A 56,353-nucleotide genomic window follows, 5' to 3' on the forward strand; every position below is an offset into this window, starting at 1 on the left:
GAGAGCAACTATGCTCGAAGAGTATGTTGGATTTGGTAATCTATTACCAAATATCAAGCCGACATAGGAAGAAAAATGATAAAAGCCCTCGAGAGTGAACTTCTCGAGGGCTTTTGTCTACAGTCTGTAGCTATCCAATGTATTGGATAGCTTTTTTGGTATTTACAAGTAAAAATAGGCTGTTTATGGAACCAATTGCGGAAAATAACGTATAGAAAGAAGAAGGACTTGCAGGAGGAAGGAGGATATAGATGTCCGAACAACATAGCAAATACAATGATTCAAGGCTTGTTACCATAGATGAGCAAATATGTGCACTTTTGCAGCAACGAAAAGAGCAAGCTGCTCATAATCCAGGCTTGCCTTCGGATGATACCATTTCGAAATGGGCACAGAAATATGGTTTCGATGATACTTTTTTAGCGTTGTTCTTCCAGTTGATTAAATCAGAAAAATACTATACTTCAAAGGTAGAACCATCAGGCTTCCGTCACTATATCCCTGTATTGAAAACGGTAGCAAAGGGAGAACGTTTGTATACGGTTTCTTATGTTCGTCAATATGACAATGCAAGTGTGGTGCAATTATTAATCGATTGGGATGAGCAGCAAGAACCTCAGCTAACGATTCAGCAAAAATTACAACGAAAACATTTTGGTCTATACATTGATGCGTCCTATGAATGCCGAAGTAAAGGTACAGGTGGCTCAAATGGACATGAAAGCAGTACGTATGTGGTGACACCACCCTTGCCAGATGATTTAAGGGGGCTTCATTTTGTTTTTACAGAATACGAGGATGCCTTTGAAGAAAAGCCGACAGGGTGGGCTATCACCATACAAGGTTAGGGGGATATTTAATGAAAAAATGGATGTTTCCACTTGCCCTCATCATCCTATTGACAGCTTGTCAAAGCCCCAAGCAGGAGATACATTATATCGCCAAAAGTGAGCATTGGAAAGCCATCTATCATAGTAATGGTGAGGTGGGCTTACGCTTATTTTATCTGGGAGATGATGATGATTTGGGGCCATTAGAAATTACGATTGAGGGGACAAAAGAATTCCAAAATTTAAGTGATGTTCAGTTAAATAAAGATGGCTATTATTCCTTCACCAAAAAAGAAAGTGAGAAAATCTTTAAACGAGAAACAAAGCCAATAATCCATGTAGAATGGCAATCTGAAGATGAGACCTTAGAAGTGAAAAATCATTAGGAGGTAATAATAAAATGCGAATTGAACAGCGCGAAGATATAGTGATTATTGATGGGCTAGAAATCAGCGGTACGATTCAAAAAAATCAACAATGCCCGAGTTGTCAAAATTCCATCATCTATGATGACACGTTTGATAGTTATTTTTGTGCGATGTGTAATGAGTGGCAAGAGGAGGCATGTGATGACCCGCATTGTCACTATTGTGTACAACGTCCAGAACGCCCATTGCAAGTCCGTCGCTAAATTTTTTTCTTTTTTAGGGTTTGACAAAGAATTTACTATTCGTTATAGTAATTAACAATTTCATACAAAATGAAATGGGCAATGATAAGGACAAGAGATGCGATTAACCATTTTTAGAGAGGGAGGCCTTGGCTGCAAGCTTCCTAATGTCGTACTCCCATCTTACTACCTTGGAGCCGTGCTTGGAAACTTGCACCGTTTTTTGCGGCGTTACTGCAAAATCAATGAGCCACTAGCTTATAAACTAGTGGGAATTTGGGTGGAACCACGGGTAAAAAACACATACTCGTCCCTTAGTAGGGACGGATATGTGTTTTTTTTATCTACACAATTATGCCAAGGTGTAATTGATTTTATTACTAAAAGGAGTAGAGAAACATGTCAAATCAACGTATTCACATTCAATTTCCAGATGGTCAACAACAAGCATTTACAAAAGGTGTGACACTAACCGATATTGCACAAGCGATTCGTCCAGAGCTTCGCAAAAAGGCAGTCGCCGGGAGTGTTAACGGAACCATCATTGATTTGACGCGCCCGATTATGGAAGATGCACAAATTACATTGTACGATGCAAGCTCAAAGGAAGGGATCGAGGTCATTCGCCATTCTACGGCCCATTTATTCGCTCAGGCAATTAAACGACTTTACCCACATGCACAATTTGGGGTAGGACCAGTCATTGAAAATGGCTTTTATTATGATATAGATATTGCCGATACACTGACACCGAGTGATTTGCAGCAAATTGAAAAGAAAATGAAACAAATTGTTCAGGAAAATATACCTGTTCATAGACGCGAGGTGTCACGTGAAGAAGCGAAGCAATTATTCGCCCATGATGTGTTAAAGCTCGAACTGTTGGAGGCAATTCCTGCAGATGAGCTAGTTACGATTTATGAGCAGGGAGAGTTTTATGATTTATGTCGTGGTCCACATGTCCCGTCTACAGGCAAATTACAGCATTTTAAATTAATGCATGTGTCGGGCGCTTACTGGCGAGGCGATAGCAAGAATCAAATGCTTCAGCGTATTTATGGCGTTGCCTTTGCGACAAAGGAAGAACTTCACGATCATTTTGTCTTTTTGGAGGAAGCAGAAAAGCGGAATCATCGTAAGCTAGGAAAAGAGCTATCGTTATTTATGTTTTCAGAGCAAGCACCTGGCATGCCCTTCTATTTAGCCAATGGTCAAATTTTACGCAATGAACTAGAATCGTATTTGCGACATTTACAAGCAAAATATGATTATAGGGAAGTACGAACACCGCTGATGATGAACCAACGCTTATGGGAGCAGTCAGGTCACTGGGATCATTATAAGGACAATATGTATTTTACGCAGGTGGATGACCAAAGCTTTGCCTTAAAGCCGATGAACTGTCCTGGGCATATGCTGATTTTCAAAAATGCCTTACATTCCTATCGGGATTTACCTATACGTATGGCAGAATTTGGGCAAGTGCACCGACATGAGTTTAGTGGCGCCTTGAATGGTCTGTTACGTGTACGAACTTTTTGTCAGGATGATGCCCATATTTTTGCCACACCACAGCAAATTGAGGATGAAATTGCACTGGCCTTAAAGATTATAGATGAAGTGTACAACGTCTTTGGATTTGCGTATACGATTGAATTATCGACACGTCCAGATGATTATATGGGTGATTTGGCACTGTGGGATCAAGCAGAAGCAGCACTTGAAAATGTCCTAAACAATTTAGGCATTGCCTATACAATTAATGCAGGGGACGGGGCTTTCTATGGACCGAAAATTGACATCCATATTAAAGATGCAATTCAACGCAGTCATCAATGTGCAACGGTTCAGCTTGATTTCCAGCTACCAGAGAAATTTGATTTAACATATATTAATGAACACAACGAAAGGGTGAGACCTGTTGTTATCCATCGTGCAGTGTTTGGCTCAATTGATCGCTTCTTAGGTATTTTAATCGAGCATTTTGGCGGAGCATTCCCAACTTGGCTGGCACCACAGCAAGTGCAAGTTATTGGGGTGGCAGAGGCACATCAAGGCTATGCCAAGCAAGTTGTTGAAGCTTTACAACAGGCAGAAATCCGTGTGCAATTAGATGATCGCCAAGAAAAGCTCGGCAAAAAGATACGAGAAGCCCAATTGCAAAAAATACCATATATTGTGGTTATCGGCGATCGTGAGGTTGCTAACCAAACTGTAGCTGTTCGCAGACATGGTCAGCAAAATGCCAATGATAAGTCACTACAGCAATTAATAGAAGAAGTCACAGCAGCCATTCAACAAAAAAGTTTAGCTTAATTCAAGTTAAGAAAGCTTGCGATGCATGTTCGTCACTCATCGCAAGCTTTTCAATTGTTAAGAAATTTTTACTTCTATTTTTTTGAAATGACTACTAGAATCTACATGGTGTGCATACAATGAATTAAAGGTGCTTGGAACTTTCTTGAAAATGCGAATGTCCCAGTATTACTTCTTGTGTTTCAGCGTCGATGACAAGAAATTTGCGATAGGATTCATCGGTATTGTGCTGAAAGGATGCTAAAAAATAAACTTGTCGATTGGGATGAATAAAAGTATGTTGAGAGAGGTCTATTGTTTCCTGTTTACCATCTGTTTGTAAATAAAAACGTTTTGTCGCATTTGCTACATCTTTAAAAGCCATCTTTTGACGAATATTCAATGAAGCATTGGTATATTCCTCATAAATCGCACGATTAAGCTGCTGATAAAATTTGTCCTCATCACGAAACGATTGAAATTGGTTGTTTGGGTATTGATATAGTGTATTTATTTCAGTTGGTGTGCAAAGTGTGGGTGATGTATTGTCTACTGAATGTTGAGGTGGCAATAATATTTTGGAAACAACCATAAAAGTTAAGATGAATACGTGCATCATTCAACCTCCAAATGTTTTCTTATCAAAAACATCGCCTACTTTTTCATTCTCTATACATTCTGAGAAATGGCTAGGTGAATGCATGTATCATCCCCGATAAAACCAGCCAATAAAACATGGCCTGGCTTTATCATATCTATACTTTCTTCTATTATATGCCTCGTTATGATTAGGAAGCTTGTGCTTGTTTTAAATATCTATTAAGTAAGACATCCAATTCTTGACTGTAATCTACTACAATAGGGTGGGTGAAACCAAGATCCTTTGCTTTTTTATACATAATTCTTCGTTTAATCTCAATTTCCGCCTTCAAGAATTGTTTAAGTAATAAGTTAACCAAGATATTTTCCTCCTAATTTTTTATCCATATTCTTGAAATAAATTTCTATGACCTCGATTCAACTTTTTCATTGTATATCACTTATATTAAAAAAAATGTCACATTGTGTATCGTTTCTCAAATTCGTAATTTAGTCATAGATAAGGTACATCATCCTATTTAGATTGATTGAAAATTTTTATATATTATAGATAAAAATTACTGTAAAATCCCCCTTTTATAGAATTTAATACATGACTTAAAACCCTATTCATGCGCTGGATAGGGTTATTCACGTTCTTTGTTTTAGAAAATATTAAGCGGGAAACAGAGCAGTCTTAAGTCTTTTATACTAAGAAAAAAGTTGTGATTAGAGATTGAATTTTCCGATAATTAAGCGCAGAATTCATATCTTGTCACATTTTAGCAAATTCCCTTTTTTGTTGTTTAGAAATGGGGACATTTCATTGTCTATGGTGAAATGTTGAGAATTTTTGAAATTAATGGAATAATAGATGGAAGATGAGGTGATGAAGCACATGATGAAAAAACTGGTTTCAATCATTGCTTTTTTAAGTTTACTAACGGCATGTGAAAGGGGGAGCCCTTACAGGAACCGACCATTGTGTATGACATGGATACGACATCGACATCCACTGAATTTAGCTATGTAGCGGATTTATCTTTGGAAAAAAGAGAGGCCTATCAAGCATTTTTAAACGATGGAGAAATTCGTCATTTGCAGACCTTTTCGCCAGAGGAAATGCTGCTAATTATGTTTGATTTAGTGGAGGAACCTCGTATGGATGCATTGTATGCGATTACTTACAGCAATGATGCATTCCCCACAAAAGAATTGTTTGAGCAATACTATACGGATTCACTTGCAGGTGATTTGCTTGTTACCTAATTCATGTATAGATTTTATGATCGAATAGCGGTTAATGAATCGAGCACCCCTGATTTACAGGTCGTTCAACTGGAAATTTCCGTTGGGAGTCAGCGCTGCATCAAAACATATACCCTGCAACAGCAAGAGGGGCTTTGGAAAGATGAAAGAGGAGAAACAGATGACTGAAATTTATTTTGTTAGACACGCACATGCTCATTATTCAGAGGATGAATATCATCGTCCACTATCTGCTCAGGGACAAAGGGATGCAGAGCGTGTCACAAATCTTTTGAAGCATTATCGAATCAATGCCGTTTATGCTAGTCCCTATCGAAGAGCCATTCAAACAGTGGAGGGGATTGCACATGCTCGTCACTTACCCGTCCAAACGATAGATGCTTTAAAAGAAAGACAGCTTTCTACTGGGAAGCTGGAGGATTTTCATGCAGCAGTGCAACGGGTGTGGGAGGAGCCAAGCTTTGCATGGGCAGGTGGAGAGTCCAATCAACAGGCGATGGCTCGTGCCATTCCAAGTTTGCAGCGCATCCTTCTTACTCATCAAGAGGAGTCTGTCGTTATCGGTACACATGGTAATATCATGGCATTGATGATGCAATATTTTGATGCCCAGTACGATTATGCATTTTGGCAAGCGTTAAGTATGCCAGATATCTATCGATTAGCCTTTCAAGGTCTATCCTTACAGGAAGTAACACGCGTGTGGCAAGAGGACTGAACAAAAAGAGATACTACAGCGATCATAGTATCTCTGTTGTGCTATTTAGTTAATTCCTCTCCCATTCGGAGCGTAAGAGGCCAAATAAAACTACGTCATGGAATGTACCGAAGCGGAAGATTTCTTGGCGTAAAATGCCTTCTTTTGTGAAGCCACATTTTTCATAGGAGCGAATCGCTGCTGGGTTAAAGCTAAAAACCTGAAGCTTGATTTTCTGAACAGCTATATATTGGAAGATAAAATCAATGAGCGTGTTCATTGCATCCGTGCCATAGCCCTTGCCGTGCCACTCTTTTCCGATTGAAATGCCCACAGAGCAAGTACTATTTTGCCAATTCACTGCATAAGCGCCACAGGAGCCGATCAGCTGATGGGACGCTTTTTCATAGATGCCGAAAAAGTATTCCTCCTTCTTCCCACTGATACTGTTAAAGAAAGCGGTGTGATCCTCTACAGTTTGTGGAAAGGGAATCTCATCATTAGCAAGTAGCAAAGAGGTGATTTCGCTTTCAATTGCTATAAAAGCCTCTAGGTCAGCAGCAGTCATTTGCTGTAAAGTGATCGATTGCCCTGTTAAAAATGTTGTCAAATAGTTTTCCATTATTATATTCTCCCTTGTATAAGGGCTGCAAGTAGCGTTACAACCCTACGATTGTTCGAAATACTTTCACGTCTACTGCATCTTTCACACTCATAAACCCACCCCTTTTTTGTGAATACTTACATAGTAGCATGAGGGACTAAGAGAATGGAAGAAATTATGCTAAAATATGTCCTAGTTAAAGAGAGAGAGGGATTAAGATGCGCACAACATATTTTACGAATTTATTACAATACTTACCACAAGAAGAGCAGCAACAATTACAACAGGCTTTTGGTGCTTCAGATGCACAAATTCAGGCCCTGTTAGAAGTATTTCCGAACTGCCCGCAAGCTTTGATGGAGCTATTACGGGATGTCAATGGTACATATTATTGTCAGCATGGGCAAGAAACTATTTGTGTTCTAGTGCTTGGCTCTGATTTAGGGGATTATCCGTATTATTTAAAATCGGTAGAGCAAATCGTGAAAGATTATCATGACAAGCGTGAAACAATTTATGAGCGCTACCAGGAATTTTTAGCGTATGTGGAAGTAGATGAAAAGATTAATATGCATGTCCCGTTAAATGAACGGCTCTGCTTTGCTGATTGTATGAATAATGGGGGCACATCAAGCCTATATATTGATTTTACGCCAAATGAAGCGGGACAAGTTGGCCAGGTGGTTCGTTATGTCCATGATCCTGATAGCTTTGAGGTGATTGCAGCTTCCTTTGAGGAGTATTTACAGCAACTTATAGAGGGAGACTATGAATTCACCGCTATTTATGAGGAGGAATTCGAGTGACTATGCAGCTCATGTTCTATGATGACAAAGTACAAAATTTAGTAGAACAATACACGCTAACTGAAGAGCAGCTACGCTATACAAAGTCTCCAAAAGAAAGTATTGCACTTGCTAAGCAGGATACTAGTCGACATGCTGTATTAGCAATGGATGGTAACAAGCTAGTTACGTTCTTTGTCTTACATGAAAAAGAGGGGGTGACGTCTTACTCCTCCAATGAACAGGCGCTATTAATCCGATCCTTTTCCACTGATTTTTATGAGCAGGGCAAAGGCTATGCCAAGACAGCACTTCAATTATTGCCTGACTTTGTTCGCAAGCATTTCCCACACATCAATGAGCTGGTGCTTGGGGTCAATGTGCCAAATAGAGCTGCTCAAGAACTTTATAAGCGATGTGGCTTTGTCGATGAAGGCAGACAGGCAATGGGAATTCGAGATGAGCTAAAGGTGATGAGCTATTATATGAAGGAGGCTGAAAATTGAGCCACAATATAATTGAAGCAAGAATGGAGCATTTACAGGCACTTTGTACAATCGATCAAGAAGTAATTGGAGATTCATCCAGAGCGGAAGAAATTCAGCAAGCCATCAAAGAGAAACGCTGTTTGCTATACCAATCCGCCGATACCATTGGAGGGTTTTTGCTATTTAGCAATGAATTTTTTGGCTATAGCTTTATTTCCTTAGTTATTGTCAAGCCGTCCGAGCGCAGACAGGGGATCGCATCTGCCTTAATGACCGCTTATATCCAAATGGCTAAAACAGCAAAGGTTTTCTCCTCTACAAATCAGTCCAATAGGCGTATGCACCAGCTTTTTCATAACCTAGGCTTTGTCAAAAGCGGTTTTATCGACAACTTGGATGAGGGAGACCCGGAAATTATTTATATGAAACAAGCCTCACCACAAACATAGGGTGAGGCTTTCGTTTATTTTTTTGCTTTGATGAATAAAAAGGATGGCCTGCGTAGTTCCTTTTCAATAGAAGGAAGCTGTTGAATGGCTGCTGTGTTTGGAATTGGTTCTACGATTTTATCAATGGTTAACCCATGGATAATCAATGTATTAACCAGCGTCGCTATGGTGCGATGATATTTGACAACACCATCCACCAACCATGTTTGCTCACGCATGCCTTCTTCCTGGTAATGATCCACAGCATAGTGTGAACGTTGATGATTGTCATCATATACCCAATTATCATCTGTTGTATGACGAGCTGTAGCAATAGGATGCTCCACCGAGAAGATAAATACACCGTTAGGACGTAGCATGTGAGCAATTTGACCAATGACCGCATTGAAATCTTTGACATAATGAAGAGATAGGGAGCTGGTTATACAATCAAAGCTAGCCGAAGGAGCTTCATAATCCTCTATTGCCTGTAGCTGATAGTCAATTTGTGGGTGGGCATGCTCCTGTTTAGCGACGGACAGCATATTGCTCGAAACATCTAATGCGGTTACGTGCTTGGCTTGATGGTCGATACAATACTTGGCGAAATCCCCCATACCACAGCCAATATCGAGTACCTGTAAATTTGTCAAAGGTGGAAGTAAAGCCTTCATCGTGGGCTGCTCCAAAAGACGGTTATAATTAGATGCTTTTTGTCTCAATGTCTTGTAGTGATGAAAAAATATCGGATTATCATAAATATTTTGTTTCATTAAAAGCCTCCAGTTTATGAAACATAACGTTATGTTATTTGTGCGCATCCTTATTGTCCCATGTAGATAGAAAAAGAAATAGACTTTTATTACAATTTTTTGTGAGATGTAGATAGAGGCATACCATTTTTTGATACAGTTATCTTCCATTTAATGGGGTATTTTATCGTTCCCTCTACATAATGATTGATCCTACCAAGCACATCCCCATTTCCATGTCATAAAAATGTAACAATTTGAAAAAATAAAAATATTTAAAGGGAAAACATGGCACTTCTTACACGCTATAACGTTCTTACTATTTGGAAGCATATTCCGAAAAAGAGACGTTGGAGGGATTCTATTGAATCAAGAAAGTTTATTATCCATTAGTAGCAATGCCTTATTTATTGCCTTTATTCTACTACTCATTGCTATTGTGCCATTAGGGCTAGCAGTCAAATCAAAGAGAAAAACATTCGGTAAGCTAGGCCTATTGCTCACTTATATAGCCTTTGCCCTACAGCTCGTGTACTTTGTTGTCAGATGGGTGGCGGTTGACCATGCACCTGTCAGTAATATGTATGAATTTATGACGTTCTTTGGCATCATGCTTACAGGAAGTTACTTAATTATCCATTTCTTATATAAGCAAATCGTGGTAGGCTTATTCACGATTCCTGTATCCTTAATCATCCTTGGTTATGGAAGCGTTTTCGCAAAGGAAGTATCGCCGCTTGTTCCATCATTACAAAGTCACTGGTTAACGATTCATGTCATGACTGTGGCCTTTTCTAGTGCCATCTTATCTGTATCCTTTGCTACAGGTTTAATTTACTTATTAAGAACGCTAGATGTTTCCAAAAAATCTATCAGTACATACGGTCTTGAGTTTGTGCTGTATTGTTTGGTGGTTGTCATTGGCTTTATTGGCGTATCGACGTTTTTCAGCCTTGCCTCAGAAGAGGTGCAGGTACAATTTGAAAATGCACAGGGACAGCAAGAAAAAGCCACTTACTCCATGATGCCCCTGATTGTAAGTAAAGGAGCCGTCACCGAAAAGGGCGAAGCAATCGGTGGTGTCGAAATCACAAATAAAATAGATGCCAAGAAATTAAACTCGATTGTCTGGGCATTTATCGTAGGGACTATTTTATATGGTGTCATTCGATTCATCACAAGAAAATCAGTGAGTGCCTTGCTAAAGCCATGGACAAGCCGCGTACAGCCACAATTAATGGATGAAATTTCCTATCGGGCTGTTGTTATCGGCTTCCCATTATTTGCATTAGGTGGCCTGCTATTCGCCATGATTTGGGCGCAAATTGCCTGGAGTCGCTATTGGGGCTGGGACCCGAAAGAGGTATGGGCATTAATTACCTTTTTATTCTACGCAGCCTTCCTCCATTTCCGCCTATCCAAAGGCTGGGAAGGAGAAAAAACAGCCTGGTTGGCCATTATCGGCTTCGGCATTATTGTGTTCAACCAAGTATTTGTCAATCTAGTCATTGCCGGCTTACATTCCTATGCCTAGCTGGAGGTAGGGGGCTTGACCCAAAGTGAGAGGAAAGCGCTCAATCCATCAAGGAAAGTGCTCCTAAATAAGTAAAAAGCGCTCAAACGGAAGAGTGAACCTCTTAGCTTTGGCCATCCTTTTCTTCTTATTAAAATATTCAACCGAAAAAAGCATTACGAAATGCATTGAGCACTTCGTAATGCTTTTTATTAATTATTTTTTGCGAAGTAGTCTAGCGTTGCTTGACCTAAAACGTTGGCGGCAATTCGTAATGAGCGCTCGTCGATATCGAATTTCGGATGATGGTGTGGATAGACTTCCTCCCAATCAGGGTTTTTCGCCCCTGTGAAGAAAAACGCACCAGGGATTTCCTCTAAGAAATAGGCAAAGTCCTCACCACCCATATTCGGATCAACTATTTCAACCGTCTCTACATCTGCAATTTTCTCTGCGGAGGCCATTATATGCTCAGTCTCTGCTTCATGGTTCACAACAGGTGGATAGCCTCGCACATACTCATACTCGTAATCGGCTTTTGTTAAATAACAAGTTGCCTTTAGTAGCTCTTCGATTTCATGCTCTAACAAACTACGCTCCTCCTCGTGAAAAGTGCGCACCGTACCCTTCATGTACACTTGATCGGCAATGACGTTGAATGGATTTAATGCCTCAATATGCCCAATTGATACTACTGCTGGACGTAATGGGTTGATGCGACGTGCCACAAGCTGCTGTAAATTTGTAATAAACTGAGCTGCAAGGACAATGGAATCCTTGGTGTCACTTGGGTTTGAACCATGGCCGCCCTTGCCTTTTATCGTTATATAAATACCATCTGCTGCAGCCATTAATGGTCCTTTAGCTGTTTGCACTTTGCCAAGATCAGTTGGTGCCCATAAATGTGTCCCAAAAATAACATCTACACCTTCTAAGCAGCCATCTCTAATCATCGAAATAGCTCCACCTGGCGCAAGCTCCTCAGCATGTTGATGAATAAAGACGATTGTGCCTTCTAAATCATTCTTCATTTGGTTAAACGCCTTCGCTAAGATTAAAAGGGAAGCTGTGTGTCCATCATGGCCACAAGCATGCATACGCCCTTTAATTTTTGATTGGAAAGGTAAGCCGGTTTCTTCCGTAATGGCTAAAGCATCAAAGTCTGCACGCAACGCAACTGTTTTCCCTGGTTTCCCACCAATTAGCTTTGCCACAACTCCATTGCCACCTACACCTTCACGAACCTCATGACCTAACGCGCGATGAAAGGCAGCAATGGTTTTCGGTGTTTCTACTTCCTCAAAGGAAAGCTCAGGATTTTCATGAAAATGACGACGAAGCTGTATTGTCTCTTCTTCATAATGTTTTAATAAATCTGCTAACTGTTGTTGTAAAGTTGTCATTCACTAACACTCCTTATTTTAAGTAAATATAATCTCCAGGACCAAGCGGTAAACCGAATAGGAACCAAATGGCGAAGAGGATAATCCAACCGATTGCGAAAAACACCGAGAACGGCAATAAAGAAGAGATAAGCGTACCAATTCCGATATTTTTATCATAGCGCTTTGCAAATGATAGTAAAATCGCGAAATACGGTAACATAGGGGTAATTGGATTTGTAATCGAATCACCTACACGATAGGCCATTTGTGTAACCGCTGGAGAATAGCCTAAGTATAAGAACATTGGTACGAAAATTGGTGCAAGTAAAGCCCATTTTGCAGAAGCACTGGCGATTAATAAGTTGACAAAGGCACAAATTAAAACAAAACCTATCATCATTGGTAAACCTGTAAAATTCAATGCCTGTAAAAGCTCTGCACCTTTAATGGCTAAAATAGAACCAATATTGCTCCAATTGAAAAAGGCAATCATTTGTGAAGCGGCAAATGCCAATACTATAAATGGCGCCATATCTGCAATGGATTTAAAGATTTTCTCTGCAACTTCCTTATCGTTTTTAACCTCCTTCGCTGCAATCCCATAGGCAAGGCCAGGTAATAGGAAGAAGAATAACATGATAGGGACAATGCCTGCCATGAAAGGTGAGTTTAAAAAGCCACCTGTTGCAGGATCACGTAAAAGTCCATTCGATGGGATGACTGTAAAAGCAATGACTAAAATATAAACTAGCGTGACGATTCCAGCCCATTTCAAACCTCTCTTTTCTAAAGCTGTCAATGGCTCTAGCTTTTCAATATCACCATGGAACGAACCAAAGCGAGGCTCTGTAAACTTCTTTGCAACCCACGTACCAATAATGACTAATAAAAACGTCGAAGCAATTAAGAAATAGTAGTTCATCGTTGCGCGACCAGTGTACGCGGGGTCTGCTATTTGTGCTGCTGATTCTGATATCCCTAATAATAATACATCTAGAGAGCTAATTAATATGTTCGCACTAAATCCTCCAGCTACAGCCGCATATGTAATAATTAAGCCTGCTAATGGATTTCGACCAATACTCATAAAAATCATGGCAGCAATTGGTGGTAAAATGATAAATGCCGCGTCAGCCGCTAAATTACCAACTAAACCTGTAAAAATGATAAAAGGTACTATTAATTTTGTAGGTGCTGACATCACAATTTTCTTCATGACAGCTGAAATCAAGCCTGTTTGCTCAGCTAAACCAATACCAATCATTGTCACGATTACTAGCCCTAATGGAGCGAAGCCTGTAAATGTTGAAACCATCTGCGTTAAAATTAAGATAAGCCCTTCTTGACTTAGCAGATTTTTTACTTGAATGACATCTTCGGTCCCAGGTTGAATTGCTGAAATACCGAGCATGGATAAAACCCATGATAAAACTAGTACTACACCTGCTAGAATAATAAATAATGTGATCGGGTCTGGTAGCTTATTACCTGCACGCTCGATTTTATCTAACATATTGTCAATCCAAGATTTTTTCTTAATTGTTTGTGAATTCCCTTGCATAAATTTCATCTCCTTTTATACTTTATTAGACTTAACCTTTAAGAATCCAATGTCTCTATTTTAAGACATTGAAAATCTATGTCCTTTATACAAAGAAACCATATTTTCTGACTATTTTCAATATTTATTTTTTATTAAGGAGCTATATGTATGTATAAAATTAATGTTTTTACCGCAAAACGCTCACTTTCATGGGTTCAACAGCTTGAAAAAATTAAACCCTCTTTTTGTGAATTTCATTACTATGCTTATACTGATTTTGAACATTTGAATGAGCTTTTAGAAAAGTATTTGGAAGGGGGAGATGGAGCGCTTTTTAGCGGACAAATTCCATATTTTTATGCTCAAACGCATTTTCAAGAAGCAACGGTACCCATGCATTATTTTGATATTTCAGAGCGTGATTTTTACCGTACCGTTACGGAGCTTTTTTATGAGAAAAAGATTGCTATGAATCGCATTGCCATCGACTTTTGCTATGAGGAAAACGGCTATTTGGGCATTCATGAATGGTCGATAGGAAAAAAACCTTATCTTTTTAGCCAAACGATGAGCGAGTACGCAAGTAGCGATATTGTCGATAAAGCTGCTGAATGGCATCTACAATTGCATAAGGAAAACAAGGTTGATTTGAGCTTTACCCGCATTGCAGAAATACGTGAGCGCTTAGCTGATCAAAATATACCATTTATCGCTTTTTACCCGTCTCAATATGCAATGCAATTAACATTAGATCATTTTCTCAATCAACTGCGAATTCGACAGCTTAACCAAAATAAAGTAGTGGTAGTGCATATTTTAATTCCGATTGATAAATCGAATATAGAAGACCTAGAATATCGGCAAATTGCCCTATATAAAACGATATTAGATTTCAAACAACTGTATGCTAGCTCATTTATCGTCCATCGTGAGGCATCCTTTATTGCAATTATCACGACGTATAAGCAATTTCTAAGTACAACGAATCGTTATTCACATTGTCATCTAGTTGATTTTTTAAATGAGAAGCTATCGTTTCCTGTTAGAATCGGGTGGGGTATTGGTGACTCTCTAATTGAAAGTCAGGAGTTTGCTAAAAAAGCCGCAACCCTATGCTCCTCAAAGGAAACGCAGGGATACATTATTGAAAATACACGAGAAATCGGGCCTTTACTATATGGAACGATGCTACAGTTTGACGATGAAAAACAACAGCATCTAAAAAATTTAAGTACGACATATGATATTCCCTTATTACAATTACAAAAAATAGAAGCGATGCTGGAAAAACTAACGACAACGATCGTCAGTGGGGAACTCCTCAGCACTCATCTCGGCATTACGGTACGCTCTGCCAACCGCATTTTAAAGCAGCTCCATGAAAAAAAATTAGCACACGAATTACCAAGCAACATATCCACCACGCGTGGACGACCAAAAAAGTATTATCAAATTCATTTATATTAGTCAGGATGGAATGGCTACCTTCGCAAGTTGATAAGATGATCGTAAAGGTATAGCGGGGGAGTAACTCGGATTTATAAATCCTGAAAGGGAAAAAGAGACATCCATTTACGAATGTCTCTTTTTATATGCACGTCTATGTTAAGTGAAGATTATAGTTTCACTACATTCGTTGCTTGAGGTCCGCGGCTGCCTTCTTCTACGCCGAATTCAACTTTTTGGCCCTCTTCTAAAGTTTTGAAGCCATCAGATTGGATAGCTGAGAAATGTACGAATACATCGTTGCCACCTTCAACTGCGATGAAGCCAAAACCTTTTTCTGCGTTAAACCATTTTACTGTACCTTGTGTCATGTAAACACCCTCCCAAAAAAATTCAACAATCAATTGCTTCTATCACATATAAAAAACCTATTCAAAAGCTCATATTACTTTTGAATACGTGTTTTTAATCATCGCAATGAAGTAATGTAATTATTACCCTTATTATAGTACAGAATTGTTTGTATATCCAGTAAATTCCGTTTTTAGTAAGGGAAAATTTACATTTGTAATCTTATAGTAAAGAAACGCTATTTCCTCATTATTTAATCCATGCTTTTTCCTTCGCAACGATGACAGCCTCTGCCCGCGACTCTACATTCAGCTTGACGAATAGCTTGGATAAATAGTTCTCCACTGTACGCTGGGTGACACCTATTGCAGAGGCGATGGCTTTATTTGTACAGCCCTGGGCCACGAGCTGAAGTATTTCCTGTTCTTTGTCGCTCAGTAGAACCTCCTGCTGCAAATTCGGCAGGTTGGTGCGTTGTTGAACAAAGTCTAAGAAATCGGCTGCAAGTAAAATCTCACCTCTTATGGCTGCTTGAATAGTTTGAATCACTTGCTCCTTTGTCGCCAGCTTTGATAATAGACCATCAATTTTTTTCTCAATCAATAGCTCATAATAATCGGAAAGTTCGTAGCCTGTGTAAAGTATAATCAAAGCATCAGCTTGTTTTTTCTTAATCATCTCTGATAATTGAATACCGTTGATTGGCTTCATATTGATATCAATGAGAAACAACTGAAAGGTATCTGTATCCATTCTTGATAAAACGGCTGCGCAATCCTGTTCTGTTTCGATTTGAACATTGGCTAAATCCTGCAACAATGTTTTCGTACCATCTAAAACGACAGGATGGTCATCTATAATAAGTATGTTCATCATATGAATCCCCTTCCTCTTGTATTTGTATATAAATATGCATGCCCTCGTTAAGGCTCGATTGAATCGTAATGTCACCATTAAAAGCACGGACACGTTCACGAATGCCATTAATGCCCATTGATGCAGAGGACTGTATTAAATCGTCAATGTCGCAGCCTATACCATTATCATCGTATCGAAGGATAAAGCCTTGAGGAATAGCTTGTAATTGAAGCGAAACCTCTGTTGCTTCGGCATGCTTGATTGCATTATTTAACAGCTCCTGCACGAGACGATAGACTACGAGATGCAGGGTGACATCCTGAAATTCTACACGATCAATCTGTGCGCTTAATAAAAAATCAGCCCTTATTTTTACCTTTTGAATGAGTTTTTTTAATGCCATTTGTAAACCAAAGGTATCCAATAGTGGAGGACTCAAGTTCTCGCAATATTCTCGTAAGTCCTTCGTTGCATTTAATAGCTGCTCGCGTATAGCTAGCACGGTCTCCTTTTGAATAGTAGGGGAGCCAGCTAGGACATCAAGCTCTCTGGCTAAATGAAGCTGCTCCTGCAAAATGGTGTCATGTAATTCCTGTGCTAAAATACTCTTTTCCTTCTCAATAATATTCCATAGCAATTTATCGAGCCAAGGAAGCGGTGTATCACTGGTATTTTTTATATGCTGAATTTCACGCACTAAATCCTCAATTTGCTGTAAGTTATTGATAAACATCGACACATACAGTGCAAGCAATTCTAACCAAAGCAGCTCTTCCTTTTGCAGAGCATGGCGTATTTCTAACATAATCTTTTCCTCACCAGCATCATGTAACAGTAATTGCGGATAGTAGCTTACATGCTGTGGAGAATCGTCTGTTATGGTACAGATATGAAACGCTGTTGTTCCAAGCTTCTCGGTGATTTCATATTTAAAACGATCCAATAATTCTTGTTGATTTTTTGCTTTGCCCATGCGCTGAACGGCTGCATATAAATTATGTACATAATTTCCAGTAGAAGAGAAGATAATTTTCCGATACTTAAAATCAATGCGTTCTTTTATATAAAAGCTCGCAATGATCACCATAAAGACAAGTAAAAAAATACTTGTGACATGCACGATGGATAGCTCCCCCATAAATAACAGGGCAATCCCTGCTGTCAACAGAAGCGCGCTGAAAAAGGCTAGCGTTGAATAATAGCGTAATCGTGATAATTGGTATTCAATATCGAATAATCGTTCGTTCACCTGAATGAACAGAAAAGAGAACGGAATAAATAATAAAAACAATGCGGCAATTTCAGCGTGTAATATCGGCTTATGTCCTAATATTTCAGGTGTAACGAAGAATAATAAAAAGGGTAAAAACGGCACGATAAAGGCAAGCGCAATTAAACGAATTTTGGCCAATTTTGTACGTAAGTAACTCGTTACTAAAATAAAAATTGCATAGAGCACTAGGACAGCAAATAAGCTCAAGTTCAAGATAGGTGTGATCGCACGTAATGTTGGCACCACTTCCTCCAGTAAAATGATAAGTATTAAAACGTACAGCCATTTGCTGTGAGGATAGGTCCACTTGATTTGCAGGTATTTGAAAAAGTGTTGTAAAAAGTGAATAAAGAGAACCATGCATAAAATAATACAGCTACTAATGACAAACATCCCAATCATATTTCCTCTAGCTGATGCGCCAGTACTGATATAGGCGGTCGAACAAGTTAATAAAAATAGGATCAATAAAAACGTAGAAAGATTATTTTGATTGCGTCGCCAAACATAAAGAGCGACTCCAAAAGCTAGGAAAAAATAAAAGATGGGGAACAAAATTTGTAAATATAATTCTTCTGGTATGTCTCGATGTTTGACAGCAATGGTTTGAATACTCTTATCAGCCTTTTGGATCGTTAATGCATTGGCGCTTCTAACGATCATTTGCTGTTGAACGTAGCGATTCTCCATGGCTGGCTGCCCATCGATAGCCACAATAATATCCCCTTTTTCAATATTTTTTTGCGCTGCCCATAGAGGGTAATAGCTATCCACAAAAACAGGCTGACCGTTTGTCGTATCGAGAGTGAGACTTACAAAGGGTGTTTTGATGGTAATACCTAACACATAAATACCGAGTATTAAGTATGTAAGAAAAATACAATAAGTACATTTTTTCATTGTTAAACCTCTAATTTGCTTATGATCATAATCTCCTATATATTATCGCTAATTATTGATAAATTTGGAATACCGAAATAACGAGTTTCGGAAAACCACTATTGTTTTTTCGGAATAACGAAATAGTGTTTTCGGACATGGCTATGATAGGGTAAATTTAATCATTAGTGACGAATAGGGGGACTTCTGCGTGAAAAAAGGCATTTTAACACTTTTACTTTTTTTTCTCATCGCTATGATCACCATTCCATTGACCACGAAGGCCAAAACGGTGAATCAGGATAAAGTCGAGGTAGAAATTGGTCTCATAGGTAGTGATCATCATTTTGTCTATAAGATTCCGAAGCATTTACATAAGGATATGCCCTATGCAGAAATGAAAAATGGCATTCAAGCTTCCTTAGCTAATCATTGGAAAATTGGAGAGACTCGTTATGAGGCCAACAAATCCGATGTTGCCTATACCTTTTATATTCAGGATTTATTTCAAGAAAAGCAGGATGGTCAGCTAAAAGTAGCCATACCCTATCGTCATCTAGTAGGGATGTTTGGCGAGCAAGATCCTATTCAATTGCGTATTTTAGCAAGTAAATTATCCAAGTGGACTGTCAATACAAAGGATTGGACAGCGCTTGGCTTTATGGAGCCCTTTACTTTTTTGAGTGAACGTGAATATGTCTATGAGGGAGCAGTCCAAGAGTTATTAAACCAAAGAGTAGGCCATTTTGATGGCACCATTCAAAAAAGTCAGTTGCTTGTATACAGTGTCATTTATTTTTGCTTTATGGCCATCCAACTGCTTGCTTGTCTTATTTTATCCAGACGGTTAAAAAGGAAAATCATTGAAAATCCAGACAATATGCATCAGTTCCGTAAACTCAATTACCTGTATCAATTGGTGCCGATCTTGATTATTGTCGCACAAATCGTGTTCCTTGTATTATCGGGTCTGATTACAGCATTTGGATTATACTTTAGTCCTGGCATTGATTTATTAGTGATTGTTGGACCTGTTTTATTAAATATCATCCTGCTGCCCACTTTTTTCGTCACAACAGAGAGTGAAATTTCAAGGGAGCTCAACAATAATTCGTTGTGAAATGGTATAATGATCAACAGCAAACTTGAAGGAGCTGTTGAAGAAAAATGACGCATCCAGAATTCGCGTACTTAAATTTACTACAACATATATTAGAAAATGGCACAAAGAAAGAGGATCGAACGGGGACAGGTACATATAGTGTCTTTGGGTATCAAATGCGTTTTGATTTAAGCAAAGGTTTTCCTCTTCTAACGACAAAGCGTGTGCCCTTTAAGCTTGTAGCAAGTGAATTATTATGGTTCATTAAAGGGGATACCAATATCCGTTACCTATTGCAGCATAACAACCACATCTGGGATGAATGGGCATTTAAAAAATGGGTGGAATCTGATGAGTATACAGGCCCTGATATGACAGATTTTGGTCGACGCTGTTTAGTAGACGAGTCATTTAACGCATTGTATCAAAAGGAGCTTGCCTCATTTTGTGAACGTGTCTTAACAGATGATGACTTTGCACAGCAATATGGAGATCTCGGAAATGTCTATGGCAAACAATGGCGCCATTGGACAACCTCTGATGGCGAAAGCCTTGATCAGCTACAGGATGTTATTCATCAGATTAAGCATCAACCTGATTCACGCCGTATCATTGTCAATGCATGGAATCCTGAGGATGTCATTAATGCGGGCGCAAAGGGCAGTAAAGCTGCATTACCACCGTGCCATGTGATGTTCCAATTTTATGTAGCAAATGGTAAATTAAGCTGTCAGTTAATGCAAAGAAGCCTTGATACATTATTAGGCTGTCCATTCAATATTGCGTCTTACGCCTTATTAACACATTTGATCGCACATGAGTGTGGCCTAGAGGTTGGCGAATTTATTCATAGCATTGGAGATGCGCATATTTATGCGAATCATGTGGAGCAAGTGAAAGAACAGCTATCACGTGAGCCAAGAAACCTACCAACATTGCACATCAATCCAAAAAAAGCATCCATCTTTGATATAGAGCTTGAGGATTTATCGATTGAAGGATATGATCCACATCCTGCGATTAAAGCACCGATTGCCGTATAATGCTAACAGCAGCCATTTTGGTTGCTGTTTTTTCAAACGAATAGCTAGGTCAAACTATTTGTTTTACGAAATAGGCAAGTAGTTGGATGACTGGATGAAAAGAAATTGATTATAGTTATTATGGTATAATTAGCATTATTTGGTATGATGGGAATAGTCCATTATATTGTAGGGGTGATAGTTGTGAAAAATACAATGGTACTTCTAGTAGATGAATATGATCGACAGCAAAGTGAGCCAGAACAAAGCATGGATTTTGTGCAACATGCTTATTCTTGTAACAAGATCGAATTGTCACAGCAGCAAATTCAAGAAATGATGCAAATCATTGAAGAGATTCGCTTGAAAGGCTATAAAGATACACTATAAATGTAAGCGCCTCCTAAGCTATAATGACTATGGAGGTGTTTTTTATGAACGTTATTTTTATCGATTCTTTATCTGGGGAAGAGCTGCTACATATGGTGTCACAAGATGTAGCAGGCATTTTGGCAGCAGCACAAGGAGAAAGTGTGACATTTCCTGTAGGTCATTTTAAATATGAATTTCATAATTTAGATTTTTATGAGGAAAACGGTCAAATACGACAGGAATTAGTCATTTACGTAAAAAAAATATAAGCGATACATTAGCAACAGCATATCGGGGAACAATATATACAGGTGACAGTACTTGACTTTTTTCTGCACCTGTAACTATAATAGTTACAACAGGTGGTGATACATATGGTGAACAGTCGATTTTCGGTGGCGATCCATATTCTTTCGCTCATTGCTACAACATCTGATAAAAGTCTCCTTACGTCCGATTTTATAGCTGGAAGTGTGAATACCAATCCAGTAGTCGTAAGAAGAATGATTGGTGTACTAAAAAAAGCAGGCTTACTTTCTTCTCATTCTGGCATGGCTGGCTATGAGTTATTAGTAGAGCCTAAGGATTTAACACTCTTAGCTATTTATCAGGCAATTGATGGGCCAGAGCAGCTATTTGCCATTCATGATGAGCCAAATCCAGCGTGTGCAGTAGGTCAAAAAATCCAGCATACATTGGAGGGGGTTTATACATCTGTTTGGCTGGCAATGAAAGAGCAATTACAAGCACAGACGCTACAGGATGTGCTAGATCAGCTTCGTACTTAGACGGAGATGGTCTTCTTGTATCTAACCTGTAACTAAAATAGTTACAACTAAATCTTAGGAGGAATAAGTCATGAAAATTGCCGTAATTGGTGCAACAGGGAAAGCAGGACAAAAAATAGTAGAGGAAGCTGTACAACGTGGTCATGAGGTCACAGCCATCGTTCGTTCAGCAGCAAAAGTGACAGCTGCTATTCCAGTAATTGAAAAAGATGTGTTTGATGTGACGCAAGGTGATGTAAAAGGCTTCGATGTCGTTGTCAATGCATTCGGTGCTCCAGCTGGACAAGAAGATTTACATGTCAAAGCGGGTCGTCATTTGATCTCTATTTTCCAAGGTATTCCTACAAAATTAGTGGTTGTAGGGGGAGCGGGCAGTCTATTTGTGGACACAGAGAAAAAAGTGCGTGTGATGGATACACCGGATTTCCCAGCTATGTATTTAGCAACAGCGCAAAATCAAGGACAAAACCTACAGGATTTACAACAATCATCCATTACTTGGACATTTATTAGTCCATCTGCATTTTTTGATCCAGAAGGACCACGTACAGGTCACTATACAGCAGGAGTCGACCACTTATTAGTAAATGACGCGGGGGAAAGCTATGTCAGCTATGCCGATTACGCAGTGGCTGTCGTCGATGAATTAGAAAACCCACAGCACGTTAATAGCCGTTTCACAGTAACGTCAAATAAATAATAAATGCAACCGAGCGTAGGAAATGCGCTCGGTTTTTTGTGATTTTTTTGCTTTTTTGAAGGATTTTTTTCGTTTACAGAAAAATGACTGTTTACAATACGACTTTTATTAGCTACTATCAAGTGTGAGTATTACATAAAAGGAGACGACAATAATGTCAACACAACGAATAGAAAAAGATTTTTTAGGTGAGCGCGTATTACCAGCAGAGGCGTATTACGGAATTCAAACACTACGTGCTACGGAAAACTTCCCGATTACAGGCTACACAATTCACTCTTCACTTATTAAAGCAATGGGGATTGTGAAGAAGGCAGCTGCATTAAGTAATATGGAAGTACACCTATTATCAAAAGAAATTGGTGAGGCAATTGTCGAAGCAGCACAAGAAGTGATTGATGGCAAATGGGATGCTGAATTTATCGTAGACCCAATTCAAGGTGGAGCAGGTACTTCCATTAATATGAATGCCAATGAAGTCATCGCTAACCGTGCCCTAGAAATTTTAGGGAAAGAAAAAGGTGACTATCACACAGTAAGCCCAAACAGTCATGTCAATATGTCACAATCAACAAATGATGCTTTCCCAACAGCTATTCATATCGCTGTGTTAAATTTAATAGATGAATTATTAGTTACGATGGATTATATGCAATCCGTTTTCCATCAAAAAGCAGAGCAATTTGCTCATGTCATTAAAATGGGTCGTACGCATTTACAGGATGCCGTGCCAATCCGCTTAGGACAAGAGTTTGAAGCTTATTGCCGCGTGATCAATCGTGACATCGTACGCATTCGTCAAACACGTCCAAATTTATATGATGTGAACATGGGTGCAACGGCTGTCGGAACAGGCTTAAATGCCTTCCCAGACTACATTAAATCTGTTGATGAGCATCTTGCTGAAATTTCTGGTTTACCATTAAAAGGTGCAACGCATTTAGTGGATGCCACACAAAATACAGATGCCTATACAGAAGTATCAGGCGCTTTAAAAATCTGTATGATTAATATGTCTAAAATTGCTAATGACTTGCGTTTAATGGCTTCTGGTCCTCGCGCAGGCTTAGGAGAAATCCTGTTACCAGCTCGTCAACCAGGTTCTTCAATTATGCCAGGTAAGGTCAACCCAGTTATGCCTGAGGTGCTGAACCAAGTAGCCTTCCAAGTAATTGGGAATGACCATACGATTTCTCTTGCATCGGAAGCTGGCCAATTAGAATTAAACGTAATGGAGCCTGTATTAGTATTCAACCTAATCCAATCGATTAGCATTATGAATAATGTTTTCCGTGCGTTTACAGAAAACTGCTTAAAAGATATTGAAGCAAATGAAGAGCGCATGAAAGAATATGTAGAAAAAAGCGTAGGGGTGCTAACAGCAGTAAACCCTCACATCGGTTATGAAGTAGCTGCTCGTCTAGCACGTGAAGCTATTCTAACAGGTCGTTCAATTCGTGAGCTTTGCATTGAAGAAGGCGTCCTAACAAAAGAACAATTAGACTTAATTTTAGATCCATATGAAATGACACACCCAGGTATTGCGGGTTCAAGTATCATGAAATTAAAATAAAACGAGCAATGATGGACTGTAGACATGCCCTAAAAAGCTGTCTATAGTCTTTTTTTATAGACCTTTCCTCATATAAAAATAGAGCGTATCCTTATGCGTTTTAGGATTATTCAACTATAATAATGGTATGGAATACATATTTTAGTTGGAGGAATTTGGAATGAGTTTACGAAAAAAGAGTTTACTTGGCTTTTCCGCTTTAAATGTTTTAATGATTGTTATTTTATTTATCGATTTAGCCAATGTAACGACATTAGATTGGTTTTCTACCGTGTTAACAATTGTCGGAATCGCTATTACACTATCTTACACCGTGTATGTCCACTACAAAGTGATACTGCCTATCAAACAAATTACAGAGGCTGCACAAGGAATTACGGCAGGCCAATTAGATACAGTGGTCATTGAAGTTCGTGACAATAGTGAAATTTCTCAACTAGCAAAATCTTTTTTAGAGATGCAGGAACAATTACGAACAATGACACAAAAAATTGCGCACAGCTCTACAGATTTATCAGCAAGCATCGAGGAATTATCTGCGAGTACGAATGAAATTACGCTTGCTGTGGAAGAAGTAGATCAACAAATGGAGAAGACGTCAGAGGGCTTGAAGCAAGCAGCACAATCGGCTAATGATAGTGCTGAATCTATGCAAGAAACCGTTGATGGCATTGAGCGAATTACAGTAGCCACACAAGATGTGTTTGTGCATGCGAAAGATGCTAGCGAGATAGCAGGAAATGGTGCAAATATTTTACATGTGGCAAAAGAACAAATGCAATTTATTTCCTCTTCAACAGAAAAAACAAGTGGATTGATGCAGCAATTATCCCTTAAAATGTCAGATATTAAATCAATGACAGATATGATTACGACCATTACAGATCAAACAAATCTACTAGCATTAAATGCGGCCATAGAAGCAGCGCGCGCTGGAGAGCATGGTAAAGGCTTCGCCGTTGTAGCTGAGGAAGTGCGTCAATTAGCAGAACAATCCAAGCATTCTGCTACGCAAATTGTGGATTTAGTTGTAGGAATAGAAAGTGATACAAAACAAGTAGCCTCATCAGTAGAAGATGATTTGAAAAATGTTCAACAAGGAGTGTATGTCATCGACGAAGCGACAAAATCATTTGGCACGATTTCACAGCATGTTAGTCAGATGACAAGTCAACTGGAGGATATTTCGACGACAGCTGAGCAGCTTTCAAGTAGCGCCAATGAAGTGGCATCCACTGTGACAACCATCGCAGCTGGCATGGGCAAGCTATCGAATTATACAGAAGCTGTTTTACATTCAATGGATGAGCAAACAGCCTCAATGCAAGCAGTTAATCATGTCACACAGGATTTAAGTGTCCAAGCGGATAACTTACAAAAGTTAACTAACCAGTTTCAGGTTTAGGCAATGAAAAGGTATTTTTCTGGGTTTTTAAGCCCTAAATAAGCATCTTCATCAATACTACGAAAAGCCAAAAAGTAGAAATGATGGACCATAAAAACACTTTCCTAGAATACATGGAAAGTGTTTTTATGGTCGAACCAGCGCAATTAGTTTCCCAGTGATCTCCTCAGATAGTGTGTAGATCGTATGCGTATCCTCGACATGCATCAAACTACTGTTTTGCCCTTTATCACCTAACCAAAGATGATAGCCATATTTGTTTCCTGCCTTGTCCACTATTTGTACATCATATTCTGGCGAAGCCATATTGACAACACCCTCGTTTTTGACAGCAGTTGCAATGGCTTGTTGGAATAGTGTAAGTGATTCTTCATCCTCATATTTTTTAATAAAATCACGGTTTATCTTGCCAAATTCAGCACCGTTAGAAATGCTGACCTTAGCTAATTCATCATCTGGCTTTTCATTACATCCTAGTAAAACAACGGCTAGTAGAGACACTAAGGCAACTATCATTATTCGCAACCACTCACCCCCTCTATAGGCTAAATAATACCACCATTTCCTGTCGTAGCTCTCACTTCTTTGTAATACATTAAATAAACGAGAGCGAAAGGGGACAGATAGTGGGCTTATTTGATGGATTGATCGGCAATGCAAGCGAGGTGAATTTAGAAAAACTACAGGAGGAGGTCCATAATTTATTAATTCCAAACGAGACAGTCAAGAACGCCTATAAAATTATTAGAGACACGTTTATTTTTACCAATAAACGATTGATCCTCATTGATAAGCAAGGAGTGACTGGCAAGAAAACAGAGTATCATTCCATTCCCTATAAAAATATCGTTCATTTTTCAGTAGAAACAGCTGGAACATTTGATTTAGATGCAGAGCTCAAAATATGGGTGTCTGGCAGTTCATTACCGATTCAAAAAAACTTTAATAAGGCGACAAATATTTATAAGGTGCAAAGCGTCTTAGCACAGTATGTGTTAGGGACGTAATGAAGGTGCTAATAGTCCATGTGCACAACCAAAAGCCCGCAATAATGCGAGGCTTTTTTGTCGTGCCAGAAGCGGACGGTGTAAAGGATTTTAAGTCGGCTTCATGATTACGGTAGGCTCGAAAATACTGATAAGCGTAAATAAGAGCGCCTTGCCGAATTCTTATTCAAAGACAATCATTTCTCCGACTTCTTTAAACCCGAAGCGTTTATATATATTCTTTCCATCCTCTGATGCCTGTAAGACTACGGGCTTTTGCTTATCAATTGTTTGACTGAGTAGGAATTGAAACATCTCACTGCCATATCCCTTGCCCCTATACGCATCTTTTGTCATCACATCATAAATCCCATAGCTATGTTTACTGTCTATTAATAATCCCGTAGCGATAGGTAGTTCCTTTATACAGCCAATAAACATTCGAGCATTGGATGCTAGCTTTTCCTGTGAGAATTTATGAAAATAAGTTTCTAATGCATCTCTTTCTGCTGTTTCTCCAAATAAACTTAGAAAAACTTCCTTATATTGTAGAAGCTCTTCCTTGTTGCTTACTTCTGTGATGGTAAGATGATTGGAAATTCGTGGACCTGTGTGAAGTGTATGGTCAAGCTTCATCATCTTATTTCGTTCAGCTTCCTGTAAATTGCAGTCTTTTATCAGATGTAGCCAATCATCACTTAGATAGTTGGCATCCACCCACGTGCTGAAAGGAAGTTTATTAACAATGAAATGATTGATCCTTTGTTTAAGATGATTTCCTTATGAATCATAGGCGATTTCACCACTAGCAAATTAAATGTATCAGTTGGAATGTTCGTGTTGGCTATGACAAAATGAGCTTCCTCTATAATTTGTCCAGAAACAGCTTGAGTAAATAGTTTCATTTTTTCCTCTAAATTACTCGTCACTAATTGTTGACTTGCTTTCATATCTTTCATCCTTTCACTATTAGTAGTGTAGTGCGCACTATCTTTTATTATAGAGTCATTGAAAGATTAAAAATACGGAGTTCACCGTTTTTATATCCTCCCACAATTTTCAGAAAACAATCAGGCACGAAAAGCAAGGATGATTAGTACTTTGGAAAATATTATGATATTTGACTTTAGAAAAATACTACTTTACAATTGATTTTAGTAATCTAATAGGAATGTGGCGTACACTAAATTCCTATGACAACTGAATAGCGTGTAGTAATAGGTGTAAATTGCGTGCAATTTGCTTAAAAGGGAAGTCGGTGTGAATCCGACACTGTCCCGCAACTGTAAATGTGAGCGACTTTTCAGTATCCACTGTCTTTGGACGGGAAGGAGAAAAGAAGCGATGATCATGAGTCAGGATACCTGCCTGTTACGAGTACACACCATAAACCTACGAGGAATAGGAGGTGGCATGTTGACAAAACAGAATGCTCTGTTCGTCACAGTACGTCAAACGCCCATAGTAAATGAAAGGGTTCACAATCGAACTCATTCACATATACTTAGGGTTTGTTTGCCATTGTGTGATGAAAGAAGATAAAATGAAGGATTTCCTCAAAAGTAGGGAGTCCTTTTTGTTTTGAAAATATGTACGCAAAGGGGAAGCACGTATGACAAATATTCATGTAACGACAATGTTGGAAACGCCTTATGAAGATCTGAACATTTGTAAGCAACCACGCACAGAAGTTGCCAAGAAAGCGAAAACAAGAATGGTGGTCGAGTCTCTGATCGATCAATTATTAGCAACGAAGCTGATTCGCAATGATCGCTTCTTTGAGCAAATTTTATATAATAAAGAAATTATTTGGATACAAAATGGGGATGTGGACGGTCATCTTTTAGCGAAAGCAGCCATAGCAGATGAACTGAAAACAAAGACGAATAGTTTTATGATGTACATGCCGACCAATCCGATTGTCTATGAGGTCAATGGAGAAGCGTATCACTTAATTACGCGCATTGATTCTACACGCGCAAAGCCCAACCTTGACCGTCTCTCATTGGAGCCAAAGCCTGTTTTAAGTGCCGCTCGTGTCAATGACTTATTATGCTCGATTGTTATGCGCTTTTACGAAACGTATTTACACGATTTAGCGCCTCACCATGACAAACTCATCGCATTTGTACAGCAGGAATATGCCCAGTTTATTGAAGCAGTGCAAGCGTTAAATGATTATCATTTCAACTGGCATCCACGTGGCAACGGTCACGAGCTTTTACTGCAATTAATTAATCATCTACAACTTTTAAAAAGTCAGCCAGGTAAGGTACTAATTGATTTTACAAACAAGCATGACTACGTGATAGTTGAACCCGCTTATTTGATGGACAAACCAACAAAGAAGGCTGTAGGTGCACTATAAAAACAAGCCCTCCATTATTCGGAGGGCTTGTTTTGATCTTGCGCTATGAATATCCGCGAAAGCAGGAAAAATACCCGCGCTAGTGCGACGAATACCTGCGGAAGCAAGTGAAATACCCGCGCTAGTGCGACGAATACCCGCGAAAGCAAGTAATGCCTTCACGCGAACAAAATCACCCCATCCTACAGGCAATGCATGGCTGCCTGTGCTTCTTGCCATGGAACCGTATACCCTTTGCCCTTTGCACAAAAGATACTAGAGGAGCTATACTCAGGGTCTGCATTTTTATCGTAGCCAATCTGTGCAATCACATCCTCTGTATTATGGCACACATCATAGCCATCAAATTGGAGTGTGAGTGCACCTTTCCCATTTGTATAGGCGGCAAAGGTTGTACTGTAGCTCATTAAAGTGGCAACAGGCGCACGACCTGTTAGGATAACATCCGTTTCGGATAAAATCGGGTCATCGAATATGCCTGCTGCTTGCTGAATATCAGTCATCATACGACCGATAAAGTCGTTTGAAGCCTTCATTTTAAAGCGATAATAGGGTTCAAGTAGAACATTTTGTGCCTGCTCCAGCCCCTGACGTAGGGCACGGAAACTGGCTTCACGGAAATCTCCCCCCGATGTATGCTCATTATGCCCGCGACCTGTTAGAAGTGTAAAATGAATATCTGTTACAGGGAAGCCTGTCAGTAGCCCATGATGATCACGCTCAAACAGGTGCTTTTCAACAAGGCGCTGATTGCCTACAGATAAATGATCGGCATGACAGGCATTGCTGAAGGTATTACCTGTTCCACGTGGATTTGGCTCCATTAATAAATGAACTTCGGCATAATGCTTGAGGGGCTCGAAATGACCATAGCCTGTTACGGGGGTCGCAATGGTTTCCATATATAAAATTTGCGGCTCACCAAAGGAGACAGCTATTGAAAAACGCGTCATGAATACCTCTGTCAGGACCTCCAATTGAATGACACCCATAATATGCACATGGATTTCCTGAAATTTTTCCTGCCAGACCACACGCAAGGACGGCTCTTCAGCTTCGAGTAAACGGAAAAACTGGAGCACTTCCTTGATATGCTGATCGCCCTCATATTGAACCTTTGCCTGTAAGGTTGGGACAAGCTCATAGGGCTGGGATAGCATCGTTGTACCGATTTGATCCCCAATGTTTGCCTGGCTCAGTCCTTTGACAGCGAAAATTTCTCCTGCCTCTATCTGTTGAACAGTCTCATAGCGACTGCCGTTATAAAGGCGAATTTCGGTTACTTTTTCTGTTACTTCGCCAAATAAAAATTCATCCCGCACATGCAATGAACCCTTGACCGCCTTCATAAAGGTTAAACGTTGGTGACCATCATGACGAATTTTAAAAACCTCTCCCTCAAACGGGGCATCCTTGTCAAAATCGGTACACGTTAACAGTGGGAGCTGGTCAAGAAATTCCTGAATGCCCTCATCCTTTAAGGCAGAGCCAGCAAAGCAAGGGAAGGCACATTCATTTTTAATCATTCCCTGTAATTGAGCAAGACACTGTTCATGCTCCAATGACTCATTCAGAAAGGCATCAAGCAATTCTTCGTCGCGCTCCGCTAGCCATTCCATGATGCTATTTGATACATAGTCTGCTCGCAATGGCTCATCGATGAACAATATATGCTGTGAGCAATCTTTGCGAAGCTGGCTGATGACAGCCTCCACATTGGCACCCTCACGATCTATTTTGTTGATAAAGAAGAAGGTAGGGACATGGTATTGACGTAAAAGTTGCCATACTGTTTCTGTATGGCCTTGTATCCCTTCAACAGCGCTAATGATCATAATGGCATAATCCATCACACGAATGGCACGCTCCATCTCAGGGGAGAAATCGACATGCCCTGGTGTATCAATCAATGTGTATGTATCATTGCCAATGCTCATACGCCCCTGCTCGGCAAATATCGTAATGCCTCGTCTGCGCTCCAGCTCGTGATTATCAAGAAAGGTATCCTGATGATCAACTCGACCACGGGCTTGGATACTATTTGTATGAAAAAGTACTTGCTCAGAAAAGGTCGTTTTCCCTGCATCCACGTGCGCAAGTACACCAATTGTTTTGTACATAAGAAATCCTCGTTTCTATAGAATGCTATCTTTTTATTGTAACAGAATACTAGCTTCTATATTTCTTGTAAAATAGTTCGTCTTTATGTCGAAATAGTGCTAATATAGTGATGATTATACTTTTAGTGTCATACTACTGATTGCGCGATAAATTTTCTTCTGCTAGTCTATCAATAGTATTGACCATTATAGAACGTATTGGTGCAAATGGCATTTGTCATTTGCTTAAAAGGGAAATCGGTGCAATTCCGATGCTGTCCCGCAACTGTAAAGGGGGAGTCTATACAGCATGCCACTGTAGGGAAACTATGGGAAGGCGTATAGATGATGAACCTAAGCCAGGATACCTGCCAGTATGTATTTTTTGACTAAGAACCACGAGGATGGGGATAGTGATACAGGTAATATACCGTTATTTCACTATGCTACTCTCTTGGCGACAAGAGGGTTTTTTTTATGCCCTTCCAACCACCTAGGTAGTAAAGAAATCCCTGATTTCTTTCTATATTTTAACAACAAAGGAGAAAAGGACATGAAGAAATGGAAAAGTATATGGCTAATGATGATCATTGCCTTGATCGCTGTTTTAGGGGCTTGTAATGCAAAAGACAAAACGGAATCAGCAGTACAAGGTGAAAAGGTTGAGCCATCTGAGGCGGCAGCCGAAGTAACCATTGAAAACAATGACACAAGTCAAACATATACGGAAGCACCAACAAAAGCGATTAGCTTAAATCAGCATGTGACAGAAATCATGCTAGCACTTGGCTTAGAGGATTCTATGGTAGGGACAGCTTACTTAGATGATAAAATCTATGAGCCATTGCAAGAGGCATACGATAAAGTCCCTGTGCTTTCTGATCAATACCCAACGAAGGAGCAAGTCATTGATGCCGAGGCAGATTTCCTATATGCAGGCTGGAAAAGTGGCTTTGGCGAAAAGGGGGTAGGCACACCAGAAGAACTTGAAGAATTAGGCATCCATACGTATTTACATACGGCTTCCAACATGACAAAGCCAACATTAGAGGATATTTTCACTGATATTCGCCATATCGCAAAGATTTTCCGTATTGAGGATCGTGGCGAAGCTTTAATTGATCAAATGACGAAAGATGTAGAGGCAGTACAAGCTAAATTACCAAAAGATAGCGAAAAATTACGTGTTCTTGTGTTTGATAGCGGTGAAAAGGATGTATTTACAGCTGGTCAAAACTTTATGAATGAGCTTGTGACAATCGCAGGTGGTCAAAATATCTTTGGTGATGTGGAATCAGGTTGGACAACTGTATCGAAGGAAGATGCAGTAGACCGCAACCCAGAGGTAGTTGTCGTGATTGATTACGGTGAAACAACGGCAGACCAAAAGATCCAATTCTTAAAAAATGATCCAGCATTGAAGGAGATGGAAGCGGTCAAAAATGAGCGCTTTGTCATCCTGCCACTTTCAGCAGCGTCTGAAGGGGTTCGTGCGGCAGAGGCCATTGAAATTTTAGCCACGGGCTTCTATCCTGAAAACTTTTAATCCATTCGAGCTAGCGTTTTGCTAGCTCCTTTTTTATAAGGAGCGATAAAAATGAACGCATTTCAAAAAAATGTACCAGATCAAACATTTGAAACACTGAACCGTCATGGTGAGTTTACCCGTCTAGCCGTTAGCCCTGGCATTATTAATAAGCATTATACCCCTGCACAATTCCAAAAAATAGCCGAAATTGCTGGCGAAAAGGGGGCGATAAAGTATTCTGCTTCCTATAGTATACTCTTGTCCATACCAACGTGCGATGCCACAGAAGCGGTGCAAGCCTTACAGGAAGCGGGTCTCTATGTTGCTCCCTCTGGTCCAATCATAGCCATGAAGGCCTGCGATTTTTGTGATGGGGAGAAAATGGATGCTGCTCCAATAACCGAACAGCTCTATCATGCCCTAGCGGGGATGAAGGTACCTGCAAGAGTGCGTGTCAATATTAATGGCTGTGCATCAGCTTGCTACAATGCAGTCTATGATGATATTGGACTCGTTTACCAACAAGAAAGCTTTGATGTCTATTTAGGGGCAGTACCGATGGGAGCAAAGGCACAGGCTGGCACGTTATTCGCTAAGAGGGTAGACGTCACACAAATTGAAGATTTTTTACTGCTTCTGATCAACCTATATAAGGAGCATGCTCGCCCAAATGAGCCCTTTTACAAATTTTATCGCAGAACAAAGTACGCAGAATATTGGGAACTAGTAAAAAATTCAATTAAATAGCAGGGATATTACTTAGGGTGTCGAAGTATTGTAGTAAGGCACAGAAAATTACAATACAAAGGAGCAAGAACATGACATCGAAACAAGGGATTCAACCAGAAGATCTTTATCACTTAAAATCAGTAGCAGATCCACAGCTTTCACCAGATGGGACAGAGGTAGTTTATATAGAGACTCGTATGGACGAGAAGAAAAATGACTATATATCGAATTTGTTTTACATAAATTTGAAGGACAAAACACCACAGCAATGGACATTTGGCGAAGATAGAACGAGTTCCCCTGTTTGGTCACCAGATGGTAGTCAAATTGCATTTTTGTCAACGAGAACAGGTAAGTCACAAATTTATGTTCTTTCGAAAGCAGGTGGAGAGGCAAAACAGGTGACACATTGTAAAAATGGAGCGACATCCCCTGTCTGGTCACCATGTGGCAAGAAAATTGCTTTTTCAGTCGTGCTAGGGAAAGATGAAACCATCCTAGATAAAGCGGAGGATGAGAAGAAAAAGGATAAAGAACTAAAGCCACTAGAAATCGAGAAAATGAAACACAAATCGGATGCTGGTGGATTTATTGATATGGAGCAGTTTACCCATATTGCCATGGTCAATGTGGAATCAGGAGAGCTAGAACAAGTGACAGAAGGCAAAGAGTACTTCCATCTGGGTACTTGGTCGCCAGATGGCAAATACCTTACGTATTTAGCAGATAAAGCGGAGGATTTAGATTTCTCATTCAATGTGGATATCTATTTATTGGAGTTAGAAACGAAACAGAGTCACAAGCTAACAGAAGGTTCGGGTGCATATTACCAAACGGCTTGGTCACCGAATAGTCGTTATCTTTCTTTTGTAGGTGGAGAACGTGAATTTGAAAATGCCACACAAGCGAAGCTTTGGATTTATGACATGGAGCAAAAACTACTAAACTGTGTAACAAGTGAATTTGATGCGCCTGTCGGTGATTTTGTCATCGGTGATTTCCTGCAAGGTGTAGCGTCACCACGTGTTCAATGGATGAATGATAATCATAGCTTCTACTTCCAAGTCACAGATCACGGCAATGCGGCGATCTATTACGGAAATGTAGATGGCGAAATTTACCCAGCTATCCATGATGATCAATATGTTTATGGCTTCTCACTTGATGCGCAAAACGATCAGGCTATTGTGGCTATTAGCACAACGACCAATCCAGGCGATCTGTTTTATGTGAACCTAAAAACGGGTGCCAAAGAACAGTTGACGTCCATTAATGAAGAATTTTTAAAGACCAAAACATTAGCTGTTCCAGAGAGTATAGAATTTGAAGGTGCAGAAGGCTGGAAGGTCAATGGCTGGATTATGAAGCCAATTGGCTATGAAGCAGGGAAGAAGTATCCTCTCATTCTTGAAATCCACGGTGGTCCACATGCAATGTATGGCAATACCTATTTTAATGAATTCCAAATCCTTGCTGCACAAGGCTTTGCAGTGCTTTACACTAATCCGCGTGGTAGTCATGGCTATGGCCAAAAATTTGTTGATGCAGTACGTGGCGATTATGGTGGTAATGATTATGCGGACTTAATGGCAGCGGTAGACTACGCTCTGGAGCACTATGATTTTATTGATCAGGATCGTCTAGGAGTAACTGGCGGAAGCTACGGTGGTTTTATGACTAACTGGATTGTGGGCCATACAAATCGCTTTAAAGCAGCTGTGACGCAGCGCTCCATTTCGAACTGGATTAGCTTTGCTGGTGTCAGTGATATCGGCTATTACTTTACAGACTGGCAAATTCAAGCAGGGCTCGATGATATAGAGAAGCTATGGCATCATTCGCCGCTGAAGTATGTAGACAAAGTGGAGACACCATTATTGATTTTACATGGTGAAAAAGACTATCGTTGTCCAATTGAGCAGGCAGAGCAATTGTTTATCGCCTTAAAGTATCGTAAAAAACAAACAAAATTCGTGCGTTTCCCTGAGGCGAATCATGAACTGTCAAGAAGTGGAAAGCCCACATTGCGAATTAATCGACTTGAATATATTCGTGATTGGTTTGTGAAATATCTATAATAGGGTGGCCTAAGAAGAGAGTATCTTCTTAGGCTACTTTTAATAGAGAAGACCTGTATGATGGTTTATAAACGATACAATTTTAAAAAAAATCTCATGGTAAAGGATTTGTTCACCTTTATGATAAAGGTCTAAACATCTTCTCTATTTCCTTTATAATCATATAAATAAATTGTTGTATAAGGACCGTTATTTAATGATTCCCAATGAACCGTTTCTAATGTAGTCCCTTCTCTTGTAGATGGAATATGACGTGTTGTTGAATCTAAAAAATAATAGGGACTTTTTCTTCAAACATTACAGTTGTTATCATAACTGCATCAAAATTTGAAAGGTGCTTCATCATTTGAACATGCAACTAATACTAACAAACTTACGATAATTAAAAACTTTTTCAAGACTTTACTTAGGTAGAATCAACTTTTTCTCACATAAAAAAAGAATCACAACATGGTGTGATTCTCGATTGGTTAGTCGATTTTCTGGATGAACACGACCTTCAGATAATTAAATTCAGGGTATTCACGTGGTACACGGAAATCCTTCGGTAAACCGTATTCCTCGACAATTTTATAGCGTGTACGCGTCTCTTTAAATGCTTGGTCAATAAAGCCTTTGAACTTTTTCATGCCAAAGCTGGCATTATTTGTGGAAGCCACAATGATGCCGTTTTTAGCGGTAATGGCAATCGTGTCCTTTAGTAATTTAGGGTAGTCCTTTGCCGTTGAAAAGGTCATTTGCTTCGTACGTGCAAAGCTAGGTGGGTCTAATACGACAAGGTCAAACTGTAAAGCATGACGCTGTGCGTATTTAAAATAATGGAAGACATCCATGACTTTTATATCCTGTGCCTCATAATCAATATGATTGACACTAAATTGCTCAATCGTTTTGGCTAGACTGCGCTTTGCCACATCTACACTCGTTGTCTTGATGGCTCCTCCTAGAGCGGCTGCCACAGAAAATGCTCCTGTATAGGAAAATGTATTCAGCATGTCTGTATTGTGGGCATAACGCTCACGAATAGCCAATCGTACCTCACGTTGATCGAGGAAAATCCCTGTCATGGCGCCATCGTTTAAATGCACCGCATAGGTCATACCATTTTCCTTCACCATGATAGGAAATTCTCCTGGCGTGCCCATCACAAAATCATCCTGCTCGATATATTGTCCTTTGCTATCAAAGCGTTTTTTCTCATAAATCGCTTGGTAGTCCACTGTCTCAGCAAGCGCCTCATACACCACTTCTTTAAATGAGTAAATGCCCTCACTATACCAGCTTACCATATAGTAGCTGTTAAAAAAATCAATCGTAAGACCGCCAATGCCATCTCCTTCACCATTAAACACACGAAAGGCTGTTGTGTTTTCATTGCTAAAAAATGCGGCACGATTGTCGATGGCTTTTTTGAATTTTTTTATAAAAAAAGCTTTATCGATTGTTTCATTCGCATCGGTCGTTAGCACCCAGCCAATGCCTTTATTTTGGATGCCGTAGTAACCTGTTCCAATAAAACGGTTATGGTGATCCATGAGCTTGAGGAGTGTTCCTTGCTCAGCAGGTAAACGTCGTGCATCAACCGCATCTTTTGAAATAAGGGGGAAGCCTTTTCTTAATTGATCAGAAAAGGGCTGTTGTATTTGTAGAGCTATTGTTTGTGTCATAGTGTCATCCTTTAAAAAACGTTTTGCTCTATTATCGCACTGTTTGCACGGGATAGCCAAACTTATTTCAGGAATTGCGCAATTTTTGTCACGGTTTCAATCGTTACTTCTTCAAAATAATTCATTTTACTGAAATAACTATGGATTAAACCTGGCATTGTAATATGTTCCACTACCACACCAGCAGCCTTTAACTTTTGTGCATAGCTTAGACCCTCATCAAAGAGAACATCTGCCTCTGCAGCAATAATGAATGTTTTGGGCATGTTACGGACTTCCTCTAGCTGAAGAGGGGACACAAGTGGATTTGTGAAGTTTGCTTCCTCTGTATAGTGATGAGAGAACCACTGCATGGCTTGTGTATCTAAGCCGTAATCTTCACCATATGCCAGATAAGATATTGTTGAAAAATCGACATTTGTGACAGGATAGATGAGTGTTTGAGCGTGTAACGATGGTCCCTCTAGTGCAGTAGCTAAGTATGCAACCACAGTAGCCAAATTTCCGCCAGCACTGTCCCCAGCAACTGATAATCGACTTGCATCGCCACTTAAGGCTTCCATATGATCGTACACCCATACTAAGCTATCGTAGGCATCATGTAAGGGTGTTGGGAAAGGATATTCAGGTGCTAAGCGGTAATCCACTGATACCACAATCGCCTGTGCCTGGTCTGCTAATAGCTGGCAGCCTGCATCGACAGATTCTAGATTGCCATAGACCCAGCCTCCACCATGATAATAAACAATAACAGGTAATGTTTTACCGAGAACGGGCGTATAAAGCCGAACTGAAATTTGTTCGCCATCTCGCACTGTAATTTTGTGATCCTCAATGGATGCTAGCTTCGGTTTGTGTGCAGATTGCCATTGTGTAACCGTCCGCATGGCTCTCGCTTCCTGCGGTGAAACTTTGTAATAAGGTGTACCAGTACGCTGAGCTTCTAGATATTGAACAGCTTCTTTTCTTAAAGTTATCATCTTCATCATTCCTTTATTGTGAGGTTTGTTATTCCTATTATAAATTATTCATATAATTTTACTAGGATTTAGGTGTAACAAATGTTTATTTATTTAAAAATAGGTGAAATAAGCGCATTATGTTTATAATAAAAGGGACGAAAGTATTTGGAGGGACAGTATGATTTCTTTAATTGTGGCACATGATGACAATCACGTCATCGGATATAACAATGGGATGCCCTGGCATTTACCTGGGGATCTGCAGTATTTTAAACAAAAAACAATGGGCAAGCCTATGATCATGGGACGTAAAACATTTGAATCCATCGGTCGACCACTTCCAGGGCGACGCAACATCGTCATTACACGTGATGAAAACTATCAGGCAGAAGGCATTGAAACTGTGACTAGCTTGGAAGAAGCTTTAGCGCTAGCTGGAGATGTACCTGAGGTGATGATTATTGGCGGCGAGCAAATTTTCCGTTTAGTGATGGAGATAGCTGATCGCTTGTATATCACAAAAATTAATCATGCCTTTCAGGGAGACACCTATTTCCCGAGCTATGAGCAAGATTTTGTTCAAGTCTCTTCAGAGGAGCCTGAAACAGCCCCAGAAGGCTATACATTCCAATATCAAATATTTGAACGAAAATAACAGCGAGAGAAGTACGGTTTTGTAGGACCGTCCTTCTTCTGTAAGTAGGGGGAATATTGATGCGTAAAATAACCTTATCGAATGGAGAAATTGCACATGTTGATTGTTTGAGCTGTGCCATCACTAGTGGACAGGTAGCACCCAATGGAGGAGTAGTGATTGAAACAGATTATTTTCACGCTCACCAAGATGTAGCGTATCCTATCAAGGGATTAGTCATTTTAGCCTCCAAGCGTCACATTCATTGCTTTGATGAATTAAACGATGATGAAAAACTGGACTATATCAACCTCTTAACAACAATCAGAAAGGCTCAAAGGGAAGTATTGGACATAGAATACGTTTATTATTTTTACAATGAAGATACGACCCATCACTTCCATACTTGGATGGTGCCACGCTATGAGTGGATGCATGCATTTGGGCGATCCGTGGAATCCTTAAGGCCAGTTTTACTTCATGCTCGTAATCAATTGAATCATGAAGAGAATGAAAAAGAGGTAAGGGAAGGCATTATGTTTTTAAGAGAATACATAAAAAATCGCTCCATATGATGGGAGCGATTTTTTTATAAATAGAAGTACACACAGGCATACATGGACGCACAGCCCGCTAGTACAAAGAGATGCCATATCGCATGATTAAAGGGCAGAGAGCGCCATGCATAAAAGATGGCTCCAATCGTATAAAATAGCCCGCCTGCTAGTAGAAAAGCAAAGCCATGTAAACCTAAATACAGATAAACGGGCTTAATGGCAAATATAATTAACCAGCCCATGCCAATATAAAAAATTAATGAAAGTACTTCAAAGCGATTAATAAAGAAACATTTAAACAATACACCAAGCACAGCCAATGACCAAATAATACATAGTAGCGTCAATCCAAGTGTACCACCAACGGCAATTAATAAAAACGGCGTATAGGTGCCGGCAATTAAAATATAAATGGACGAATGGTCCAAAATAGCGAAAAAGTTTTTATATTTTTCTGGCATACTGTGAAGTAATGTAGACATTAAAAACAGAATGATGACAGACGCACCGAAAATGCTGAAGGTTGTAATATGTAGGGCATTTCCTGTTTGTACGGCTGCTAACAGTAGAACAACCAGTGCTGGAATACTAGCAATGAAACCAATACCGTGTGTTATGGCATTCCACAGCTCTTCCCTCCATGATTTATAGTCAAATGAATCAACCATTTGAAACACTCCTTTCGTTCATACATTTACTATACCCCAATAATTTATAGATGAACATTTACATTTGTCATATAGTTCATATCAAAAATGTCATAAGCCTGTCATATTCTTTGAGGGGCATTGATAGACAGGAGGGAGGTGAAAACGCTATAGTATCCAAGGTAGCGTTTACATGCGAGCTAGGACAGAGCTTTGCCTAATGACAAATGTCATGTTTACATAATGATTCATTAGTCTATATAATAAATTTTAATGAAGTAAAAGGATGTGTCGAAGTGAGACGAATTCATATAGTAACGGACTCAACTTGTGATTTAACAAAAGAAGAAGTAGCACAACATGGCATACATATCGTGCCTTTAACGATTCAAATTGATGGTCAAACATATACAGATGGAGTGGACTTAGAGCCACAATCTTTTTTAGGCTTAATGAAAAATGCAAAAAATTTACCGAAAAGTTCACAACCAGCACCAGGTAAATTTAAGGAATTATATGATGAGCTCGGTAAAGATGGCGATCAAATTATCTCCATTCATATGACTGGCGGTATGAGTGGAACGGTAGAATCAGCCCGTCAAGCAGCACAAATGACAGATGCTGATGTGACAGTCATTGACTCGCGCTTTATCGCGATTGGTTTAGCTATCCAACTACGAGAGGCCATCCGTATGCGAGATGAAGGCGCCACTGTGGAGGATATCGTGGCACGTTTAGAAAAGGTACGAGACAATACACATTTATACGTTATTGTAGACACGCTCGAAAACTTAATCAAAGGCGGTCGGATTGGTAAAGGAAAAGGCTTTATCGGTTCTCTCCTAAACATCAAAGTCATTGCCAACCTTGAAGGTGGCGTATACAATCCTGTGTCAAAGGTACGTAGTCATAAACAAGTAGTCAATTTTTTATTTAAACAATTCCAAGCAGATACAGCTGGAAAAACAGTGAAGGCAGTCGGCATTTCCCATGCAGATGGCCTCGTAACGATGGGCAACCCATTAAAAGCGCTGATCGAAGAAACTGGCTTTAACGATGTTGAAATTGCCTTTACATCTCCAATCATCTCGACACATACAGGTCCAGGAGCAATTGGTTTTATTTATTTTGCAGAATAATAAGAAGGAGCTACTACATAAGTAAATGTAGTGGCTTTTTTTATGCGTGGATCTCCTAGCAACTTTGACAGAGGGATGAGCAGTTTTCGACTAACTATGAGCGTCCTCAATCAAAATGTGATCACTTTGCTAACAAAAAAGAGCGGCTCCAATCAAATTGTGAGCGTTTTTCGACCAAAGAAGAGTAGCTTCAATCAAACAGTGATCATGGTGCCACCAAAAATAATCAGAAATCTTCCTAATTATTTATCATTATTGAGTGAGGAAATTTGGCAAGAGCACAAAATTATGGAGAACTAAGGGTAAGTCACTTTTCATTGCGACATGAACTATTCTATAATAGAAGTAATAGAAAGGGATGGAAGGTGGTCAAATGGACATTTGGCGATTTATGTTGTCATGTTTGACCGTCTTAGTACTAAGTGGTTGTGCAATATCAATCGATGAACCGAATCCGCAAGCAGAACCTGAAGGTGAGCAAGCAGGAACGGAGCAAGATATACCGCAGGATGAGCAACAAACAGAAGATGAGGAAAAAACATCTAAGAATATGTTGACGCAAATTTTTGAACATTTTTTTGAGCCATCAGCAGAGGATTTATCGCAAATTGATGAAGAACAAGCAAAGCAACTACATTACTTGGCACTGGGAGATTCGTTGACAGATGGTGTCGGTGATGAGTATAGTCAAGACGGTTATGTTGGAAGATTAGCAGATTCATTGCTCGCATGGCCTTCGATTTCGGATGTAGAGGTTGATAATCGGGGCAAACGTGGTAGACGCAGTGATCAGCTACTAAAGTTAGTGAAAAAAGGGCATTATGATGAAGAGCTGCAAGAAGCCCAGCTAATTTCCTTAACAATGGGTGGCAATGATGTCATGAAGGTCGTCAGGCAGGATTTATTTAACCTGAAACGTGATGCTTTTGATAAGGAATTATTGGCATACAAGGAACGTTACAGCAAAATCGTAGAAGGCATTCGTGCTAAAAATCCGACAGTGCCCTTATTACTCATTGGTTTTTACAATCCTTTTTCGATTGTAACCAATGAGGCGAATGAATTTGATACGATTATCACAGAATGGAATAATGTGATTGAGGAAGTAGCCAGCAAGGATTCCAATGCTTGTTACGTATCAGTAGAAGATTTGTTTGATTCAAATGAAGAGCTCGTCTATCATACAGACTTTTTCCACCCGAATGCAAAGGGGTATGAAAAAATGACAGAGCGTATACTAGCAGCAATGGAGCAGTGTGGTATGGAAAAAAAGATTAACAAGGCAATAGGCTTCGAGGAGTGACAAAATGAATAAATGGAAAGTCGCGTTTTTCGCCTTAGCGGGCACAGTGCTTTTTGCAATCCTCCTCGTCGTTTTTTTAGCAACTAGACCAGTGGATGATGTCCATGTTGCGAAGAGTTCAGCAGGTGAAAGTGAAAGCAAAGGGAATGTACTCGTGGTGCAAACCACAACAAAGGAATTAGAATCGATATCAAAAAAATACCTAAAGGATGCAGCGAAAGGCTCTCCTTTACCACTGGATTTCACAATTGGGGATGATATTCAATTACGTAGCACACTGACGGTATTTTATACGGAAATCCCTATCTCCATGAATTTTGACCCCATTGTGGATGACAAGGGGAATATTATTTTAAAACAGACAGGCATGAATGTAGGGTTATTAAACATTCCACCAGAAACGACAATGAAAATCATGCGTGATTCGGTGGAATTTCCCTCTTGGATTACCGTGAATCCGAATAAAGCAGAAATATATATTGATTTATCGCGTATTAACATTGCCTCTGGTTCACGTGTACGTGCTAAAGAGTTGGACTTACCAAAGGATAAAATTTTATTGGAAATTATTGTTCCTGGTGAATAAGGAGTGAAATGAATGGCAAAGCAATATGCAACATTTGCGGGAGGCTGTTTTTGGTGTATGGTCAAGCCCTTTGACGAAACACCTGGGATTGATTCCGTAATCTCAGGCTATACAGGTGGACATGTTGTAAATCCTACCTATGAACAGGTTTGCTCGGAAACAACAGGGCATGTGGAAGCTGTACAAATCACATTTGATGATGAGTTATATAGCTACGAGCAGCTACTTGCGATTTATTGGACTTTAATTGACCCAACAGATGCAGGTGGTCAATTTTACGACCGTGGAGAATCCTACACAACGGCTATTTTTTATCATAACGAAGAACAGCGTGAGCTAGCTGAACGTTCAAAGTCGGATTTACAAGCGTCTGGCAAGTTTGATAAACCAATTATGGTAAAAATCTTACCTGCCACTACGTTTTATCCGGCTGAGGATTATCATCAACAGTATTATAAGAAAAATCCAATGCACTATGAGCGCTATTCGATTGGATCAGGTCGTCGAGCGTTTCAGGAGCAACACTGGGGGGAACAAACATGAATAAGGAACAACGTTTAAAAGAATTAACAGAGATGCAATACTTTGTAACACAGGAAAATGGCACAGAGCCACCATTCCGTAATGAGTTTGATGACCATTTTGCAGAAGGCATCTACGTAGACATTGTGTCTGGCAAGCCTTTATTCAGCTCACTCGATAAATACAACTCAGGCTGTGGCTGGCCAGCTTTCACAAAGCCGATTGAAAAAGAACAGGTAACCGAACATTTCGATACATCTCACGGTATGCGTCGTGTGGAGGTACGCAGTAAAGAAGCGGATTCGCATCTAGGACATGTTTTCCCAGACGGTCCAAGTGAGCGAGGCGGCTTACGCTACTGCATTAACTCAGCAGCGCTTCGATTTATCGCAAAAGAAGATTTAGAAAAAGAAGGCTATGGCGAATACCTAGCACTATTTAAATAGGTAAAAAACCTGGCAAGGTAGCTCCTTGCTAGGTTTTTTTATGGTCATGAGACACAGCAGATTAGAAGGATAGAAATCTGAAAGTGGAGGATAAACCTGAAAAAGTAGCGGATAGATTGCTCAAAGTGAAGGATAGCCCCGCAAAGTTAAGGGAGGACCAATAAAAAATTGGTTCTCCCTCTCCCTCTCTCTTTCAGTCAGTTCGCTTAAACTTTAAACTCGCTCACGAGGTTGCGTAGGCTATCTGCTTGTTGGGCAAGCTCAGTGGCTGCGGCGTTGATTTCCTGCATGGAGGCGGAGCCTTGTGTAGCTGCTGCCGCAGATGTCACGGTGTTGGCCGCGGATTGTTCTGCGTAGGCATTGACATGAATGAAGTCACTTGCCACCGCATTGCTATTTTCAAGCGTTGTTGCAATTTTATTCACCATGGCTGCAATGATGGATGTTGTTTCCTCGGTGTGCGATAAAATGTTGGCTAAGGAGTGATTTGTTTCGTTTGTTACTTCAACGCCTCGGATGACCGTTGTCACACCCTCGTGATTTTGAGCAATGATGGATGTGACCTCATCTTGAATAGATGTGACAATCGATGTGACCTCTTTCGCTGCACTTTGGGATTGCTCTGCTAATTTGCGAACTTCATCGGCTACGACAGCAAAGCCTCGTCCATGCTCGCCAGCTCTTGCCGCTTCAATCGCCGCATTTAAAGCGAGGAGATTCGTTTGCTCAGAAATGGCCGTGATCGTACCAATAATAGACGTAATATCCGCAGATTTACGACCTAACGCCTCCACAGTAGATGTTGTAGAAGCCATTGTTTCTTCAATGGATTGCATGACGAGTGATGATTGCTCCACAGAGCGGCTACCCTCATCGGCTGCTTGCTGCATGGCGATAGAGGCACGATGGACAGCACTCGCTTGCTCATTTAATTGATGCATGGAATGCTCTAAGTCGCTCATTTTTTGCTGCGCACTATTCATACTGGAAATTGTATTGTCACTATCACTCGCAATATCTGCTGTCGCATCCGCAATATCCTGAATGGTACGTGCATTTTCATCTGCTAAGGACATTAGCTCCTGACTGCTGCTTGATACATGATCCGCCAACTCACTTACGCGTCGAATTAAGTTAGAAATCGACTCAATTAACGTATTTGTCGAGGCTGCAATAATCGAAAATTCATCACGATTACGCACATTTACACGTCTTGTCAAATCGCCTCCTGCTTGCGCAATATCAAGGATAGAGTCATTAATCGCTTGTGTATTACGTTTTAATGATTTAAATAACATAAAGCCAAAAATTACAATCGCTAAAAAGCCAACGATTGAAACGAGAAAGAATGTAGTGATAGAAATATTTACCTGCTGGTTAAGCTTGTCTAATTTTGTTTTATTGGAATCGTCCATGACAGTATTAATGGTCTCAATGTTTTGATCGATATGTGTTTTCATTGTTTCCCCAGTAGCACCCATCATCAGTTTACGAGCCTGCTCAAGACCGAGCTCATCACGCATTGTCATGACTTTATCTGAATAATCAAGGTAATTTTTATAATATTGCTCGATTGCCTGCATATGACCGAGTTCCGCTTGTCGATCTTGAAATTGATCTTTCAAAGCGGCTAGCTTTTTATTAATGGTATCTATTTTTAAATGATAAGAAGTAGAATAAATGCCGTTACCCGTAATTAAATACGATTGCTCTAAATTGGTCAGTCTAGCAATCTCATAGGCAAGTTGATTCACCGTTAGTTGCTCCTGCACATTTTTCTTTGTGAAATCTTCCATTTGGTGCTGCAAGTTTTGTATATTGACATAGGACAATATACCCATAAAACCGTTAATTACAATAAGAAGTGCAAACATAATAAGCACTTTACCCCGAATTAAATGGTAAAAACGTTGTCGTTTTTCTTTAATAGGAGGGGGATTTTTCCCAGTTTCCCCTTGTGTAGAAGCTTTCCTCTTCTTAAAAAAGCTAAAAGTAAAGAGAGACGGGCGTTTTTTCGCTGTACCATGGGTTTTTTTAGTCTTTTTCATCGCCATCACCTTCCTATTTTTTAAATAATCGATTTCAATTTTATCTTATTTTGCTAGATTTTTCTATCTTTATTTCTAAAAATTAAAATTTTTCAGATAAAATAACTATGACAAAAGTCAGGATTGACCATGAAAATAGTTCTAAAATCATAAGTGGGTAAAATATAGTAGTAGTGGAATTTATGACGAATGCAATTTTTTTTGATACACTAGCGAAAAGCAAATGCGTAAAAAGGGGAATTTGTTCGATGAAGAAAAGTTTTTATTTATATGTCCTAACCTATCGAGGTGGCGATTGGTCTGACCCTAAAGTACGCTTTGCAGAGGAAGTGTTTCATGAGCATAATTTTCCAAAGCAGAGCACAGACTTTAATGAGTTGTCCGACTATATAGAAACCTATGCAACGGAAAACTTAACAATCCAGACCTTTGATACTTTGTGGACACTTTATGAGGAACAAGCATAATTGTACGAAAACTATAAATAATTTTGTAGTTGCTAGACGTCTAGCATTGCGTAAATGACAGAAACACAGTATTATTTATAGTGATAACTGACAGAAAAGAGGGATTGCAGTATGAGTATTCATATTAATGCAAAAAAAGGTGAAATCGCTGACACAATTTTACTTCCAGGAGATCCATTACGTGCAAAATACATTGCGGAAACATTTTTAGAAGATGTAACTTGCTACAACGAAGTACGTAATATGTTCGGATATACTGGTACGTATAAAGGGAAACGTATTTCTGTACAAGGAACTGGTATGGGTGTGCCATCTATTTCGATCTACGCAACAGAATTAATGCAAGAATATGATGTTCAAAAATTAATCCGTGTAGGTACTTGTGGTGCAATTCAAAAAGATGTGAAAGTACGTGACGTGATTTTAGCGCAAGGAGCAACATCTGATACACGTATGAACCAAATCATTTGGGGTGGTGCTATTGATTTCGCACCAATCGCTGACTTTGATCTTTTATTAAAAGCATACAATGCAGGTAAGGATGCAGGTCTTAACTTACAAGTAGGGAATATCTTCACAGCAGATTTATTCTACTCAGATGAGCACCAAAACGAAAAATTAGCTCAATACGGCGTACTAGCTGTAGAAATGGAATCAGCAGCTCTTTACACATTAGCGGCAAAATTCGGTCGTAAAGCACTTGCTGTACTAACAGTAAGTGACCACATTATTACAGGTGAAGTAACGACAGCTGAAGAACGTCAAACAACATTCAATGACATGATCGTGGTAGCATTAGACGCAGCGATTCAAGACTAAGCGTATCAAGGATTTATGGCTTGGATTTAACATCAAAGGACAAACCTTTACACGAATTGCCTGTTAGGTGACTGAGTAAATCAGAGCCTAATGGGCTTTTTTAGTGTCCCGTCAAACTTTCACAAACAAGCCATATGAATTTAATGAATGATTAAATGGAACGTTGTGAGAGACATGCTAGAGGTTTTCGAAGTGATTGACGTGGCATTTACAAATGGACTTGTGTGTAATTTTAAGCACAAGTACCTAGTTTGATGCATGACGGGAAATTGTTTCAAGTGTCGAATGGTTGATGAAATCTCTTATGTACGTTTTAATTTTTTATTGATTTCCTCTAATAATCTGGATTGCCTTTTTTATTGCTTAGTTGTACGGATAGCAAACCAAAGGAAAAAACAATTGGAACTAGAGAAAATAGTAACCAGAAAATCGAGAAAGCACTAATTAAAATATCTCCTGAATTATAAGTATTCATAAAACAAATCCTACTGCTTTTAATCTATTCATCATGAAGTATCCTCTCTTAAAAGAACTACCTTTTTTCCTGGTTAGCTGAAAACTCTATCGTAACATAGTAAGGTGTATGAGTTAGTACAGAGGTGGTAAGTAGATAAAAGTTGAGATTTACTAATACCGCAGGCAATAATAGGCCTATTAATTAGTGTTTTTTTCGCTCAATTGTTTTCATTAGCATTAAACAGGTAATGCTTATAGATGCAATTACATACCATACTGTTTTAGATGTATCACCCCAAGAGTTAAGCGTTGCAATAAAAATCATCATTAGTAATAGAGCGTAAACTAAATAATGTCGCATATAATAACCTCCAAATAACCCTCTATAAAGAAATCATAACATAGCAAAGTATTAATTGGAAGTAAAATGGTAAATAAGGGAATGAGGTTTACTTCAGCTACAGTAGGCTGCAAGATAAGCTCAATTCTTTCAACTACGAAGGAACTTACAACAAACCGAAGCAGCCCTTTAGCAAAGTTTTGCGAGGCTATGCGGTTTGTTGTAAAGCAGTGGAATTATTCATGGATGAGCAAGACACGCGGCTCTATGTGGCTGATACAGCCCATTTGCCAGGACATGGACAGGTTATGGAATTTCCTCGATATGCATGAGGACTGCTGAAAAATTTGTTAGAGCAGTTTCAGCAAACACAAAAGGTAAATGCCACTCCTAAGTTCCATTTGCTATTGCATGAGTTGCTTGATACGATTTTTGAAAGAAAGAGTATCAATATCAGTTTTGCGACACATGATCAAGCGATTCAACAGGCTGTTACCTAAATATGAAGTCGATTAATAAAATAAATCTTAAAGGTCACTTATGATGAGTGGCCTTTGTTGTTGTAAGATAATTACATATATTTATGAATAAGATCTACGTTATAAGGAATCTTTGATAACATTTTCCTGATTTGAAGAGAAAAATCAATTTTATTTTACTAGTTTTTCTATAGCTTCTTCGATATCTTTCCATTCGTACACTAACTCTTTTAACACTTTCCCACCAATTGTAATTTCTAAGCTACGCCCCATAATGTTCATAAAAATAACGTGTTTTATTCTATAGCTAAGACTTCAACAAATATAGTTTGGTAGTTTTTTTGATGAAAGTAATGAAAGATTTCCTTCAGCAATTGTTTTCCTATCCCTTTTTCGTGATGTCTTCTAAAAGATAGAGCGTTTCTACATAATTGGAATAGGGTAGGGGTTGAGTCTCTTTTACTTGCAGATGTGAAGCCAATAATGTCGCCTAATTCATTTTCAGCTACTAGGACATACTTCGTTTTGTCGGCAATTTGTTGTGTCCAACATTGCGTTTTTTGTTCGTAGGATAATTTACTTTAATAGTTTGCTGGCACACTATGCTTATAGTTTGTTCACCAACTATCAACATGTACTTTTCCAATACCTTTCGCATCTTTATAGTTGCCTTTCTAATGATGAAATTTATCACCTCCTATTAAATCTTTATAAACAGAATGATAACATCTTCTATAGTTTATTTACTTAATAAGGTAAAATATGAAATGTGTAGGTTTATAGAGGGGGTATATTTTTGAAAAATAAGTATATGTGTACGATTAAAATTAATTTAGAGGGTGGAGATATTCAATTTGATGTGTCAAATGATGAACAACTATTTAGTTTTAGATCTGGTTTAGCCTTTATAGCCATCCCACAATTTTTCTCCACGCTCACCAGTTTTTATCAAGGTAATACAAATGAAGTAAAAATAGATTGTCACGGAAACTATGATTACTATATTTTTTCCAGCGATGGTGAATACATATTAATTGAACATAAAAGTCATTATCCTATCGAAAGAATCTTTAATTATCAATTTACTCTTAAGGGGTATATGGAGGCTATAGATCAAGGCTTCAAGAAATATTTGGAGCAGTTAGAGAATGAAGGCATCTTCCCATTGGAAAATCAAGCATTTGCTGATCCATTAGGGGAAGATGTTTTAAATGCTTTCTATAACTTTTCTTCATTATTAAAAGCTTGAATAGCATAGTAGAAGGAGAAGGAAAATTGAAAAGAGCGTTGATGGTAAGCTTCTTAGTTGTTTTAGTTGTCTTAATGGGGTGTTCAAATGAAGAACAACAATTTGAACATTTTTTTCAGCAAAAAATGATGGAAATGCATGTTGGTGAAAAAAACTATACATATACCCTTGTTCATAAAGAGTTGAATGTTGTTCATGACGGGGATGCCATTGCCATCTTCTTAGAACAGAAAGATCATGAAGAAACAATTTATATCGCTTATTTTGAAAAAGAAAAGAATCAGTGGGAATGGAAACAAACGAGGGGAGCTAAGTGGCATTCACCTGTACAATGGTCTGCCATGAATAGTGAGCCTTATATCTATTCTGGTACAATAAGTGACAATTCAATTGTCGAGATTTTCGTAGGCGATGAATTGGCGAAGCTCCTTCCCATTGAAAACGATAAACGATTTTGGTATGCCATTAGTCCAATTCAAGATGTAAAGGTGAAGGCCATTCATGAGAAAGGAGTAAAAGAAATGATTGAAGAAATAAATGAAGAGTTTTAAAGAGTAAATATTCAAAGGTGGTTGATATAATATAAAATTTTAATTACATTCGAACATTTTTAGGGAGGGAGAGATGAAATAATGAAAAGTTTAGGTTTACTTTTAGCAGCTCTTTTCGTAGTAAGTGCGGTCTTTATTGATAGCAATAAATTATTATATCCTCCTTTGCCAATCGATTCCCTTACACCAAAGGAAGCCATACAAAAATTAAATGCATCCTCCTTCGATTTAGTGGCGCTCTCCAATGATAAGAAGGCAACTTGGTACCTCACAGCCCTCTCAGCTAGGGGCATACAGAAGGTAGACGATGACATTCAGCAAATGATGGCTAATGAAGGATGGGCATTTCTTGAAAAAGAGGGGAGCGGGCTATTTTTCGAAAAAAATGATGAACGTTCTATTGTGACGACGGAAATGTGGACAAAGCAGTATGTGCTTGTTCAAATTCAGAAATGAGGTGCTCAATGGAAGTCTGGGATCTCTATGATAAAAATCGCAAAAAAATAAATAAGCGTCATGTGCGTGGGACAAAATTAGCAGCTGAAGATTACCATATCGTTGTGCACGTATGGATTTGCAATAACAAGGGAAAATTCCTTCTAACAAAAAGACATCCCAATAAACATGATCCTCATTTATGGGAATGTCCGGGAGGCTCTATAATGGCGGGTGAAAGCAGTTTGGACGGGGCTATTCGTGAGGTGGAAGAGGAAATCGGGATATCATTATTGAGGACTAATGGACAATTAGTCAAGAGTGAGCGTCGTGATTGTTTCAATGATTTTTACGATGTTTGGTTATTTGAACAAAGCTTTGAAATTTGTGACACCATGCTTCAAGAGGAGGAAGTGACAGCGGTTCAATGGGTCACAAAGCTAGAGCTTGAAAAGATGCTTCGCGCGAATAAAATAGTACCGACACTTCGCTACTTTACGTCCATTTTTAACGATAAGACTATGCCATGATAGCGATCAGTGCCAGCATAATTGTGATTCAGTAGGTTAATCTATACTCAAACAGGATAGAGGAGCGTTAATATGAACAAGCGTATTCTTATTGGACTATCTTTATTTGCGTATGTTTCCCCTTTTTATTTGGTTTCTGCAAAGGACAGTGATTCGCCCCAACCTCTTGAAGAATTTCTTCCTGAAATCGGCTATAAAACAGTAGAGGTAGCCGTAAAAGAGTTCGAACACCACTATGATAAAGAGCTGAAGCTACCCATACGAGTACCGCCAATCAGCTTTACGCATCATTTTGGAAGGTTTAGTGATTTAGAAGGAGAAATGAATGATCAGCTGGAGGTGGTAATGATCAGTGATCAATTGCCACAAAATCATTTCAAAATCAAGGTACGACCAGTTCAACATAAACTGTCATTTGAAAAATATAAAACGGATGTATTTAAGCTGAAAAATGGTAGTGAGGCAGCCTATATTGAAAATCCACGAATTGGTTTTCATTTACTCGTGTTTGAAAGAGACAATTGGCAATATGTCTTTAGTATTGATCGAGATGTGGCAGATCAAGTGACGGCTGAAGTCCTGATTGATATTGCTAATTCGATGGATTATCCAAAGCAAAAGTATTAGCCCTTCTAATTTTTATCCTTACCTTTCAGCTCCTCTCGTAATGTCTTTAGTTCCTCCGTTTGCTCCAAAATAGTTTTGTTAACTCGTCTAATGGAATCATATATAGCAAAAATTCCCGCAAAAATAAGAATGATAACTAATAATTCCATCTTGCACCTACTTTCTATTTATACAATGATTGTAACAGGAATTTCCAAATGTATGAAGAATTAGTTAGGTGGAGGTGCTTGTCATGCAGAGATATGTTTATCATATGGTTCCAAAGGAAATGGTGGGTCTTGAGCTCATGCCTTTAAATAGGTTAGGGGCAATGTATCCACATTTATATGAACGATATTCGAAAAAATATTTTGATCATTCAGAGAGGCCGAAATTATTCATGAAAGAAATTCCTCAATTAAATTGCTTGTGGAATGATGTTGTTCATTTCCTACCAATCCATCCTAGTCATCTATATAAGACATTAACAGAGCTAGGTATTGCAACGAAAGAAAGCCTAATGTTTTATCAAATTCCAATCCAAAAACTAGCGGCTAATCGTAATGCGATGTACCTGTATTCTAAGGAACACTATAAAGGGCCAGCAGGGGCCATTGCTGCAGAGGATATAAAACTACTGTCATTACCTGATTACAGAGAACTAGAAGAGCTACCATCAGCAACTGTAGACTATTTCCAAACGGAGAACGAAAAAGGGAAGAACTTTGGGCTTTTTGCGTATATTCCGCACCTCTTAAGCTTAGGCAATGTCAACGTAGACGATGTGGAAATCATTTCGTGGAATCAACATAATCCTAGTATGAGCACTAATTGAGGTGGGGAGAGAAATAGGGTTTGCCGAGTTGCTGGCTACCCTTTTTTGTAGCAAATTGAATAACATGGAAAAATAATCCATCTTTCTTCTGCTTCATAATAGATTATGCCAGCAGCATACCTTCTGTTAGCTTCAATGGATACTTTCAACGGCGCAAACACAATTCTTTCTCCAGCTCATTCGCTATGATCCCTAGTAAACTTTTGAAAAACGAGTTGAAGCAAATAGACAATCAATCGAAAGATAAGTAGATAGAAAAAGGCCTCAATGAAGCTTGTAGCTAGTATTATTACATAACGACCGAAATCTTCTAGCTCAAGAAAAGTATATTTTTGTATATGCCAATCAAAAAATAATGCTTTGTAACTCGTCCCCAAAAAGATAGGTATGAACAATAGCCAATAAAAGCGAGGTAAACTAAATTTATAGCCTTTAACCAGCAAGGTACTCCCTCCTCAATTTTTAAACCATCATAACATAAAAGATAATTTTCAGGTATATTATGGGAATTTTAAATGATGATGATATGAATTTGCTATTTATAATTATAGTAATTTAAGGGATTTTAAGTAAGTGAAAACGACGCTCAGAAAGGTAGAATTCCATGAAATTGATTCAATCAAGCAAGATTCATCCCCAAGTGAAAACATTATTAGCCTATGCCACTTCCGAAAAGAAAGTGGAGAAGGAATATTCATTGTACATTGCATGTCCAGAAAGATTATTGTATGGCTATACCTTTGAACAAGACATTGTGGGTTGTATAGGAATTGTTAAAAGAGAGGCAAATCAGTGTGAAATTAAACATATAGCCGTATCGCCCGCTTATCGGGGAAAAGGTATTGGACGTGAGATGATTCGGTATGTGGAAGAACATCATGTATTTTCTTCTATTTACGCAGAAACAGATCAGGACGCAGTGATATTTTATAAAAATAACGGCTTTCATATTACAAGTTTAGGAGAAAAATACCCTGGAGTGGAACGTTTTGGCTGTCTATTAACCTACACTACCTAATGGTTAATTCGTTGTACTGTCGAAAAACGTCCACTTATGTGCTTTTTCCGCCCTCTTATTTGTCTGTGTTAAAAGATAGGAGATTTGAATGGTACGCTAACATAGAAAGGAGCTATAAAAATGAAACAAAAATTGTGGTGGATAATATGTGGCTTGGCATTATTCATAGCAGGCTATTCAATTGTTCAATATTTACTATTCGATGCACAAAAGGCTGGATTTGTACAATTAAAGCTTATGCTTAATGCTACATTGCATTCATTTTGGTATATTGTGCTCTATATACATATTGTATTCGGTGTATTAGCTCTCGTCATCGGTCCTTTTACGTTGTCATCAAAGTTACGAGAGCAAAATGTGAAACGCCATAGACTACTAGGCAATATCTATATGGTAAGTATTTTGTTTGGTGGCTTGGCAGGACTTTATTTAGCACTGAACGCTACAGGAGGATGGGTAGCACAACTAGGCTTTACTTTATTATCCATAGGGTGGCTCTTCACCATGTTGCAGGCGTTGGTCCATATTAAAAAAAGAAATATCCAAGGCCATCAGAAATGGATGCTAAGAAATTATGCCTTAACCTTTGCAGCTGTCACATTGCGAATCTGGCTACCTTTGTTTACGGTATTATTTGGCTTTAATAATTTTCAGTATAGTTATGCCTCTATCGCTTGGCTATGTTGGGTGCCAAATTTAATCGTGATGGAATGGTATATCCAGCGTAAGCTCATTGCGTCTAAAGACAAAGGATATGTTACAAAGACGACTTGACTTGAATTTATTCTTCAAGCATTGGGATTAAACAGAGCCTAATGCTTTCAATGTTGGCAATTATTTTTAATTAGTATCTAAAAACATGCAAATTGTCCTTTTGGTCCATTGTGGCAAGAAGGACATCTTTTATTTCTAGGTTATAGAATTTTAGTTGACTCATCAACCATTGCTCAGAATGCTTGATTTTGCTAAGCTCATGGTAATCAATTTTTCCCTCTTTAATAAGAACAGTGGGAAGAAAAAAGGGTTCGGGCTGTAAAGTTATATCTGCTCGTGTTGGTGTTTGGTAGGGTGTGTGCAAAAAACTTGAGATCGATCCGTCTGGTTCCCATAATGTGAGTGTTACATTTTGAACTTCTTCAATTTTTTCTTAACTCTGATAAAAGTAAATCTACTGATATTCTAGCCTTTTGTAAGTTGGCGCTAATAATTTGCCCATTTTTAATCAGGGGAATCGGCGGGGAGTCTATCAAATGACGAAAGGCAACCCATTTTAGGCTCAAAAAAACACCGACGAGGTAGAGCGCAACTAAAACGGTCATGGTAATCATGGAACCCTTCATTCCTAAACCTTCATCAGAGAAGGGATGTGCGATCATATTCCCAAGTGTGATAGCCATTGCAAAATCCAGCATTCTTAACTGAGAAATAGAGCGTTGTCCCATAATTTTTGTTGCGAAAAGTAGGAAGAAAAAAGCGACAATGGCTCGGAGAATCCATTGAATAGCAGGAAGTGATTTTTGACTATGAAAAAATTCCACAGCGACACATCCTCTTTTTTCTTATTGTTTCCTTCCGTTACATGATTATGCGGATCTTCAGGATTGAAACGAAATAGACTTGTAAAAATATGTTCAAAACGATATGGTTAAAATAAAAAAGCTATTATTTAGTAATTTTAAGAAAATCAGGAGAATACCTATGCGAACAAAATTACAAAATATTTTAATCGACATACAAGAGAAGGTTAATTTTTCAGGAACGGTGCTAGTGGAAAATCAGGAGAAGGTAGTTAGCCAAAGTTTCGGCTATGCGAATCGCTCAGAGCAAATCGACAATCATGCCAAAACTCGTTTTGGCATTGCCTCTGGCTGTAAAATTTTTACTGCAGTCGCTATTTGTCAGCTTATTGAAAAAGGGAAGCTTGCATTTGACACGAAATTATGCGATTGTCTGCCTGAACATTTTAAGTACTTCGATGAGCACGTAACCATCGCTCATCTGCTAACACATACGTCAGGAATACCCGATTATTTTGATGAGGAAGAAATGGAGAATTTTGAAGCGTTATGGGTTGAAAATCCGATGTACCAGCTTCGAACATTGCGGGATTTCTTATCATTATTTCAGAATCGTCCAATGAAATATAAAGTCGGTGAGCGATTTCACTATAATAATGCAGGATATATTGTATTAGGGTTAATTGTAGAGCATGCAACGGGTATGGATTTTTCCGATTACATTCAACAACATCTATTCGATCGGGTGCATATGACGGAATCAGGCTATTTTTCGTTAGATTCTTTGCCAGCTAATACAGCATTAGGGTACATAGACAACCCAGATGGAACCTGGAAAACAAATATCTATTCTTTACCTGTAAAGGGGGGGTCTGATGGGGGGGCATTCGTAACGGGGAAGGATATGGCAAAGTTCTGGAGTGCACTGATGAATTTTGAACTTTTAAATGAAGATTTAACAAATCAGCTATTAATGCCACATGTTGAACTCAATGAAAATGATAGTTATGGCTATGGTGTATGGATTAAGAAGAATAGTGAACAAGCAATACTGAAATACCATGTGATGGGGTATGATCCTGGCGTGTGCTTCCATTCAGCCTATTATCCTGCCTCCTCCATCAAAGTTGTCGTATGTTCCAATAAATCTAAGGGAGCTTTTGATATGATGAAAGGAATAGAGGCTACCCTATAAAAGAATAGCG

The 56,353-nt window shown here is 39.1% G+C and carries 65 protein-coding genes, 1 pseudogene and 2 riboswitches; of the genes and pseudogenes, 43 read left to right on the forward strand and 23 right to left on the reverse strand.

Annotated elements, in window-relative coordinates; translation table 11 throughout:
- Positions 1 to 251: 251 nt before the first annotated feature.
- The 4 genes from JIN86_RS12820 to thrS all read left to right on the forward strand — a co-directional run bounded on the left by JIN86_RS12820 (position 252) and on the right by thrS (position 3,756).
- The gene (locus JIN86_RS12820; protein ID WP_202342091.1) at positions 252 to 848 is read left to right on the forward strand and encodes a hypothetical protein; all 597 of its coding nucleotides are present in this window, start codon (positions 252 to 254) and stop codon (positions 846 to 848) included.
- Between the two features lie 11 nt (positions 849 to 859).
- Positions 860 to 1,216 (forward strand): hypothetical protein, encoded by a 357-nt coding sequence (locus JIN86_RS12825; RefSeq protein WP_004230270.1) that lies wholly within the window; start codon positions 860 to 862, stop codon positions 1,214 to 1,216.
- A gap of 14 nt (positions 1,217 to 1,230) precedes the next feature.
- Entirely contained in the window at positions 1,231 to 1,461 is a 231-nt protein-coding gene (locus JIN86_RS12830) for a hypothetical protein (protein ID WP_004230268.1), read from the forward strand.
- Positions 1,462 to 1,839: 378 nt separating this feature from the next.
- On the forward strand, positions 1,840 to 3,756 hold the full coding sequence (gene thrS / locus JIN86_RS12835) for a threonine--tRNA ligase (RefSeq protein ID WP_202342092.1): 1,917 nt from the start codon (positions 1,840 to 1,842) through the stop codon (positions 3,754 to 3,756).
- 124 nt (positions 3,757 to 3,880) lie between these two features.
- Here thrS and JIN86_RS12840 read toward each other — a convergent pair whose 3' ends face one another.
- On the reverse strand, positions 3,881 to 4,351 hold the full coding sequence (locus tag JIN86_RS12840; RefSeq protein WP_004230266.1) for a hypothetical protein: 471 nt from the start codon (positions 4,349 to 4,351) through the stop codon (positions 3,881 to 3,883).
- A 172-nt stretch (positions 4,352 to 4,523) separates the two neighbouring features.
- Complete coding sequence (locus JIN86_RS12845) at positions 4,524 to 4,694, reverse strand: aspartyl-phosphate phosphatase Spo0E family protein (protein WP_004230265.1); 171 nt, start codon at positions 4,692 to 4,694, stop codon at positions 4,524 to 4,526.
- 604 nt (positions 4,695 to 5,298) lie between these two features.
- Between JIN86_RS12845 and JIN86_RS23585 the strand changes: the two genes are divergently transcribed.
- Together JIN86_RS23585 and JIN86_RS12855 are read left to right on the forward strand one after the other, a co-directional pair.
- On the forward strand, positions 5,299 to 5,583 hold the full coding sequence (locus JIN86_RS23585; RefSeq protein ID WP_237497270.1) for a hypothetical protein: 285 nt from the start codon (positions 5,299 to 5,301) through the stop codon (positions 5,581 to 5,583).
- A gap of 160 nt (positions 5,584 to 5,743) precedes the next feature.
- Entirely contained in the window at positions 5,744 to 6,301 is a 558-nt protein-coding gene (locus tag JIN86_RS12855) for a histidine phosphatase family protein (RefSeq protein ID WP_202342093.1), read from the forward strand.
- A 49-nt stretch (positions 6,302 to 6,350) separates the two neighbouring features.
- Here JIN86_RS12855 and JIN86_RS12860 read toward each other — a convergent pair whose 3' ends face one another.
- A complete protein-coding gene (locus JIN86_RS12860; protein WP_202342094.1) occupies positions 6,351 to 6,902 on the reverse strand; it encodes a GNAT family N-acetyltransferase in 552 nt (183 codons plus the stop codon).
- Positions 6,903 to 7,102: 200 nt separating this feature from the next.
- Between JIN86_RS12860 and JIN86_RS12865 the strand changes: the two genes are divergently transcribed.
- The 3 genes from JIN86_RS12865 to JIN86_RS12875 are packed head-to-tail and all read left to right on the forward strand — an operon-like array spanning position 7,103 to position 8,606.
- Positions 7,103 to 7,690, forward strand: coding sequence for an SMI1/KNR4 family protein (locus JIN86_RS12865; protein ID WP_004230259.1), 588 nt, complete (start codon positions 7,103 to 7,105; stop codon positions 7,688 to 7,690).
- 2 nt (positions 7,691 to 7,692) lie between these two features.
- Positions 7,693 to 8,175 (forward strand): GNAT family N-acetyltransferase, encoded by a 483-nt coding sequence (locus JIN86_RS12870; RefSeq protein WP_237497283.1) that lies wholly within the window; start codon positions 7,693 to 7,695, stop codon positions 8,173 to 8,175.
- Entirely contained in the window at positions 8,172 to 8,606 is a 435-nt protein-coding gene (locus JIN86_RS12875) for a GNAT family N-acetyltransferase (protein WP_202342096.1), read from the forward strand. The genes JIN86_RS12870 and JIN86_RS12875 overlap by 4 nt, the downstream gene beginning before the upstream one ends.
- A 14-nt stretch (positions 8,607 to 8,620) precedes the next feature.
- Here JIN86_RS12875 and JIN86_RS12880 read toward each other — a convergent pair whose 3' ends face one another.
- Complete coding sequence (locus JIN86_RS12880) at positions 8,621 to 9,358, reverse strand: class I SAM-dependent methyltransferase (protein ID WP_202342097.1); 738 nt, start codon at positions 9,356 to 9,358, stop codon at positions 8,621 to 8,623.
- A gap of 343 nt (positions 9,359 to 9,701) precedes the next feature.
- Between JIN86_RS12880 and ccsB the strand changes: the two genes are divergently transcribed.
- The gene (gene ccsB / locus JIN86_RS12885; RefSeq protein WP_202342098.1) at positions 9,702 to 10,871 is read left to right on the forward strand and encodes a c-type cytochrome biogenesis protein CcsB; all 1,170 of its coding nucleotides are present in this window, start codon (positions 9,702 to 9,704) and stop codon (positions 10,869 to 10,871) included.
- Between the two features lie 191 nt (positions 10,872 to 11,062).
- Here ccsB and JIN86_RS12890 read toward each other — a convergent pair whose 3' ends face one another.
- Together JIN86_RS12890 and JIN86_RS12895 are read right to left on the reverse strand one after the other, a co-directional pair.
- Positions 11,063 to 12,253, reverse strand: coding sequence for an amidohydrolase (locus JIN86_RS12890; RefSeq protein ID WP_004230253.1), 1,191 nt, complete (start codon positions 12,251 to 12,253; stop codon positions 11,063 to 11,065).
- Positions 12,254 to 12,266: 13 nt separating this feature from the next.
- Entirely contained in the window at positions 12,267 to 13,796 is a 1,530-nt protein-coding gene (locus JIN86_RS12895) for an AbgT family transporter (protein ID WP_202342099.1), read from the reverse strand.
- A 150-nt stretch (positions 13,797 to 13,946) separates the two neighbouring features.
- On the opposite strand from JIN86_RS12895, the gene JIN86_RS12900 reads away from it, so the two are divergent.
- Complete coding sequence (locus tag JIN86_RS12900; RefSeq protein WP_202342100.1) at positions 13,947 to 15,245, forward strand: hypothetical protein; 1,299 nt, start codon at positions 13,947 to 13,949, stop codon at positions 15,243 to 15,245.
- 149 nt (positions 15,246 to 15,394) lie between these two features.
- On the opposite strand, the gene JIN86_RS12905 is transcribed toward JIN86_RS12900, so the two are convergent.
- The 3 genes from JIN86_RS12905 to JIN86_RS12915 form a co-directional block, all read right to left on the reverse strand.
- Complete coding sequence (locus JIN86_RS12905) at positions 15,395 to 15,595, reverse strand: cold-shock protein (protein ID WP_004230248.1); 201 nt, start codon at positions 15,593 to 15,595, stop codon at positions 15,395 to 15,397.
- Positions 15,596 to 15,824: 229 nt separating this feature from the next.
- A complete protein-coding gene (locus JIN86_RS12910; RefSeq protein ID WP_009371271.1) occupies positions 15,825 to 16,451 on the reverse strand; it encodes a response regulator transcription factor in 627 nt (208 codons plus the stop codon).
- Positions 16,426 to 18,606: an ATP-binding protein gene (locus JIN86_RS12915; protein ID WP_009371273.1), complete on the reverse strand. Its 2,181-nt coding sequence runs from the start codon at positions 18,604 to 18,606 to the stop codon at positions 16,426 to 16,428. The genes JIN86_RS12910 and JIN86_RS12915 overlap by 26 nt, the downstream gene beginning before the upstream one ends.
- Before the next feature lie 190 nt (positions 18,607 to 18,796).
- Here JIN86_RS12915 and JIN86_RS12920 point away from each other — a divergent pair, with 190 nt between their 5' ends.
- The 8 genes from JIN86_RS12920 to JIN86_RS12955 all read left to right on the forward strand — a co-directional run bounded on the left by JIN86_RS12920 (position 18,797) and on the right by JIN86_RS12955 (position 25,547).
- Positions 18,797 to 19,705: a hypothetical protein gene (locus JIN86_RS12920; RefSeq protein WP_004230246.1), complete on the forward strand. Its 909-nt coding sequence runs from the start codon at positions 18,797 to 18,799 to the stop codon at positions 19,703 to 19,705.
- Positions 19,706 to 19,752: 47 nt separating this feature from the next.
- A complete protein-coding gene (locus tag JIN86_RS12925) occupies positions 19,753 to 20,730 on the forward strand; it encodes a thymidylate synthase (protein WP_202342101.1) in 978 nt (325 codons plus the stop codon).
- 183 nt (positions 20,731 to 20,913) lie between these two features.
- Positions 20,914 to 21,099 carry a hypothetical protein gene (locus JIN86_RS12930; RefSeq protein ID WP_202342102.1) on the forward strand — a complete coding sequence of 62 codons (186 nt, stop codon included), beginning with the start codon at positions 20,914 to 20,916 and terminating at the stop codon, positions 21,097 to 21,099.
- Between the two features lie 44 nt (positions 21,100 to 21,143).
- A complete protein-coding gene (locus JIN86_RS12935; RefSeq protein ID WP_004230243.1) occupies positions 21,144 to 21,350 on the forward strand; it encodes a hypothetical protein in 207 nt (68 codons plus the stop codon).
- Between the two features lie 105 nt (positions 21,351 to 21,455).
- On the forward strand, positions 21,456 to 21,869 hold the full coding sequence (locus tag JIN86_RS12940; protein WP_004230242.1) for an Rrf2 family transcriptional regulator: 414 nt from the start codon (positions 21,456 to 21,458) through the stop codon (positions 21,867 to 21,869).
- Positions 21,870 to 21,939: 70 nt separating this feature from the next.
- Positions 21,940 to 22,569 carry an NAD(P)-dependent oxidoreductase gene (locus JIN86_RS12945; RefSeq protein WP_202342103.1) on the forward strand — a complete coding sequence of 210 codons (630 nt, stop codon included), beginning with the start codon at positions 21,940 to 21,942 and terminating at the stop codon, positions 22,567 to 22,569.
- Between the two features lie 154 nt (positions 22,570 to 22,723).
- Positions 22,724 to 24,142, forward strand: coding sequence for an aspartate ammonia-lyase (gene aspA, locus JIN86_RS12950; RefSeq protein ID WP_004230240.1), 1,419 nt, complete (start codon positions 22,724 to 22,726; stop codon positions 24,140 to 24,142).
- A gap of 160 nt (positions 24,143 to 24,302) precedes the next feature.
- Positions 24,303 to 25,547 carry a methyl-accepting chemotaxis protein gene (locus JIN86_RS12955; RefSeq protein ID WP_202342104.1) on the forward strand — a complete coding sequence of 415 codons (1,245 nt, stop codon included), beginning with the start codon at positions 24,303 to 24,305 and terminating at the stop codon, positions 25,545 to 25,547.
- A gap of 126 nt (positions 25,548 to 25,673) precedes the next feature.
- Here JIN86_RS12955 and JIN86_RS12960 read toward each other — a convergent pair whose 3' ends face one another.
- Positions 25,674 to 26,063 (reverse strand): YhfM domain-containing protein, encoded by a 390-nt coding sequence (locus JIN86_RS12960; protein WP_004230237.1) that lies wholly within the window; start codon positions 26,061 to 26,063, stop codon positions 25,674 to 25,676.
- 110 nt (positions 26,064 to 26,173) lie between these two features.
- On the opposite strand from JIN86_RS12960, the gene JIN86_RS12965 reads away from it, so the two are divergent.
- A complete protein-coding gene (locus JIN86_RS12965) occupies positions 26,174 to 26,554 on the forward strand; it encodes a PH domain-containing protein (RefSeq protein WP_202342105.1) in 381 nt (126 codons plus the stop codon).
- A gap of 162 nt (positions 26,555 to 26,716) precedes the next feature.
- Here the strand turns inward: JIN86_RS12965 and JIN86_RS23590 are convergent, their stop codons facing one another.
- Together JIN86_RS23590 and JIN86_RS23595 are read right to left on the reverse strand one after the other, a co-directional pair.
- Positions 26,717 to 27,172, reverse strand: a complete 456-nt coding sequence (locus JIN86_RS23590) for a GNAT family N-acetyltransferase (protein WP_237497271.1) — start codon at positions 27,170 to 27,172, stop codon at positions 26,717 to 26,719.
- 59 nt (positions 27,173 to 27,231) lie between these two features.
- The gene (locus JIN86_RS23595) at positions 27,232 to 27,483 is read right to left on the reverse strand and encodes a hypothetical protein (protein WP_237497272.1); all 252 of its coding nucleotides are present in this window, start codon (positions 27,481 to 27,483) and stop codon (positions 27,232 to 27,234) included.
- 252 nt (positions 27,484 to 27,735) lie between these two features.
- Positions 27,736 to 27,919: riboswitch (cobalamin riboswitch) on the forward strand.
- Positions 27,920 to 28,145: 226 nt separating this feature from the next.
- Here JIN86_RS23595 and JIN86_RS12975 point away from each other — a divergent pair.
- The gene (locus tag JIN86_RS12975; protein WP_202342106.1) at positions 28,146 to 28,901 is read left to right on the forward strand and encodes a hypothetical protein; all 756 of its coding nucleotides are present in this window, start codon (positions 28,146 to 28,148) and stop codon (positions 28,899 to 28,901) included.
- Here JIN86_RS12975 and JIN86_RS12980 read toward each other — a convergent pair.
- Both JIN86_RS12980 and JIN86_RS12985 read right to left on the reverse strand, forming a co-directional pair.
- On the reverse strand, positions 28,896 to 29,120 hold the full coding sequence (locus JIN86_RS12980; protein ID WP_202342107.1) for a hypothetical protein: 225 nt from the start codon (positions 29,118 to 29,120) through the stop codon (positions 28,896 to 28,898). The two genes, JIN86_RS12975 and JIN86_RS12980, sit on opposite strands and share 6 nt — an antisense overlap.
- Positions 29,084 to 31,021: an elongation factor G gene (locus JIN86_RS12985; protein WP_202342108.1), complete on the reverse strand. Its 1,938-nt coding sequence runs from the start codon at positions 31,019 to 31,021 to the stop codon at positions 29,084 to 29,086. Before JIN86_RS12985 ends, JIN86_RS12980 begins: the two co-directional genes overlap by 37 nt.
- A 182-nt stretch (positions 31,022 to 31,203) precedes the next feature.
- Positions 31,204 to 31,390: riboswitch (cobalamin riboswitch) on the forward strand.
- 163 nt (positions 31,391 to 31,553) lie between these two features.
- Here JIN86_RS12985 and JIN86_RS12990 point away from each other — a divergent pair.
- The 3 genes from JIN86_RS12990 to JIN86_RS13000 all read left to right on the forward strand — a co-directional run bounded on the left by JIN86_RS12990 (position 31,554) and on the right by JIN86_RS13000 (position 35,335).
- Complete coding sequence (locus JIN86_RS12990; protein ID WP_004230227.1) at positions 31,554 to 32,546, forward strand: ABC transporter substrate-binding protein; 993 nt, start codon at positions 31,554 to 31,556, stop codon at positions 32,544 to 32,546.
- 51 nt (positions 32,547 to 32,597) lie between these two features.
- On the forward strand, positions 32,598 to 33,275 hold the full coding sequence (locus JIN86_RS12995; RefSeq protein WP_004230226.1) for a precorrin-3B methylase: 678 nt from the start codon (positions 32,598 to 32,600) through the stop codon (positions 33,273 to 33,275).
- A gap of 71 nt (positions 33,276 to 33,346) precedes the next feature.
- The gene (locus JIN86_RS13000) at positions 33,347 to 35,335 is read left to right on the forward strand and encodes a S9 family peptidase (protein WP_004230225.1); all 1,989 of its coding nucleotides are present in this window, start codon (positions 33,347 to 33,349) and stop codon (positions 35,333 to 35,335) included.
- Positions 35,336 to 35,805: 470 nt separating this feature from the next.
- Here JIN86_RS13000 and JIN86_RS13005 read toward each other — a convergent pair whose 3' ends face one another.
- Positions 35,806 to 37,002, reverse strand: coding sequence for a class I SAM-dependent rRNA methyltransferase (locus JIN86_RS13005; protein WP_202342109.1), 1,197 nt, complete (start codon positions 37,000 to 37,002; stop codon positions 35,806 to 35,808).
- Between the two features lie 62 nt (positions 37,003 to 37,064).
- Positions 37,065 to 37,982, reverse strand: coding sequence for an alpha/beta hydrolase (locus JIN86_RS13010; protein WP_202342110.1), 918 nt, complete (start codon positions 37,980 to 37,982; stop codon positions 37,065 to 37,067).
- Positions 37,983 to 38,142: 160 nt separating this feature from the next.
- On the opposite strand from JIN86_RS13010, the gene JIN86_RS13015 reads away from it, so the two are divergent.
- A complete protein-coding gene (locus JIN86_RS13015; RefSeq protein WP_004230222.1) occupies positions 38,143 to 38,619 on the forward strand; it encodes a dihydrofolate reductase in 477 nt (158 codons plus the stop codon).
- A gap of 59 nt (positions 38,620 to 38,678) precedes the next feature.
- Positions 38,679 to 39,173, forward strand: a complete 495-nt coding sequence (locus JIN86_RS13020; RefSeq protein ID WP_202342111.1) for an HIT family protein — start codon at positions 38,679 to 38,681, stop codon at positions 39,171 to 39,173.
- Between the two features lie 14 nt (positions 39,174 to 39,187).
- Here the strand turns inward: JIN86_RS13020 and trhA are convergent, their stop codons facing one another.
- Positions 39,188 to 39,823: a PAQR family membrane homeostasis protein TrhA gene (trhA, locus tag JIN86_RS13025; RefSeq protein WP_009371293.1), complete on the reverse strand. Its 636-nt coding sequence runs from the start codon at positions 39,821 to 39,823 to the stop codon at positions 39,188 to 39,190.
- A gap of 275 nt (positions 39,824 to 40,098) precedes the next feature.
- Here trhA and JIN86_RS13030 point away from each other — a divergent pair, with 275 nt between their 5' ends.
- From JIN86_RS13030 to msrB, 5 genes are all read left to right on the forward strand, one after another.
- Positions 40,099 to 40,941, forward strand: a complete 843-nt coding sequence (locus JIN86_RS13030; protein ID WP_202342112.1) for a DegV family protein — start codon at positions 40,099 to 40,101, stop codon at positions 40,939 to 40,941.
- A 373-nt stretch (positions 40,942 to 41,314) separates the two neighbouring features.
- Positions 41,315 to 42,244, forward strand: a complete 930-nt coding sequence (locus JIN86_RS13035; protein ID WP_009371295.1) for a GDSL-type esterase/lipase family protein — start codon at positions 41,315 to 41,317, stop codon at positions 42,242 to 42,244.
- A gap of 4 nt (positions 42,245 to 42,248) precedes the next feature.
- On the forward strand, positions 42,249 to 42,830 hold the full coding sequence (locus JIN86_RS13040) for a YpmS family protein (RefSeq protein WP_004230217.1): 582 nt from the start codon (positions 42,249 to 42,251) through the stop codon (positions 42,828 to 42,830).
- 12 nt (positions 42,831 to 42,842) lie between these two features.
- Positions 42,843 to 43,373: a peptide-methionine (S)-S-oxide reductase MsrA gene (gene msrA / locus JIN86_RS13045; protein ID WP_202342113.1), complete on the forward strand. Its 531-nt coding sequence runs from the start codon at positions 42,843 to 42,845 to the stop codon at positions 43,371 to 43,373.
- Positions 43,370 to 43,798, forward strand: a complete 429-nt coding sequence (gene msrB / locus JIN86_RS13050; RefSeq protein WP_202342114.1) for a peptide-methionine (R)-S-oxide reductase MsrB — start codon at positions 43,370 to 43,372, stop codon at positions 43,796 to 43,798. Before msrA ends, msrB begins: the two co-directional genes overlap by 4 nt.
- A 206-nt stretch (positions 43,799 to 44,004) precedes the next feature.
- On the opposite strand, the gene JIN86_RS13055 is transcribed toward msrB, so the two are convergent.
- Positions 44,005 to 45,846, reverse strand: a complete 1,842-nt coding sequence (locus tag JIN86_RS13055; RefSeq protein ID WP_202342115.1) for a methyl-accepting chemotaxis protein — start codon at positions 45,844 to 45,846, stop codon at positions 44,005 to 44,007.
- Between the two features lie 248 nt (positions 45,847 to 46,094).
- Between JIN86_RS13055 and JIN86_RS13060 the strand changes: the two genes are divergently transcribed.
- On the forward strand, positions 46,095 to 46,313 hold the full coding sequence (locus JIN86_RS13060; protein ID WP_048395688.1) for a YozE family protein: 219 nt from the start codon (positions 46,095 to 46,097) through the stop codon (positions 46,311 to 46,313).
- 111 nt (positions 46,314 to 46,424) lie between these two features.
- Positions 46,425 to 47,132 (forward strand): purine-nucleoside phosphorylase, encoded by a 708-nt coding sequence (gene deoD / locus JIN86_RS13065; RefSeq protein ID WP_004230212.1) that lies wholly within the window; start codon positions 46,425 to 46,427, stop codon positions 47,130 to 47,132.
- Between the two features lie 334 nt (positions 47,133 to 47,466).
- Here the strand turns inward: deoD and JIN86_RS13070 are convergent, their stop codons facing one another.
- Positions 47,467 to 47,607, reverse strand: a complete 141-nt coding sequence (locus tag JIN86_RS13070) for a hypothetical protein (RefSeq protein ID WP_202342116.1) — start codon at positions 47,605 to 47,607, stop codon at positions 47,467 to 47,469.
- A gap of 183 nt (positions 47,608 to 47,790) precedes the next feature.
- Positions 47,791 to 47,949 (reverse strand): hypothetical protein, encoded by a 159-nt coding sequence (locus tag JIN86_RS13075; protein WP_202342117.1) that lies wholly within the window; start codon positions 47,947 to 47,949, stop codon positions 47,791 to 47,793.
- A 326-nt stretch (positions 47,950 to 48,275) separates the two neighbouring features.
- Here JIN86_RS13075 and JIN86_RS13080 point away from each other — a divergent pair, with 326 nt between their 5' ends.
- Positions 48,276 to 48,428, forward strand: coding sequence for a hypothetical protein (locus JIN86_RS13080; protein WP_202342118.1), 153 nt, complete (start codon positions 48,276 to 48,278; stop codon positions 48,426 to 48,428).
- Positions 48,429 to 48,703: 275 nt separating this feature from the next.
- Here the strand turns inward: JIN86_RS13080 and JIN86_RS23600 are convergent, their stop codons facing one another.
- A complete protein-coding gene (locus JIN86_RS23600; RefSeq protein ID WP_370568692.1) occupies positions 48,704 to 48,943 on the reverse strand; it encodes a GNAT family N-acetyltransferase in 240 nt (79 codons plus the stop codon).
- Between the two features lie 260 nt (positions 48,944 to 49,203).
- On the opposite strand from JIN86_RS23600, the gene JIN86_RS13090 reads away from it, so the two are divergent.
- From JIN86_RS13090 to JIN86_RS13110, 5 genes are all read left to right on the forward strand, one after another.
- Entirely contained in the window at positions 49,204 to 49,656 is a 453-nt protein-coding gene (locus JIN86_RS13090) for a hypothetical protein (protein ID WP_202342119.1), read from the forward strand.
- A gap of 26 nt (positions 49,657 to 49,682) precedes the next feature.
- Positions 49,683 to 50,207 (forward strand): hypothetical protein, encoded by a 525-nt coding sequence (locus tag JIN86_RS13095; RefSeq protein ID WP_237497273.1) that lies wholly within the window; start codon positions 49,683 to 49,685, stop codon positions 50,205 to 50,207.
- An 81-nt stretch (positions 50,208 to 50,288) separates the two neighbouring features.
- The gene (locus JIN86_RS13100; RefSeq protein WP_202342120.1) at positions 50,289 to 50,663 is read left to right on the forward strand and encodes a hypothetical protein; all 375 of its coding nucleotides are present in this window, start codon (positions 50,289 to 50,291) and stop codon (positions 50,661 to 50,663) included.
- Between the two features lie 8 nt (positions 50,664 to 50,671).
- Entirely contained in the window at positions 50,672 to 51,172 is a 501-nt protein-coding gene (locus JIN86_RS13105; RefSeq protein ID WP_202342121.1) for an NUDIX hydrolase, read from the forward strand.
- Positions 51,173 to 51,244: 72 nt separating this feature from the next.
- Positions 51,245 to 51,799, forward strand: a complete 555-nt coding sequence (locus JIN86_RS13110) for a hypothetical protein (RefSeq protein ID WP_009371301.1) — start codon at positions 51,245 to 51,247, stop codon at positions 51,797 to 51,799.
- A 5-nt stretch (positions 51,800 to 51,804) separates the two neighbouring features.
- Here JIN86_RS13110 and JIN86_RS13115 read toward each other — a convergent pair whose 3' ends face one another.
- Positions 51,805 to 51,948, reverse strand: coding sequence for a hypothetical protein (locus JIN86_RS13115; RefSeq protein ID WP_202342122.1), 144 nt, complete (start codon positions 51,946 to 51,948; stop codon positions 51,805 to 51,807).
- A gap of 83 nt (positions 51,949 to 52,031) precedes the next feature.
- On the opposite strand from JIN86_RS13115, the gene JIN86_RS13120 reads away from it, so the two are divergent.
- From JIN86_RS13120 to JIN86_RS13130, 3 genes are all read left to right on the forward strand, one after another.
- Entirely contained in the window at positions 52,032 to 52,613 is a 582-nt protein-coding gene (locus JIN86_RS13120; protein ID WP_202342123.1) for a group-specific protein, read from the forward strand.
- Positions 52,614 to 53,217: 604 nt separating this feature from the next.
- Positions 53,218 to 53,631, forward strand: a complete 414-nt coding sequence (locus JIN86_RS13125; protein ID WP_004230204.1) for a GNAT family N-acetyltransferase — start codon at positions 53,218 to 53,220, stop codon at positions 53,629 to 53,631.
- Between the two features lie 120 nt (positions 53,632 to 53,751).
- Complete coding sequence (locus JIN86_RS13130) at positions 53,752 to 54,405, forward strand: DUF2306 domain-containing protein (RefSeq protein WP_202342124.1); 654 nt, start codon at positions 53,752 to 53,754, stop codon at positions 54,403 to 54,405.
- A 70-nt stretch (positions 54,406 to 54,475) separates the two neighbouring features.
- On the opposite strand, the pseudogene JIN86_RS23605 reads toward JIN86_RS13130, so the two are convergent.
- A pseudogene (locus tag JIN86_RS23605) lies at positions 54,476 to 55,169 on the reverse strand (DUF421 domain-containing protein).
- Between the two features lie 160 nt (positions 55,170 to 55,329).
- Between JIN86_RS23605 and JIN86_RS13145 the strand changes: the two are divergent.
- Positions 55,330 to 56,343 carry a serine hydrolase domain-containing protein gene (locus tag JIN86_RS13145; protein WP_202342126.1) on the forward strand — a complete coding sequence of 338 codons (1,014 nt, stop codon included), beginning with the start codon at positions 55,330 to 55,332 and terminating at the stop codon, positions 56,341 to 56,343.
- The last annotated feature ends 10 nt before the right edge of the window (positions 56,344 to 56,353 follow it).

The organism is Lysinibacillus sp. HST-98 (assembly GCF_016757845.1).
GTDB lineage: Bacteria > Bacillota > Bacilli > Bacillales_A > Planococcaceae > Lysinibacillus > Lysinibacillus capsici.

Excerpts from the sequence above, each read along its gene's own strand:
- JIN86_RS12880 (WP_202342097.1), bottom strand. The coding sequence starts at position 9,358 with ATGAAACAAAATATTTATGATAATCCGATATTTTTTCATCACTACAAG.
- JIN86_RS13100 (WP_202342120.1), top strand. The coding sequence starts at position 50,289 with ATGAAAAGTTTAGGTTTACTTTTAGCAGCTCTTTTCGTAGTAAGTGCG.
- JIN86_RS12990 (WP_004230227.1), top strand. The coding sequence starts at position 31,554 with ATGAAGAAATGGAAAAGTATATGGCTAATGATGATCATTGCCTTGATC.
- JIN86_RS13040 (WP_004230217.1), top strand. The coding sequence starts at position 42,249 with ATGAATAAATGGAAAGTCGCGTTTTTCGCCTTAGCGGGCACAGTGCTT.
- JIN86_RS12940 (WP_004230242.1), top strand. The coding sequence starts at position 21,456 with ATGGTGAACAGTCGATTTTCGGTGGCGATCCATATTCTTTCGCTCATT.
- JIN86_RS12975 (WP_202342106.1), top strand. The coding sequence starts at position 28,146 with ATGACAAATATTCATGTAACGACAATGTTGGAAACGCCTTATGAAGAT.
- JIN86_RS13145 (WP_202342126.1), top strand. The coding sequence starts at position 55,330 with ATGCGAACAAAATTACAAAATATTTTAATCGACATACAAGAGAAGGTT.
- JIN86_RS13130 (WP_202342124.1), top strand. The coding sequence starts at position 53,752 with ATGAAACAAAAATTGTGGTGGATAATATGTGGCTTGGCATTATTCATA.
- JIN86_RS12900 (WP_202342100.1), top strand. The coding sequence starts at position 13,947 with ATGTATAAAATTAATGTTTTTACCGCAAAACGCTCACTTTCATGGGTT.
- aspA (WP_004230240.1), top strand. The coding sequence starts at position 22,724 with ATGTCAACACAACGAATAGAAAAAGATTTTTTAGGTGAGCGCGTATTA.
- msrA (WP_202342113.1), top strand. The coding sequence starts at position 42,843 with ATGGCAAAGCAATATGCAACATTTGCGGGAGGCTGTTTTTGGTGTATG.
- JIN86_RS23595 (WP_237497272.1), bottom strand. The coding sequence starts at position 27,483 with ATGAAAGCAAGTCAACAATTAGTGACGAGTAATTTAGAGGAAAAAATG.
- JIN86_RS12945 (WP_202342103.1), top strand. The coding sequence starts at position 21,940 with ATGAAAATTGCCGTAATTGGTGCAACAGGGAAAGCAGGACAAAAAATA.
- JIN86_RS12870 (WP_237497283.1), top strand. The coding sequence starts at position 7,693 with ATGCAGCTCATGTTCTATGATGACAAAGTACAAAATTTAGTAGAACAA.
- JIN86_RS13035 (WP_009371295.1), top strand. The coding sequence starts at position 41,315 with ATGGACATTTGGCGATTTATGTTGTCATGTTTGACCGTCTTAGTACTA.
- JIN86_RS13070 (WP_202342116.1), bottom strand. The coding sequence starts at position 47,607 with ATGAATACTTATAATTCAGGAGATATTTTAATTAGTGCTTTCTCGATT.
- JIN86_RS12840 (WP_004230266.1), bottom strand. The coding sequence starts at position 4,351 with ATGCACGTATTCATCTTAACTTTTATGGTTGTTTCCAAAATATTATTG.
- JIN86_RS13075 (WP_202342117.1), bottom strand. The coding sequence starts at position 47,949 with ATGCGACATTATTTAGTTTACGCTCTATTACTAATGATGATTTTTATT.
- JIN86_RS12895 (WP_202342099.1), bottom strand. The coding sequence starts at position 13,796 with ATGCAAGGGAATTCACAAACAATTAAGAAAAAATCTTGGATTGACAAT.
- JIN86_RS13105 (WP_202342121.1), top strand. The coding sequence starts at position 50,672 with ATGGAAGTCTGGGATCTCTATGATAAAAATCGCAAAAAAATAAATAAG.
- JIN86_RS13125 (WP_004230204.1), top strand. The coding sequence starts at position 53,218 with ATGAAATTGATTCAATCAAGCAAGATTCATCCCCAAGTGAAAACATTA.
- JIN86_RS13115 (WP_202342122.1), bottom strand. The coding sequence starts at position 51,948 with ATGGAATTATTAGTTATCATTCTTATTTTTGCGGGAATTTTTGCTATA.
- JIN86_RS13010 (WP_202342110.1), bottom strand. The coding sequence starts at position 37,982 with ATGATAACTTTAAGAAAAGAAGCTGTTCAATATCTAGAAGCTCAGCGT.
- JIN86_RS12960 (WP_004230237.1), bottom strand. The coding sequence starts at position 26,063 with ATGATAGTTGCCTTAGTGTCTCTACTAGCCGTTGTTTTACTAGGATGT.
- JIN86_RS12860 (WP_202342094.1), bottom strand. The coding sequence starts at position 6,902 with ATGGAAAACTATTTGACAACATTTTTAACAGGGCAATCGATCACTTTA.
- JIN86_RS12910 (WP_009371271.1), bottom strand. The coding sequence starts at position 16,451 with ATGATGAACATACTTATTATAGATGACCATCCTGTCGTTTTAGATGGT.
- JIN86_RS12830 (WP_004230268.1), top strand. The coding sequence starts at position 1,231 with ATGCGAATTGAACAGCGCGAAGATATAGTGATTATTGATGGGCTAGAA.
- JIN86_RS12905 (WP_004230248.1), bottom strand. The coding sequence starts at position 15,595 with ATGACACAAGGTACAGTAAAATGGTTTAACGCAGAAAAAGGTTTTGGC.
- JIN86_RS12915 (WP_009371273.1), bottom strand. The coding sequence starts at position 18,606 with ATGAAAAAATGTACTTATTGTATTTTTCTTACATACTTAATACTCGGT.
- JIN86_RS12865 (WP_004230259.1), top strand. The coding sequence starts at position 7,103 with ATGCGCACAACATATTTTACGAATTTATTACAATACTTACCACAAGAA.
- JIN86_RS13005 (WP_202342109.1), bottom strand. The coding sequence starts at position 37,002 with ATGACACAAACAATAGCTCTACAAATACAACAGCCCTTTTCTGATCAA.
- JIN86_RS13000 (WP_004230225.1), top strand. The coding sequence starts at position 33,347 with ATGACATCGAAACAAGGGATTCAACCAGAAGATCTTTATCACTTAAAA.
- JIN86_RS12820 (WP_202342091.1), top strand. The coding sequence starts at position 252 with ATGTCCGAACAACATAGCAAATACAATGATTCAAGGCTTGTTACCATA.
- JIN86_RS12985 (WP_202342108.1), bottom strand. The coding sequence starts at position 31,021 with ATGTACAAAACAATTGGTGTACTTGCGCACGTGGATGCAGGGAAAACG.
- JIN86_RS12890 (WP_004230253.1), bottom strand. The coding sequence starts at position 12,253 with ATGACAACTTTACAACAACAGTTAGCAGATTTATTAAAACATTATGAA.
- JIN86_RS13110 (WP_009371301.1), top strand. The coding sequence starts at position 51,245 with ATGAACAAGCGTATTCTTATTGGACTATCTTTATTTGCGTATGTTTCC.
- JIN86_RS13020 (WP_202342111.1), top strand. The coding sequence starts at position 38,679 with ATGCGTAAAATAACCTTATCGAATGGAGAAATTGCACATGTTGATTGT.
- JIN86_RS13060 (WP_048395688.1), top strand. The coding sequence starts at position 46,095 with ATGAAGAAAAGTTTTTATTTATATGTCCTAACCTATCGAGGTGGCGAT.
- JIN86_RS12980 (WP_202342107.1), bottom strand. The coding sequence starts at position 29,120 with ATGGCAAGAAGCACAGGCAGCCATGCATTGCCTGTAGGATGGGGTGAT.
- JIN86_RS12955 (WP_202342104.1), top strand. The coding sequence starts at position 24,303 with ATGAGTTTACGAAAAAAGAGTTTACTTGGCTTTTCCGCTTTAAATGTT.
- JIN86_RS12925 (WP_202342101.1), top strand. The coding sequence starts at position 19,753 with ATGACGCATCCAGAATTCGCGTACTTAAATTTACTACAACATATATTA.
- JIN86_RS13015 (WP_004230222.1), top strand. The coding sequence starts at position 38,143 with ATGATTTCTTTAATTGTGGCACATGATGACAATCACGTCATCGGATAT.
- JIN86_RS12855 (WP_202342093.1), top strand. The coding sequence starts at position 5,744 with ATGACTGAAATTTATTTTGTTAGACACGCACATGCTCATTATTCAGAG.
- JIN86_RS12935 (WP_004230243.1), top strand. The coding sequence starts at position 21,144 with ATGAACGTTATTTTTATCGATTCTTTATCTGGGGAAGAGCTGCTACAT.
- deoD (WP_004230212.1), top strand. The coding sequence starts at position 46,425 with ATGAGTATTCATATTAATGCAAAAAAAGGTGAAATCGCTGACACAATT.
- thrS (WP_202342092.1), top strand. The coding sequence starts at position 1,840 with ATGTCAAATCAACGTATTCACATTCAATTTCCAGATGGTCAACAACAA.
- JIN86_RS13120 (WP_202342123.1), top strand. The coding sequence starts at position 52,032 with ATGCAGAGATATGTTTATCATATGGTTCCAAAGGAAATGGTGGGTCTT.
- JIN86_RS12995 (WP_004230226.1), top strand. The coding sequence starts at position 32,598 with ATGAACGCATTTCAAAAAAATGTACCAGATCAAACATTTGAAACACTG.
- JIN86_RS12825 (WP_004230270.1), top strand. The coding sequence starts at position 860 with ATGAAAAAATGGATGTTTCCACTTGCCCTCATCATCCTATTGACAGCT.
- JIN86_RS23590 (WP_237497271.1), bottom strand. The coding sequence starts at position 27,172 with ATGATGAAGCTTGACCATACACTTCACACAGGTCCACGAATTTCCAAT.
- trhA (WP_009371293.1), bottom strand. The coding sequence starts at position 39,823 with ATGGTTGATTCATTTGACTATAAATCATGGAGGGAAGAGCTGTGGAAT.
- msrB (WP_202342114.1), top strand. The coding sequence starts at position 43,370 with ATGAATAAGGAACAACGTTTAAAAGAATTAACAGAGATGCAATACTTT.
- JIN86_RS13055 (WP_202342115.1), bottom strand. The coding sequence starts at position 45,846 with ATGAAAAAGACTAAAAAAACCCATGGTACAGCGAAAAAACGCCCGTCT.